A 54555-nucleotide genomic window follows, 5' to 3' on the forward strand; every position below is an offset into this window, starting at 1 on the left:
CAGACGTTTCGCCATTGATCGCGAAGCCACCGTCGCCGGCGGCGATCGCCGAGAGGTCGATCGGCACGTAGACCCGCAGGGACTGCTGCACCGCGTCGGAGGTGTTTCCCGCCGCATCGGTTGCCGTGGCGGTCACGCTGGTGAGTGGCTCAATCACCAAGGTGCCGCTGGTGGGCGTGGCGCTGCCGGTGTCGATGCTCCAGGTGCCGCCGGCTGTTGTGGTGGTGCTGTAGGTGGCGTCGCCGATGGTGAGGGTGATGAGGCTGCCGGGCTCGGCCGTGCCGCTGATCACCGGAGTGGTGTCGGAGGTGCGGTCAGGGGAGGTGATCGCAACGCCCGGTGGTGTGGTGTCTACCGGTGGCTGTGGAGGCTCCGCCGGTGGTGGCGGCTGAGTCGTTGGAGGTGCTGGCGGTGGCGGAGTTGGAGGTTCTGGGGCGGTGAGGTTGGTAACGCTCCTGTTCCTGATGGTTCTCTGGTCGCGGCCATTGCGTGTCTGAATCACCCCCCTCCTCTGATCGCCCCTGGGGTCCCTGTAGCTGAGGGTCACTACCGCATCGGCCTCCACGGCGGAAGCGAGGCTGAGCGTGAGGCGGTTGCCACCGAGCCTGGGCCGACCGGTGACTCTGATGCGCCGCCCGTTGATGCGCACCGTGAACGCACGGCCTCGGAGGCCCCTGGTGTTGGCCCTCCTCCTGAAGCGCAGCACCAGTTGGTTGCCGTTCACCGTGATCGCGGAGACCAAACGGGTGGGCTTCATGGGCTAGCGCTGGAGTGCTTGAGGTTGTTATAGGGCGCCTGAGGATGCCTATCTTGACTTAGGCCTCAATTGAGCAAGCCGAAACCTCTTCTAAAGGTAGCCAGTGATGCAGCGAGTAATAGCGCCAAGGTCTACTCCCTGAGTCGCTGCAGCGATAACAGCCCCGGCGGGGCTGGTGCCTTCAAGGTTCAGGGATGATCAGCGCCCCAACGCCGCAACCAGCGCCTTGAACCTGGCCTGCTGCACTTGATGGTTCACGATCGGCTCGGGGTAGCCGCGCCGCTCCAGGGGGGCGATCGTGCCGCTGATCAGATCGGCCGTGGCCACGTGCCGCAGCTCCGGCAGCCAGGTGCGGATGTAGTGGGCGTCCGGGTCGAACTTGGTGGCCTGGGTGAAGGGGTTGAAGATGCGCAGCGGTTTGGGGTCCATGCCGCTGCTGGCGCTCCACTGCCAGCCGCCGTTGTTGGCGGCCAGGTCGCCATCCACCAGCAGGCCCATGAACTGGCGTTCGCCCCAGCGCCAGTTGCAGATCAGGTCCTTCACCAGGAAGGAGGCCACGATCATGCGGCAGCGGTTGTGCATCCAGCCGCTGGCGTTGAGCTGGCGCATCGCCGCATCCACGATCGGCACGCCGGTGAGGCCGTCGCACCAGGCCTGGAACCGCCCTGCATCGTTCTCCCAGGGGAACCGCTGCCACTGGGCCCGGTAGGGCCCATCGGCCAGCTCGGGGAAATGGAACAGGGCCTGCTGATAGAACTCGCGCCAGGCCAGCTCCTGTTCCCACACTGTGATCGACTGCTCGGCCTCGCTGCTGCGGGCCAGCTGGCGGGCCTGCTGGGCGGCGGCCCAGGCCTGGCGTGGGCTGAGCGTGCCGAACTTCAGCGCCGCGCTCAGCCCGGAGGTGCCGGCCTCGCCGGGCAGGTTGCGGCCCGGCTCGTAGCCCAGCAGCGGCCCGCCATCGCAGAAGGCCTGCAGCTGCTTGAGGGCGGCGGCTTCGCCGGGGCGGCAGGGGCAGAGCTCGGTGCCCTTGAAGCTGTGGGGCAGGTGGAGGCCGGTGTGGGGATCGGGGGGCACGAGCGCCAGCACCCCGTCCGCGCCTTCCAGCAGTGCCGTCAGCTCGGGTGGAGTCAGGTCCTGGAGAGCGGTGGGAGCGTCCACCGGCTCGAGGCCGCCGCTGCTGCTGGGCCGCTGGCCGGAGCGGGTTTCCACCTGGCCGCGCCAGTTGCGCCAGAAGGGGCCATACACCCGGTAGGGATCGCCCTGGCCGGTGCGCAGCGCCTCCGGCGGGATGAGCAGCTGGTCCCAGTCCACCAGCACCCGCTGCCCCTGGCTCTGCAGGACCGCCGCCACCTGCCGGTCGCGCTCGCGTCCGTAGGGCTCCACATCCTTGTTCCAGGCCACCACCGCTGCGCCGAGCTGTCGTGCCAGGGCCGGCAGCACCAGGGCTGGATCGCCGCGCAGCACCAGCAGCCGGCTGCCGGTCTGGCGCCAGCGCTGCTCCAGCTCCCTGAGGCTCTCGGCCAGGAACCACAGCCTGGCGGGGGCCAGGTCCGGCGCCTCCAGCAGGCCGGGATCCAGCACGAACACGCCGGTCACGGCCGGGGTGGCCCGCGCCGCGGCGGCCAGGCCGAGGTTGTCGGCCAGGCGCAGGTCGCGGCGGTGCCAGAACAGCCAGCGCTCAGAAGTCTTCTGCGCTGTAGCCATCAGAGCCCCAGCAGCTGCTTGGCCCGCAGCCAGGCGCTGACGCTCTTGCCATCAAGGTATTCATCGCCGCTGGCCAGGGCCGCCTCCAGCTCATCGGGCTGCAGCAGCAGCACCTCCAGGTCTTCGTCGTCGTCGCCGGCAGGCTGGTCGGTGAGGGCGGTGAGCTGGCGGGCCAGGAAGAGGTGGATCACCTCGTCGGAATAACCGGGGCAGGGCAGCAGGGTGCCGAGCGGATCCCAGCGCTCAGCGCTGTAGCCCGCCTCCTCCTGCAGCTCCCGGCGCATCGTGCTCAAGGGCGTTTCGCCCGGATCCAGGGTGCCGGCGGGGAACTCCAGCAACCGGGTGGCCACCGCGAAGCGGTACTGGCGCAGCAGCACCAGGCGGCCGTCGTCGAGCACCGGCACCGCCAGGGAGGCTCCCGGATGACGAATCACGCCGAAGCTGGCCTCCAGCCCCATGGGCAGGGCCACCCGGTTCACCTCGAAGCGCAGTTTGCGGGCCTGCAGGGTGGCGATGGTGTCGAGATGGCGCGCGGGCTCGGGAGCGGGCAGGGGCGCCATGGCAAGCGAGGTGGGTTGGTCCCCAGCATGGCGCCCGGGGGCCAGCAGCAGCCCTCAGGGTCGTTGCCAGGCCGCCCAGCGCCCGTTGCGGTAGGCCGGCGCCCAGCCTTCGGGCCCGCCCTGCTCGGGGCCGGTGATCAGCACGGTGGCGTTTTGGTCGTCGGCCAGGCGGCCCAGGGCGGCCGGTGGCAAGGCGCCGTAGGCCGCCACCAGCCGATCGCGGGCCGCCCAGCCGCCCAGGCCCTGCCACACTGCGCGCTCGCCGCCGGCGAGGGCCGTGAGGCGCTCAAACCAGGCCTGAATGGCCGCCGCCGATGTGGGGATCTGCTTGAACTGCACAAAGCCGGCCCGCCCCGTCTGCAGGGAGAGGTCTTCAAAGCCGGCGGGGGGCGTCAGCACCAGAGCGCTGCGAAGGGTGTGGCCCCGGATCCAGGCGTACAGCTCCGCCTGCTCCGGGCTGTCCCCGAACTGGCGGGGCCAGCCCGCCGCCGCCGTGGGCAGGTCGCGGGCCAGGCCCCCCAGGCTGATCAGCAGCACCAGCGCCACCACTCCCCCCTGCAGCCGCCGCTGGGTCTGACGGCCCGGCCCCCAGCGGCGCACGGCGCTGGCCAGGGCGGCGGCCAGCAACAGCCACAAGCCCAGCATCTGCAGTGTGTCGGCCAGGCGGAAGGGGTAGAGGCTGAGCAGGGCGTACTGGGGGGCGGCAGGGAGGCGGCTGGCCAGTAGCCCGAGCAGCGCCAGGGGCCAGCTCATCGCCACCCAGAGGGCGAGGTCACGGCTGGCCCTCTGGCACGGGTCGTTCCCCTGCCAACCCCCGCGCCTCCGCCGTGGCCACCCTCCGCCCGCCGCCAGAGCCGCCAGCACGAACAGGCCCAGCACCAGGGCGACGCGGGCCCAGTCGCCGGCCGACCAACTGCCCGGCAGCAGGTGGTGGGGATTGCGCAGCACCACGTAGATCCAGCCGGCGGAGGGAAGGGAAGTGTTGGTGCGCCAGGTGGCTGTGAGGCTGGGCGCCAGCAGCTTCTGGGCCACGGCCAGACCCGCCGGCAGGGCCATCAGAACAGCCCCGGCGCTCCAGCGGCCCAGTCCAGCCCAGCCCAGCCTGCGCCTGGTTCTGGCCTCCAGCACCAGCCTGGCCAGCGCCATCCCCGCCAGCGACACCACGGCGAAGCTCCCCACCAGCAGGTGGAAGGAGCAGGCCAGGCCGCTGTAGAGCCCGCAGCGCCACCAGCGCCGCTGCCGCCAGGCCGCGTAGGCCAGCAGCACGGCGGCGTAGGCGAAGGTTTTCGGCTCGGCGCTGCCCACCATCCACTCGGCGGCCACCACCCCCTGCTGGAGGCTGAACAATCCCGTCGCCAGGGCCGCCAGCGCCGGCGACAGGCCGAGGGGCACGCTGATGCCGGCCAGGGCCCAGGCCCAGATGCCATAGCCCAGCAGCCGCACCAGCAGCGAGCCCGGCCCGAAGCCCAGCAGGGTCACGATCCGCCCGCTCAGCTGCTGGAACAGCCACTGGTAGTTCTGGTTGTTGCTCAGATACCAGTCCGCCGGGATCCAGCCCGGATCCACGGCCTGGCGGGCCAGGGCCAGCTTGCCGGCCTCGTTGTCGTCCAGATTGCCGTCGAACAGGGCCACGGCCGTGATCACCAGGCCGATGGCCAGGGCGCTGCGCCAGCGCGAGGGTGGAAGGAGGCTGGCGATCGGTGGGTGGGGAGCGGCGACTCCATTGAAGAGGGCCGCCGCTGCCCGGGCCGCCTTGCGCGTCAGCTTGGCCAAGGTCCCCCAGGCCAGTGTCTCCAGGGCCAGCGTCACTCCGGCCAGCTCGCCTGGGGGGCCAGCCGCTGTGGCGGTGGGCTGCCATCCTCCGGCAGCTCGGCCAACAGATCGGCCAGCAGCTCGCACACCCGGCGCCCCGCACCGGGCGGCACCAGCTCCGGTGCCAGGGCCGCCAGCGGGGCCAGCACGAAGGCCCGCTCCAGGTAGTGCGGATGGGGCAGCCAGAGGGCGGCGCTCTGGCGCCGATGGCCGCCGCACCAGAGCAGATCGAGATCGAGGCTGCGCGGGCCCCAGGGCTGCAGCCGCTGCCGGCCGAAGGTCGCCTCCAGGCTCTGCAGGGCCAGCAGCAGGGGCAGCGGCTCGCCCTGGTTCGCCCCCGTGGCTGCTCCGTTCCCGGCGGGCCCGCTGGCCAGCAGCACCGCATTGAGATAGGGCGGCTGGCCGGCTGGACCCCCCACGGGAGCGGTGCGGAACAGGGGCGACCAGCGCAGCCGCCAGGGGCCCACCGCCCCGTGCGCTCCCGCCCAGTGCTGCACTACCTGGCCCAGCAGCGGCCGCACCGCCGTGAGCGTGGCCAGCGGGTCGCCGAGGTTGGCCCCCAGGGCGATGGCCGTGCAGGGCCCGGCGGCGCTGGCAGCAGCTGGATTCACCCCGCCTGCTCTCAGGGTTCCCCCAGGAAATCGCGCTTGCCCAGCACCACGCCGTTGTGGCGCAGGATCCCGTAGGCGGTGGTGGTGTGGAAGTAGACGTTGGGCAGCACGAAGCCGGAGAGGAACGGCCAGCCGATCATGGTGATGCTCTGCCCGCGGCCGATCGGCACGCTCACCTCCCGCTCGGCGCTGTCCTCCAGCTGGTTGGGGGCGTAGCCGCCCAGCTCGTTGACGGCGGCCTCGAGGCGCTCGATCAACTGCGCAAAGGTGGTCTCGTCATCGGCCACGGCGACGGCCTCCACGCCGGCGAGGCGGGCCACCCCGCGGCGGGCGATGTCGGCGGCGATCTGCACCTGCCGGGTCAGGGGGAACATGTCCGGGTAGAGGCGGCTGGCCAGCAGCACGGCCGGATCGATGCCGCCGGCCTCGGCGTGCGCTTCGGCCTTGGCCAGCACCGCCGCCAGGTTGGTGAGGGTGCGCTGCAGGGGCGGCACCGCGGCCGCATGCATGGAGAGGGACATGGGACGACCCGGCCGATCAGATGATTTTGAGGCTAAGGGCTGTGCCGCCGTGGTTCTCCCGGCAGGCCCATCGGCGAGACTGGCCTGCCTTCTCCCTATGGCCCGCGCCCCATGGTTGTCAGCGGCTCAGCAGCGTCTCCGGCCCCGGCCGGCCAGGGTGCTGATCGCTCCTTCCCGCTGGCGGCGATCACCGGCCACGGCACCCTCAAGCTCGCCCTGCTGCTGGCCGCCGTGGATCCCGGCCTCGGCGGCGTGGTGATCGCCGGCGGTCGCGGCACGGGCAAGTCGGTGCTGGCCCGGGGCCTGCACGCCCTGCTGCCGCCCATCGACGTGCTCGATCTGGGCGGCGCGGCGGTGCAGGCCCTCAACGTGGATCCCCAGCGTCCCGACGACTGGAACGAGGCCGTGCGCGAGCGGCTGCAGCAGCTGGGCGCCGACCCCAGCGGCCGCGACACCCAGGCCCTGCTGCCCACCCGCGTCATCCCCGCCCCCTTCGTGCAGGTGCCGCTGGGCGTCACCGAAGACCGGCTGCTGGGCTCGGTGGATGTGGCCGCCTCCCTGGCCAGCGGCCAGGCGGTGTTCCAGCCGGGGCTGCTGGCCGAGGCCCACCGTGGCGTGGTGTACGTGGATGAGCTCAACCTGCTCGACGACGGCATCACCAACCTGCTGCTGGCGGCGGTGGGCAGCGGCGAGAACCGCATCGAGCGCGAGGGCCTCAGCCTGGCCCACCCCTGCCGCTGCCTGCTGATCGCCACCTTCAACCCCGAGGAGGGGGCGGTGCGCGACCACCTGCTCGATCGCTTCGCCATCTGCCTCAGTGCCAACCAGGCGCTGGAGCTGGAGCAGCGGGTGGCCATCACCCGCTCCGCCCTCGACCATGCCGAGTCGGGCCAGGACTTCCGGGGCCGCTGGCAGGAGGAGACCGACGCCCTCGCCACCCAGCTGCTGCTGGCCCGCCAGTGGCTGCCCGATGTGCAGATCAGCCGCGAGCAGATCGCCTACCTGGTGACCGAGGCCGTGCGCGGCGGTGTGGAGGGCCACCGCTCCGAGCTCTACGCCGTGCGCGTCGCCCGCGCCCATGCGGCCCTCAGTGGCCGCGATCGCGTTGAGGCCGACGACCTGCAGGTGGCCGTGCGGCTGGTGATCGCTCCGCGGGCCCTGCAGCTGCCGCCCCCCGATCCCGACCAGCCCCTGGAGCCGCCGCCGCCACCGCCGCCCCAGGGCGAGCAGCCGCCGGAGCAGCCGCCCGAACCCGACCAGAGCGAGCCGGAGCCCGAGGACGACAGTGATCCTGAGCAGCCCGACCAGGACGACGACACCCCCGAGGACCAGGCGCCCCCCTCGGTGCCGGAGGAGTTCATGCTCGATCCCGAGGCCGTGGCCATTGATCCCGAGCTGCTGCTCTTCGGTGCCGCCAAGGCCCGCTCCGGCGGCAGCGGCAGCAGGGCCGTGGTGTTCAGCGACTCCCGCGGCCGCTACGTGAAGCCGATGCTGCCCCGCGGTCCGGTGAAGCGCATCGCCGTGGATGCCACCCTGCGGGCCGCGGCCCCCTATCAGAAGAGCCGCCGCGAGCGCCAGCCCCACCGCAAGGTGGTGGTGGAGGACGGCGACCTGCGGGCCAAGCAACTGCAGCGCAAGGCCGGTGCCCTGGTGATCTTCCTGGTGGATGCCAGCGGCTCGATGGCCCTCAACCGCATGCAGAGCGCCAAGGGTGCCGTGATCCGGCTGCTCACCGAGGCCTACGAAAACCGCGACGAAGTCGCCCTGATCCCCTTCCGCGGCGAGCAGGCCGAGGTGCTGCTGCCGCCCACCCGCTCGATCACTGCCGCCCGCCGCCGGCTCGAAGCGATGGCCTGCGGCGGCGGCTCACCCCTGGCCCACGGCCTCTCCCAGGCGGCGCGGGTGGGGGCCAACGCCCTGGCCACGGGCGACCTGGGCCAGGTGGTGGTGGTGGCGATCACCGATGGCCGCGGCAACGTGCCCCTGGGCCGCTCCCTGGGGCAGCCGGAGCTGGAGGGGGAGGAGCCGGTGGACCTCAAGGAGGAGGTGAAGCAGGTGGCCAGCCGCTACCGCGCCCTCGGCCTCAAGCTGCTGGTGATCGACACCGAGCGCAAGTTCATCGGCAGCGGCATGGGCAAGGAGCTGGCTGAGGCGGCCGGCGGCAAGTATGTGCAGCTGCCCAAGGCCAGCGATCAGGCCATCGCCGCCATCGCCATGGAGGCGATCAACGCGGTGTAGGCATCGGGAAGGCCTCGGGAGCCTGCTCCGGAGCGTTCGGACGCCGCTGGGATCCGCGGCCGTGCCGCGCTTTGCCGCCGCCGGTGGCCGGCCCTGCAGCAGGCTCCCTGGCGGCAGCGGTGCCCTCTGCGCCAGCCTCCTCTGCAGCAGTCTTGTTGCGGGCAGCCTTGTCACGGGCGGCGCCCGTCTGGGCGGGGTAGAGCTCCTCAAAGAACTTGCCCAGGCCTACGGTCACGTTGCGCAGCCCATCCATAAAGCGGGGATCGGAGGTGAGCTGGTTCACATCGCCGCCCACCGCATCCCAGCGGGCCGTGAGCTGCTCGGCGTTGCTCACCGTCTGCTGCAGTTCCGCCACGGTCTTGGGATTGTCCAGGGCCGCCATCAGCCGCCGCAGATGGGCCGAGCTGGCATTGAGGTTGGCGATGGTGGGCTGGGTCTCCTGCACCGAGCGGTCGAGGCTGCTCACCAGCGATTCCCCTTTGCCCACAAGCACCTGGCCGTCCTTGAGGAAGGCGGTGGCCTCCCTGGAGGTCTGGTCCACGCTCGTGGCCACAGCGGCCAACTTCTCGATCAACTGCTCCCGGTCGCCCTGCTCCAGCAGCTGCTGCATCAGGTTGGTCACCGTGGAGAGGCTGGCGGCCTCACTGCCTGTGATCGACGAGCCGTCGCAGAGCATCTCCTGGCGTGGACAGTCTGGCGCTCGGGGCGGCGGCGCCGAGTCGTTCGGTGCTGGTCCGGTGCTGATCAGAGACACCTGGGCCTCGCCGCCCAGCAGCGACCCCTGCACCACCTCCGCCCTCACCGGCAGGGAGAGCCTCAGGCTGGAATTGGTGATCTCCAGGTCGGCCTCCACAGCCCCCGGGGTGACGCGCACGGAGCGCACGCTGCCCACCATCACCCCCCGATACACCACCGGAGAGCGGGCGGCCAGGCCCGAAGCCTGCTGAAAGCTGGCCTTGAGTGTCCAGAACTGACGGGTGAGGGAGAGGCCCCGCAGCCAGAAGGAGAAGCCCACTGCTGAGACGATCGCCCCCAATAGGGAGAATCCCACAATCGCCTCGCGCACGGTTCGGCGCATTGGTCAGGCCTCTGCCGGCTGGATAGGTCCGCGCAGGCTACCGCTCCTGAACTGCACCACATAGGGATTGTCCGTGCGGCGGTAGGCCTCAAGGTCGCCGGCCCAGCGAAAAATACCGTCGTAGAGCATCACGATTTGGCCTCCGGTGCGCTCGATCGTGCTGTGCACGTGGCTCACCACCACGGAGCTGGCCCGGGCCACGGCCGTGGTGCGCACGATCAGATCCTCGATGCGGGTGCAGGCCACCGGATCAAGCCCGGCCGTGGGTTCATCGAACAGCAGCAAGGGCATCTGGGACGAATCCAGCAGTTGGGGAGCCGGAATCAGGGCGCGGGCAAAGCTGACGCGCTTCTGCATGCCACCGCTCAGTTCCCCAGGCAGACGCTCCTCGATCCCGCCCAGCCCCACAGCTTCGAGGGCTTCCGCCACACGCTGGCGGATGTCGCTCTCCTTGAGACGGCCGTAGCGGTAGAGCAGAAAGCCCACGTTTTCCCGCACCGTGAGCGAACCCAACAGGGCTGGGTTCTGGAACACCAGCCGCACGTCGGGGGGGTTCTCCTGGTCGATGCGCAGGTAGGTCTGGGGCTCGCCGTGCAGCAGCAGGGTGCCGCTGCTGGGCATCAGCAGGCCCGCCAGCAACCGCAGGATCGTTGACTTGCCCGCTCCGGAAGGCCCCACCACCACCAGCTGCTCGCCGGGCTGCAGGCTGAGGTTCACGCCATTCAGCACCGTGGTGCTGCCCCAGCGCATGCTGAGGTTGCGGAGTTCGGCCAGGGGTGGAGCTGGGCAGTCCAGCGGCGGCAACGCGATCAGTCCCCATTCTCGCGCCTGCGGGTCCAACTACAGTGAACTGGCTCCGTGAGCACAGTCCCACGCCTTCGCCTCCCCCTGCGCCGGCTTCCAGGCCGCGGCGGACCCGCCGGCTCAGACCACGGGCCAGCTGGGTTGGCCGGGGTGAACTGCGCCAGCGCGACCTGGTGAGCCGTTCGCGGCGGGCCGTGCGCTGGCTGCAGCCAGGTCTGGTGGTGAAGCGCTGGGTGCTCACCTCCGGTCTGGGCCTGTTGATCGCCCTGCTGGGTGCTGCGGTGTGGGCCGATCTGCAGCCGATCTACTGGACCATCGCCGGTATCCAGTGGTTGCTCAAGAACCTCACCACGGTGCTGCCGAGGGGGATCACCGGGCCGTTGGTCCTGGCGATCGGCGCCGCCCTGATCTGGCTGGGCCAGAGCCGCAGCTTCGGCACCATCCAGCAGGCCCTCGCCCCAGACCGCGGCACCCATCTGGTGGATGCCCTGGCCGCCCAGGGCCGCCTGAACCGGGGCCCCAGCATCGTGGCCGTGGGCGGCGGTACCGGCCTCTCCACCCTGCTCAGTGGCCTCAAGCGCTACAGCAGCAACCTCACCGCCATCGTGACGGTGGCCGATGACGGCGGCAGCAGCGGTGTGCTGCGCCGCGAACTGGGCGTGCAGCCCCCCGGCGACATCCGCAACTGCCTGGCCGCCCTGGCCAGGGAGGAGCCCCTGCTCACCCGGCTGTTCCAGTACCGCTTCCAGGCGGGTGCTGGGCTGGAGGGCCACAGCTTCGGCAACCTCTTCCTCTCGGCCCTCACGGCGATCACAGGCAGTCTCGAGTCGGCGATCACCGCCAGCAGCCGGGTGCTGGCGGTGCAGGGCCAGGTGGTGCCCGCCACCAATGCCGACGTGCGTCTCTGGGCGGAGCTGGAGAGCGGCGAGCGGATCGAGGGTGAATCGGCGATCGGCCATGCCCAGAGCCCGATCGTGCGCTTGGGCTGCTCGCCCGAGCACCCACCGGCCCTGCCTCGGGCGATCGAGGCCATCGCCCACGCCGACCTGATCGTGCTCGGCCCCGGCAGCCTCTACACCTCGCTGCTCCCAAACCTGCTGGTGCCTGAGCTGGTGGCGGCGATCGCCCGCAGCAAGGCGCCCCGCCTCTACATCTGCAACCTGATGACCCAGCCCGGCGAGACGGACCGCCTCGATGTGGAGGGTCATCTGCGGGCGATCGAGGCCCAGCTGGCCAGCCTCGGCGTCGAGCGGCGCCTGTTCAATGCCGTGCTGGCCCAGGAGGATCTGGAGGACACGCCCTTGCTGGATCGCTACCGCCAGAAAGGTGCCGAGCCCGTCCGCTGCGATGCCCGCAAGCTGCAGCGCCAGGGTTACCAGGTGATGCAGGCGCCCCTGCAGGGCGCGCGCCCCACCGCCACCCTGCGCCACGACCCCCGCAGCCTGGCGGTGGCGGTGATGCGCTTCTATCGCAGCTGCCGCGGCAGCCTGCGGCCGGTGAGTGCACTTCGCCCCGCCCCGCCCCGCGACTCCTGATCGCCCCGTCCTCGGAGGCCCAGGGATCCTGCCCAGAGCCAGGTAGCCTCCGCCCATGGCGGTTTCCGACCAGCACTTCCTGCACCTGCCCGGCCACCACCTGCTCTACGGGCGCGTGCCCAAGGCGGCCAACAGCAGCGTCAAGGCAGCTCTGACCCGACTGATCCGGCCAGAGCTGCAGCGCAGCCGCCGCGGCCTGGGGCAGCGGTTGCTGCGGGCTGTGCGGCCCCAGCGCTCCTGGCAATCCCACTCCTCCCAGGTCGACCAGTTCTGGGATCTGCTGCCGAGCACGATCGCCCGCCCCGTTGACCGGGCCACGGCCAGGCAGCTGCGGGTTCACTGCTTCAGCTTCGCGCTTGTGCGCAACCCCTTTGATCGCCTGCTCTCGGCCTACAACAACAAGGTGATCGAAAACCCCAGCTGCACGTCCCGGCTGCGGGCCATCGGCGTGGAGCGGGGCATGGCGCTGCCCGAGTTCATCGAGCGCATCTGCGCGGCGGAGTCGGCCGATCTGGACGTCCACGTGCTGCCCCAGTCGGAGATCCTCTGCCTAGGCAGGGAGCTCCTGCCCACCTGGGTGGGCTACGCCGAGAGCCTTCAGTTGCACTGGCCCTTCCTGGTGCAGCGGGCCCGTCGCGCCGGAGTGCCCGGCCTGATGCGGCAACTGCCCGACAAGAACAGCAGGCGTCAGGGCCAGAGCACGGATCTGGAGCAGCTGCTGGCCCAACCGCAGCTCGTGCGGCTGCTGCGCCAGCGCTATGCCGACGACTTCAGCATTTTTTACCCCTGGCTGGCCCAAGGGCCGCTGAGCGTGGCGCAGGTGCGGCAGGGAGGCCCGCGCCGACCGCGCCATTTCATGGCGGCTCAGTAGGCGTCCTGCATCTCGTAGAAGTCAGGCTGCACGTAGTCCTTGCGCAGCGGCCAGCCCTTCCAGTCTTCCGGCATCAGCAGCCGCTTGGGATGGGGATGGCCTTCGAACTGGATGCCGTACATGTCAAAGGTCTCGCGCTCCTGCCAGTCGGCGCCGCGGAACAGGCCGTAGAGGGTGGGGATGGTGAGGGCCCCGTCGCGGAGAAGGAACACCTTGAGGCGCACCTCCTGGGGCCGCACCTCGGCGGGCAGCTTGGCCTGACCGGCGCAGCTGTCGGCGAGACAGCCCAGCTTGACCAGGTGATAGAAGCTCACCAGGCGCCCGCCAGGCCCTTCGTCATAGCCGCCCTGACATTGCAGGTAGTCGAAGCCATCGGCCTTGAGGGCGGTGGCCAGCAGGGGCAGGAAGGCCGGCTCCACGCCGATCACCTCGACGCCGAGGTGGTCTGGGGGCAGAGCCTCGTGCTCGAAGCCCTGGCTCCGCAGCCACTGGCTCACCGGCCCGGGTTCCACGGTCGCGAGGGCCTCAGGGGCGGGGGTGGACTCAGGCATCGCTCGACTCGGCGGTGGGGAGGGTGCTGTCAGCAGCGGCCACGGGCACGGTGGCGGCAGGATCGGCCTCGAGGCTGCCCAGGGGCAGGCCGGCAGCGGCGGCCAGGGCGCGGCGCTGGGTTTCGGCAGCCAAATAGGCGCCGGTGACGATCGGCTCCACGGGCGTCATCTGGTGGGCAACAGTGCAGTAGCGATGGGTGGGCCGCAGATTGCCCCGCTCGGCCAGGGCCTCATTGCCCACCTTTTTGCGCAGCTTGATCACCGCGTCGAAGATGGCCTCTGGACGGGGCGGGCAGCCGGGCAGGTAGAGATCCACAGGAATCAGCTTGTCGACACCCCGCACCGCCGTGGTGGAGTCGGCGGAGAACATGCCACCGGTGATCGTGCAGGCGCCCATGGCGATCACGTACTTCGGCTCAGGCATCTGCTCGTAGAGGCGCACCAAGGCCGGACCCATCTTCATGGTGACCGTGCCGGCCACGATCAGCAGGTCGGCCTGGCGCGGCGAGGAGCGGGGCACCAGACCGAAGCGGTCGAAGTCGAAGCGGGAGCCGATCAGGGCGGCGAACTCGATGAAGCAGCAGGCCGTGCCGTAGAGCAGGGGCCAGAGGCTGCTGAGCCGGGCCCAGTTGTGCAGGTCGTCGAGGGTCGTGAGAATCACGTTTTCCGACAGGCCCGAGGTGACGGCCGGGTTGCCGACGGGGCCGCAACTGGCGGCACGCACGTCGCGCAGAGCATCGATGCTCGGGCTGGTCTGGGGGGTGATGGTCATGGGTTCCGTCAGCTCCACTCGAGGGCGCCTTTGCGCCAGGCATAGGCCAGGGCCACCACAAGGATGGCAATGAACACCAGGGCTTCAATGAAGGCCAGGAGCCCCAGCCGATGGAAGGCCACCGCCCAGGGATACAGAAACACGGTCTCCACGTCGAAGATCACGAAGACCAGGGCAAACATGTAATAGCGGATGTTGAACTGAATCCAGGCCCCGCCTATGGGCTCCATGCCTGATTCGTAGGTGATCTCCCGCTCGCCACCTCTGCTGGTGGGCGAGAGCAACTTGTTGGCGACAAGGGCGAGCACGGGAACGGCGGCCGAAATCAGCAGAAAGCCGAGGAAGGCGTCGTAGCCGGAGAGCACGAACATGGAGGCGAGCCCAACGTGCGGCGCAGTCTGGCATCTGCAGCCGTAAAGCCACGGCTTCGGCCGCTGCACAGTTCCTAGAGTCAGCATCCCCTGCCCGACTCCGGTGACCGACGAGATCACTCCTCAGGGGCAGGAGATCCCTGCCCAGCAGCCGCCTGAGCCGGCCGCCGTCGCTCCGCTGGCGGTTCCGGCCCCACAGGGCGCGGTTCCCGGGGAGCGGACAGCTGGTCAGCCAGCGCCGCTGCCGGAGCAAGAGCCGGAACAGCAGGGGCTCCAGGTGGCTGTGGTCGATGACCCCGCCGATGATCCCGACAGCCACCGCTTCGAGTGCCGCAGCTGTGGTTTCGTCTACGACCCGGCCGAGGGCGTCAAGAAACTGGCGATTGCCGCCGGTACGCCCTTTTCAGGCCTCGACCCCGTCTCCTTTCGCTGCCCCGTGTGCCGCAGCAAGGTGGGGGCCTTCAAGGACATCGGCCCGCGCAGCAAGCCCAGCGGCTTTGAGGAAAACCTCAACTTCGGCCTCGGGGTCAATCGGCTCACCCCGGGGCAGAAGAATGTGCTCATCTTCGGGGGATTCGCCCTGGCCTTCGCCTTTTTCCTCTCCCTCTATTCCCTGCGTTGATGCCCGCGCCGATGAACCGCTCCTCCTCCAGCTCCCTTCTCCGCCCCCGCCTTCTCTCCTCGCTGTGCTCTCTGCTGCTGGTGCTGGGGATCAGCCTGGGGCTGGGGGGCTGCGTCACCACCGGCCTGGCCCGCACGGTCGACAGTCCCTGGGAGTCCGTACCCCTCAACACCACGGCCAACCCGCTGGCCGTGGCTTTCTCCGACGCCGACCACGGCTTTCTGGTGGGCAGCAACAGGCTGATCCTGGAAACCAACGACGGTGGTGCCAGCTGGGAGGAGCGGGCCCTCGACCTGCCCGAGGAGGAGAACTTCCGCCTGATCAGCATCGACTTCCGCGGCGACGAGGGCTGGATCGTGGGCCAGCCGGGACTGCTGTTGCACAGCTCCGATGCCGGCAGTAACTGGAGCCGGCTGTTTCTCGACACCAAGCTGCCCGGTGAGCCCTACCTGGTCACCGCCCTGGGTCGGGACACGGCCGAACTGGCCACCAGCGTGGGAGCCATCTATGACACCAGCGACGGCGGTGCCAGCTGGCAGGCCCGGGTGGGGGATGCGGCCGGCGCCGTGCGCGAGCTGCGCCGCAGCCCCGATGGCCGTTACGTGAGCGTCAGCAGCCTGGGCAATTTCTTCTCCACCTGGAATCCAGGCCAGGAGGTGTGGCAGGTGCACCAGCGGGTGAGCAGCCAGCGTCTCCAGACCATCGGCTTCAGCCCTGACGGCAACCTCTGGATGCTGGCCCGCGGCGCCCAGATCCGCTTCGGCAGCGATCCCGCCGACCCCGAGCAGTGGAGCAAGCCGGTGATCCCGATCACCAATGGCTACGGCTACCTCGACATGGCCTGGGACCCCCGCGGGGCGATCTGGACCGGCGGCGGCAGCGGCACTCTGCTGGTGAGCAGCGACGACGGCCGCAGCTGGCAGCAGGACCCGGTAGGCGCCCAGGAGCCCTCCAACTTCACCCGCATCGTGTTCAGCCGGGACGGCAGCAAGGGCTTCGTGCTGGGCGAGCGCGGCTCCCTGCTGCGCTGGGTGGGCTGAAGGACGGCCCGGGATCCAGCGGCGATTCTCAGGCTCGCCAACTTCTGTAACCAAGGGGGACGGCCGCTCCCGCAGGGCCAGAGCCTCCCCCTAGGATCGCCGGGCTGAACGCTTGTCGCTATGGCTGCCGGCTCTACAGGGGAACGCCCGTTCTTCGAAATCATCACCAGCATTCGCTACTGGGTGATCCACGCGGTCACCCTGCCAGCGATCTTCCTTGCTGGTTTCCTGTTCGTGTCCACCGGCCTGGCCTATGACGCCTTCGGCACGCCTCGCCCTGACGCCTATTTCCAGGCCCAGGAGAGCAAGGCTCCCGTCGTGAGCCAGCGCTACGAGGGCAAGAGCCAGCTTGACCTGCGTCTGCCATAAACCTCCATGACCCAGTCTCCCGTCTCGACCACGCCGCGCAACTACCCGATCTTCACGGTGCGCTGGCTCTCCGTTCACGCCCTGGGCATTCCCACGGTGTTCTTTCTGGGGGCTCTGGCGGCCATGCAGTTCATCCGTCGCTGAGGTCCACTGCCATGCAACGCAACCCGAACCCCAACAACCTGCCGGTTGAGCTCAACCGCACCAGCCTTTACCTGGGGCTGCTGCTGGTTTTCGTCACCGGTGTGCTGTTCACCAGCTACTTCTTCAACTGATCCGGAGGGCACCCCATGAGCGGCAAGAAATCCAACATCCCTGACGGCCGGATCCCGGATCGCCTGCCTGATGGTCGTCCGGCTGTGGCCTGGCGCTCCCGCTGGACAGCAGGTGTGCTGCCCCTGTGGCTGGTGGCCACTGCCGGTGGCATGGCCGTGATCTTCGTGGTGGGCCTGTTCTTCTACGGCTCCTACACCGGCGTCGGTTCTGCCTGAACCCTGGCCTGAACTCCGGCCCAAGCCATCCCCAGCGATGCCTCTTCCCCGGTGGACAGCCCGGCTGTCACCGGGGTTTGCTGTGGGAGACGGCTTGGCTGGAGCCTCGACTCCCGGCCCGTTCCCCGCTCTCCGGTGAAGAAGCGCACCCTCCTGAATCACGGGGCCCTGGCCTGGTTTGCGGGTGCTCTGCTCAACGCCTACGGCCAGCTGATCCTGCTCACCTCCCGCGTCGTGGTGCGCCGCGACCAGCTCAGTGCCCGTTTGATCGGCGCGCAGGGGCGGCCGGTGATCTATGCGCTCTGGCATTGCCATGTGTTCTTCATGCCGCTGCTGCGCATCAGCAGTGGAAGGCCCGTGGCGGTGCTGCTCAGTGCCCACCGCGATGCCCAGATCGTGGGGGTGGCGGCCCGCATGCGCGGCGTTGAGCTGGTGGCCGGCTCCTCCACCCGCGGCGGTGTGCGGGCCTATCTGCAACTGATTCAGCTGCTGCGTCGGGGACGCTCCATCTGCATCACCCCGGACGGCCCCAGGGGCCCCGCCCGGCGCGTCAAGCCCGGCGTGGTTCATCTGGCCCAGCAGTCAGGCTGTGCCGTGGTGCCGGTGGGCCTGGCCGTGCGCCGGGGCCGCCGACTGCGCTCATGGGATCGCACCCTTTTCCCGTTCCCCTTCTGCCAGGCCGTGCTCACCCTGGGGGCGCCCCTGTGGTTGCCGCCGGTGGAGGATGCCGAGGCCCTCGCCCTGCAGGCTGAACAGCTTGAGGCGGCCTTGGAAGCCGCTTCGGAGCAGGCCATTCGTGCCCTCTGAGCCGGTGACACCGCTGTTGCTGGGCCTGCGCCTGCTGCAGACCCTGCTCACCCCCGGGATCCTGCTGCTGCTGCTGCTGCGGTTGCTGCAGGGTAAGGAGGAGTTCGGGCGGTTGCCGGAGCGGCTGGGCTGGGCGGGCCATGAGCGCCCTCCCGGCCCCCTGATCTGGATGCACGGCGCCAGCGTCGGCGAGCTCACGGCACTGTTGCCCCTGGTGCGGGAGCTGGGCGCAGCCACGGCCCAGCCAGGTCTGGAGCCCCCGGTCGTGCTGGTCACCTCGGTGAGCCGCAGCTCGGCCCAGCTGGCCCAGCGGCTGCTGCCGGAGGGAGTGATCCATCAGCTGGCGCCGGTGGATCATTGGCTGGCCCTGGCCCTGTTCCGGCGGCACTGGCGGCCCCAGCTGGGTCTGCTGGCGGAGGCTGAGCTCTGGCCGGAGCTGGTGCTGGCCATGCCGCGGCTGCACCTGGTCAATGCCCGCATGAGCGAGCGCTCCTACCGCCGCCATCGCCGCCTGCCGGCCTACGCCGCCTGGCTCTATGGCCGGGCCCGCCTCTGCTGGGCCCAGTCCGAGCCCGATGCCGCCCGCCTGCGTCGGCTCGGCGCTCCCCGGGTGGAGGTGGTGGGCTCCACCAAGCGTGACGCCGATCCCCTCGCCGCGGACGCAGCGATCGTGGCCCGGCTGCAACCATTGCGCCGCCGGGGCCCGCTGCTGCTGCTGGCCAGCAGCCATGCCGGTGAGGAGGAGCTGCTGCTGCAGGCCCGTTCGCGACTGCTGCGGGACCTGGGCCCACTCACCCTGGTGCTGGCGCCCCGCCACCCGCAGCGGGCTGCCGCCGTGCTCGAACTGGGCCGGCGGCAGGGCCTGGTGGCCATTCCCTGGGGTGAGCTGGCCTCCAGGGATCCGGCTGACCATGCTGAGCTCGACGTGCTGGTGGTGGATGTGCTGGGGGCGATGGGCAGCTGGATTGCGGCGGCGGATCTGGTGGTGATGGGCGGCAGCCTGGCCGCGGGGGGCCGCCTGGTGGGAGGCCACAATCCCCTCGAGGCGATCCGCGCCGGCAAACCGGTGGTCTGCGGGCCGGACATGGCCAACTTCGCTGGCCTCAGCGAGGAGCTGCAGGCCGCCGGTTGGCTCCATGCCTGCCCCACCGCCGAGCTGCTCTGGGCTCGGGTGGTGGAGCTGCTGAGCCGGGAGGCGCCGTCGCCCCCCCCCTTGCGACTGGAGGGTCCCTCGCGCCGCATCGCCAAGCGCCTGATCGCTGAGCTGGCCACGGCCGAGCTCGACGCCGCCAGGCTTGCCGACGCCAGCCCGGCCCGGGAGGGCCGCCGATGCTGATCAGGCCGCCTGCGTTCCTCTACCAGCGCGGCCCCTGCCTGCGGGCCCGGCTGCTGCGGCCCTTCGCCGTGCTCTATGCCCTGGCCACCGGGCTGCACCGGGGCTGGGTGCGGCCCCTGCGCCCAGCGGTGCCGGTGGTGTCGATCGGCAATATCACCCTGGGCGGCACCGGCAAGACCCCTCTGGTGATCGGTCTGGCGCGGGAGCTGGGCAGGCGGGGAGTGCGCCTGGCCGTGCTCACCCGCGGTTACGGCAGCGGCCGCCGCACGCCGATCCGCCTGGAGGGCGGCCGCGGCGGTGGCGGTCGGGAGCCGCTGGCGCCGGAGGCGGGGCGCCGCGCCCCCCTGCGGCAGGTGGGGGATGAGGCCCTCGAGCTGATGGGCAGCCTGCCTGGGGTGCCGGTGTGGGTGGGCTCCGACCGCCGCTCCGCGGCCCGCCAGGCGGTGGCCGAGGGGGCCGAGCTGCTGCTGCTGGATGACGGCCTGCAGCACTGGTCCCTGGCCCGCGACTGCGACGTGACCGTGCTCGATGAGCGCCATGGCCTCGGCAATGGGCTGCTGTTCCCTGCCGGCCCCCTGCGCGAGCCGGCCTCCCAGCTGGGGCGTGCCGACCTGCTGGTACTCACCGGCAGCGGCGCTGCTCCCCCGGCCGGCGGCGACTCCAGCCAGGGCCTGCCCGATCTGGGGGGGCGCGTCGAGCCCGAACAGCTGGGCTGGCCTGCCGGCAAGCCCTGGTTGCGGGTGCCCGCCACGCTGCAGCCCGCCCCCAGCCTGCGGGGACGACCGCTGCTGGCCTTCTGCGGCATCGGCTTGCCGGGCAAGTTCTTTGCGGCGCTGCGCCAGTCGGGGCTGCAGCTGGTGGGGAGCCAGGCCTTCCCCGACCACCACCCCTATGCTCAGGCCGATCTGGAGCGGCTGCTGGCCATGGCCCAGGCCCGGGGAGGAGCCACGCTGGTGACCACCGTGAAGGACTGGCATCGCCTGCCCCCCCACTCCCGCAGCGTGGTGGCCGCCGTGCCCCTGGTGCTGGAGCCTGAGGCACTCAAGGCCCTGGCTGATCTGGTGCAGGAGCGGTTGCGTCTGGCATGGAGCTGAGCCAGGCTCCGCTGCGGCTGCTGGTGGTGGCGGGTGAGGCCTCGGGCGACCTGCACGGCGGCGCCCTGCTGCAGCAACTGCGCTCTCGCCTGCCCGAGGCCGAAATCCTGGGCGTGGGGGGGGAGCGGATGCGGGCCGCCGGCCTCTTGCAGCTGGCCGATGTGCGCCATCTCTCCGCTGCCGGGGTGGTGGAGATCCTGGGCAGCCTGGGCCGCCACTACCGGGTGATGCGGCTGCTGAAGCGCCAGATGGACCGCCAGCGCCCGGCGGCCGTGGCCCTGATCGACTACCCGGGCTTCAACCTCCTGGTGGCCCAGGAGGCCCACCGGCGCGGCATTCCGGTGTTCTTCTACATCGCCCCCCAGGTGTGGGCCTGGGGCCAGGGCCGGGCGCGTCGGATGGCGGGCTACATCGATCGTCTGGCGGTGATCTTTCCCTTCGAGGAACCGCTGTTCAACGCCCATGGCCGCGCCTTCGCCCGCTACGTGGGCCATCCCTTGATGGATGGGCTGGCGGTGACCGCCAGCCGGGAGGCCACCCTGCAGCGCCACGGCTTCGATCCCGAGCGGCGCCTGCTGCTGTTGCTGCCCGGCAGTCGCCGCGCCGAGATCCGGTTGCTGCTGCCGGCCCTGCTGGCCGCAGCCGCCGTGTTCGGCCAGGAGGGCTGGCAGGTGGGCCTGCTGCGGGCCCCTACGGTGGACCAGGCCTTCCTCGAGCAGGTGGCCGGAGAGGCGTCCCTGCCCCCCAGCTGCTCCGGCGACGACACCTACAACCTGCTGCACGCCGCCGATGGCGCCCTGGTCAGCTCCGGCACCGCCACCCTGCAGGCTGCGCTGCTGGGCTGTCCCCACGTGATCGTCTACCGCTTCTCGCGGCTCACCTATCTGCTGGCCAGGCTGGCCACCCGCCACCGGGTGATCGGTCTGCCCAACGTCATCCTGGGCCGGGTCGTCTTCCCGGAGCTGGTGCAGCGGGCCGTGACCCCGGCCAACCTGGTGCGGGAGCTGCGCCAGCTGCTGGCTGATCCCGCCGGGGTGCGCCAGGCCGTGGAGGAGCTCCACAGCAAGATGGGGCCGCCGGGCGCTTCGGCCCGGGCAGCGGCCGAACTGGTGGATCTGGTGCGATGAGCAGGCATGTGTACGGGCGCTTCCTGGCCTACGGGAAGCCCTATCTGTGGCCCACCTTTCTGCTGGCCCTGCTGTTCAACCTCGGCTATGGGGCCTCCACGGGTTTCGTGCCGCTGGTGATCCGCCACCTCTTCGATGACGTGCTGCCCAGCAGCGACCGGGGCCGGCTCTACGGCGCTCCGGCCGTGATCCTGGGGGTGATCGTGCTGCGGGCCGTCTGCCAGTACCTCGGGGCCTACCTCACCGAGACGGTGAGCCAGTCGATCACGGCGGACCTGCGCTCCGATCTGGCCGCCAAGGTGATGGTGCTGCCGCAGTCGTACATCGACCGCCATCCCTCCAGCACCCTGATCTCGCGGCTGCTCAGTGATGTGACGCTGGTCAAGACCGGCATCGTGGATGGCTTCTCCTCGATCTTCAAGGATTCACTCACCCTGCTGGCCCTGGTGCTGGTGGCCATCTACCAGGACTGGCTGCTGGCCCTGATCGCCTTCATCCTCTTCCCGGTGGCGATCCTGCCGGTGCTGCGCTCCTCGAAGAAGGTGCGGCGCCACTCCAGCCGGGGCCAGTCGAGCCTGGCGCGGCTGGCCAGCTACCTGCAGGAGTCGCTGGTGGGCTCCCGGGTGGTGAAGGTCTTCGGCATGGAGGCCTATGAGCTGCGGCGCTTCCGGGAGGAGAACGCTGCCGTGCTGAAGGCCGCTCTGCGCACCACCCGGGCCAAGCTTGCCAACCAGCCCCTGATGGAGCTGCTGGGGGCTGTGGGGTTCAGCGCGGTGCTGGTGTACGGCGGCGAGGCGGTGATCAGTGGCAGCCGTACCACAGGCAGCTTCTTTGCCTTCCTCACTTCCCTCTATCTCTGCTACGCGCCGTTCAAGGGGCTGGCGAGGGCCAATGCGGTGCTGCAGCAGGGGCTGTCGGCCGCCGAGGACCTCTTCGCCATCCTGGATACCCCGGCGGATCCGGTGGAGGCGGCGGTGCCGCGGCAGCTGCAGGGGGTGGCCCGGGAGCTGCGGGCCGAGGCCCTGAGCTTCGGCTACGGCAACGACCCCGTGATCCGCGAACTGGAGCTGACGATCCCCGTGGGCAGCACGGTGGCCCTGGTGGGTCCCAGTGGTGGCGGCAAGAGCACGATCATCGATCTCTTCTGCCGCTTCTACGACCCCGACAGTGGCCGGATCTGCATCGACGGCATCGACATCCGTGAGCTCTCCCTGGCCTCGTTGCGGAGCCTGATCTCGGTGGTGGATCAGAACACCGTTCTGTTCAATGACACGGTGGCGAACAACATCGCCTATGGCCATGCCGCCGCCTCGCGCCAGGCTGTCGAGGCGGCGGCCCGGGCCGCCAATGCCCACGGCTTCATCGCCCAGCTGCCCCAGGGCTACGACACCCCGATCGGCGAGAACGGCACGCTGCTGTCCGGCGGCCAGCGGCAGCGCATCGCCATCGCCCGCGCCCTGATCAAGAACGCCCCGATCCTGTTGCTCGACGAGGCCACCTCGGCTCTGGATTCAGCCTCGGAGCAGGTGGTGCAGGAGGCCCTGGATCGGCTGATCAGCAACCGCACCACCCTGGTGGTGGCCCACCGGCTCTCCACGGTGGTGAACGCCGACCGGATCTGCGTGATCGAGGCCGGCGCGATGGTGGAATCCGGCACCCACGCCGAGCTGATGGCTCGCGGCGGCCGGTATGCCGCCTTATTTTCGACACAATTCGCAAACCCACCCTTGGTGTCGCCCCGATGACCATTGCCCCCAGCCGTTCCCCGGCCCCCTCCGGCGCCGCCTGGCAGCGGGCCGACTGGGCCAGCTCCTTCCGCAACGTGGGCACCGAGCTGGCCGATGTGGCCGTCACGGCCAGCCGGGGCGCCATCCCGGCCGAGCTCTGCGGCAGCCTCTACCGCAACGGCCCGGGCCGGCTGGAGCGGGGTGGGCAGTGGGTGCACCACCCCTTCGATGGCGACGGCATGATCACGGCCCTGCGCTTTGAGGGCGGCGAGGCCAGGCTCAGCAACCGCTTCGTGCGCACGGAGGGCTGGCAGGCCGAGGAGAGCGCCGGCCGTTTCGTGTACCGCGGCGTGTTCGGCACCCAGAAACCGGGGGGGGCTCTGGCCAACGCCTTCGACCTGCGGCTCAAGAACATCGCCAACACCCACGTGGTGCGCCTCGGCGGCCAGCTGCTGGCCCTCTGGGAGGCGGCGGAACCCCATGCCCTCGATCCCCACAGCCTGGAAACCCGGGGCCTCAGCCGCCTCGATGGGGTGCTCAAGCCGGGTGAGGCCTTCAGCGCCCACCCCCGCTTCGACCCCGGTCACCGGGGGGCGCCGCGGATGGTGACCTTCGGTGTCAAGAGCGGGCCGCGCAGCACGATCCGGCTGATGGAGTTCGCCACAGCCGACGACCCTGCCGCCGGCGTGCGGGCGGGCCAGCTGCTGGCGGAGCGCCACGACACGATGGCGGGCTTCGCCTTCCTGCACGACTTCGCCATCACCCCCAACTGGGCCGTGTTCCTGCAGAACGCCATGGCCTTCAACCCCCTCCCCTACGTGTTCGGCCAGAAGGGGGCGGCCCAGTGCCTGGCCTCCAAGCCCGGCGAGATCGGCCGCTTCTTTCTGGTGCCCCGTCCGGGCAGCGCGGCGGCGGAGCGCCATGCCAAGCCCCTGGAGGTACCAGCCCCCGAGGGCTTTGTGTTCCACCACCTCAATGCCTTCGAGGATGAAGCCACGGGCGAGCTGGTGCTCGATTCGATCTTCTACGCCGACTTCCCCTCGATCGGCCCCGGCGAGGACTTCCGTTCCGTGGACTTTGAGGCCATTCCCGAGGGGCAGCTGAAGCGCTGCCGCATCGATCTGGAACGGGCCGCCACCGATCCCGCCGGGGCCGTGAGCTCCGACTGGCTGGAGCAGCGCTGCTGCGAATTCGCCACCGTGCATCCGGCCCGCCAGGGACGCGACGCCCGTTTCGCCTGGATGGCCGTGACCGAACAGGAGCGCGGCAATGCGCCGCTGCAAGCGATCGAGAAGCTCGATCTCAGCAATGGGGAGCGCCGTGTCTGGTGCGCCGGGGCGCGGGGCTTCGTGAGCGAGCCAGTGATGGTGCCCCGCGCCGCCACGGGCTCTGAAGCCGCCAGCGGCCCTGAAGACGACGGCTGGGTGCTCTGCGTGGTGTGGAACGGCGCCCGCTGCGCCAGTGATCTGGTGATCCTCAACGCCGACGATCTCTCGGAGCAGGCGGTGCTGGAGCTGCCCCTGGCCATCCCCCATGGCCTGCACGGCAGCTGGGTGGCGGCCTAAGGGCTGGCGAACAGCTGGCGCAGCTGGGGTTCGAGGGCCGCGAAGGCGCGCCCCCGATGGCCCAGGCGGGCCTTGGTGCCGCTGTCCATCTCGGCGAAGGTCTGGCCCGCCTCGGGCACGTGGAACACCGGGTCGTAGCCGAAGCCCCCCGTGCCCCGGGGCGCCTCCAGAATCACGCCTGGGCAGTGAGCCTCCACCGCCAGCCGCACCCTGCCGCTGGGGTCGGCCACGGCCAGGGCGGCGCTGAAGTGGGCCCCTCGCCCCGCGGCATCGGCTGTTCCGGTGCTGCTGCTGACGGTGGCCAGCTCCTCCAGCAGCCGGGCGATGCGGGCGGCATCGGTGGCGGCGTAGCGGGCTGACTGCACCCCCGGGGCACCGCCGAGGGCCGCCACGCAGAGGCCGGAGTCGTCGGCCAGGGCCCAGCAGCCCGTCAGGCGGGCCACGGCGCTCGCCTTGATGGCCGCGTTCTCGGCGAAGCTGCTGCCCGTTTCCTCCACCTCCAGGCCTTTGGGCTGGGGCCTCACCTCCAGGCCCAGCCCCGCCAGCAGCCGGCTGAATTCGCTCACTTTGCCGGCGTTGCCGCTGGCGATCACCAGCACGCCGGGGTTGTCGTTGGTGGGTTCCATGGCCGCGGCCTCACACCTGCTCGGCCAGCTGCTGCGCCCAGGCGAGCACGCAGGCCACCCGCTCCGGGCTGGGGGCCTCGCAGTAGAGCCGCAGCAGTGGCTCGGTGCCCGAGAAGCGCAGCATCAGCCAGTGGCTGGGCCCCAGCCGCAGCTTCACACCGTCGGTGCGGATCACCTCCTGCACCGGCAGCCCGGCCACCTCGGCCGGCGGCTGGGCGGCCAGCAGGGCCTCCAGCCGGGCCCGGGCCGCCATGTCCGGAAGGCGCAGGTCGAGCCGGTCGTAGGCCGCGGCTCCGCCACAGCGCTGCTGCAGGGCATCGAGGCGCTGGCCCAGGGGCACGCCACCCTCCACCAGCGCCTCGATCAGCAGCAGGGCGGCAAAGGGGGCGTCCCGTTCCGGCAGGTGCATGCCGAACCCCACGCCGCCCGATTCCTCGCCCCCCACCAGCACCTCGCCGGCCAGCATCTCGGCGGCGATGTGCTTGAAGCCCACCGGTTTTTCCAGCACGGTGCGGCCCAGCCCCTCCGCCACCTGCCGCATCAGGTCGGAGCCGCTCACGGTCTTGATCACCAGCCCCGGCAGCTGGCGGGCCCTGGCCAGGTGGTCGATGAACAGGGGCATCAGCAGCTGGGTGCTGCAGAAGCGGCCCTGCTCATCCACCGCCGCGATGCGGTCGCCATCGCCGTCGAACACGATCCCCATGGCCGGTTTACCGGCCGCCGTGCTGGCGCGCACCGCGGCGATCAGCTCCTGCAGGTAGGGCGCCAGGGGCTCGGGGGGATGGCCGCCGAACAGGGGGTCCCTCTGGCTGCGGATCTCGTGGATGGCCCCGCTGGCCAGGGCCTGGGGGCCCAGCAGGGCGGGCAGCACGCCGGCGGCGGAGCCGTGCATCGGATCCACGATCACGCTGAGGCCGAGCCGTTCCAGCCCCGCCGCCAGGGCGTCGGTGTCCACCTTGGCCCGCAGGCCGGCCAGGTAGGGGCCGAGGGCATCGAACCGGGGCGTGTCGGCCGACCGCGGCACGGTGATGCCGCCGGCGGCCAGGCGTGTTTCCACCCGCTGGGTGAAGTCCCCTTCCACCGAGCCGCCGAAGGGCCCCTTGATCTTCAGGCCGAGCCATTCGGGCGGGTTGTGGCTGGCGGTGATCACCAGGGCGCCGAGGGCGCCGCGCTCCACCACCGCCCAGCTGCTGGTGGGTGTGGGGGTGGGGGTGGCGGCGAGCACGGGCTCCAGTTCGGCGCCGCGCACGGCGGCGCAGATGGCCTCGGCCAGCTCCGGTGCCAGGAAGCGGCGGTCATAGCCGATCACCACTTCGCGGCTGCGCAGCTCCGCGGGCGCCGAGGAGGCCAGTTCGCGGGCGGCGGCCGCCGCCACAGGCAACAGCCGCTCCAGCGTGATGTCCACCCCGAGAATGCCCCGCCAGCCATCGGTGCCGAAGCTGATCGGGGCCGCGTCCAGGGGCAGCGGGGCTGAAACCATGAACCTTGGGTGTGGTGCCCGCCAGCTTGCCCGATCCACCAACTGACTAGCGTTCCCGAGGCGCCGGGCCCTCAGTGCCGGGCCCCTGGGCCGGGACCGGCTGAGGATCAGCGCCAGGCCGAGTTCGGATGCGGGCTTGTCCCGTTCTGCTCAACGCCGCGGCCCTTCCCCCCTCCACGGCTCTGCCCCTTGCCCCAGCTGACGATCCGCCGATGACCCAGGTGGTGCTCACCGACCGGCTGTTGCGCAGCTGGCTGCGCTGCAAGCGCCGGGCCTGGCTGGATCGCCATGGCGATCCGGAGGCCCGTCGCTGGACAGCCCATCGCAGCCTGGCCCTCAGCGACCAGCTGGCCAGTTTCCAGAGCCTGCTGGCCCAGAAACCTGGCCATGGCGAGGCCGCCTGCGCTGCCGCGGCCCCGGGAGTCGTGGGGCTGCGGCTGCAGGGGGAGGGGCCCGCGGATCTGCAGCTGCAGGCCCATCCCTACCTGCTGCAGCGGCTGCCGGGCCCCAGCCGCTGGGGCGACCATGCCTATCGCCCCGTGCTGGGGCGCCAGGGCCGCAATCTCACCCGCGAGCACCGGTTGCTGCTGGCCCTGTGGGGTCGGCTGCTGGCCGAGTACCAGCGAGCCCCTGTGCCCCAGGCCCTGGTGGTGGCGGGCTCGGGCCGGAACCTGCAGCGCGACACCCTCAGCCTCAGCGCCGGCCTGCAGCACCAGCTCGATGAAGCCCTTGTGCGCCTCGCCGAAACCATGGAGAGCCCAGAGCCACCGCCCCTGGTGGCCGACCGCAAGAAGTGTGTGCTCTGCAGCTGGCGCGGCCAGTGCGATCAGGAGGCGGCGGCCGAGGGCCATCTCAGCGAGGTGAGCGGCATCGGCGGCAAGCGGCGCGAGATGCTGCTGGGGCTGGGCATCACCAATCTCAAGGAGCTGGCGGCGGCCGATCAGGCCTGGCTGGGGGAGGCCCTGGCCGTGCACGGCGAGCAGCATCGCCACAACGCCGCGGTGCTGGTGGCCCAGGCCCGCGTGCAGGCGCTGGGACGGCCTGAGCGGCTGGAGCCGTTGCCCCCTGGGGCCGAGGGGGCAGGGGGCACCGATCCACTGCCCGAACTGCGCCATTGCCCCGGGGTGCTCCTCTATGACATCGAGTCGGATCCCGATGCCCGCGACGATTTCCTGCACGGGTTCGTGATCGTGCCCCGCGGTGCTGAAGGCGCCTGGCCGGCACGCCCTGTGCCCGCCCAGGGCAGCTGGCGCTATCAGCCCCTGCTGGCCCTCTATGACCACGGCGAGGCCCTGCTGTGGCAGCGGCTGCGGCGGCTGCTCGGGCGCTATCCGGCCTGGCCGCTGCTCCACTACGGCGAAACTGAGTCGATCGCCCTGCTGCGCCTGGCCCGGCGCCAGGGGGCCGGGGAGGCCGAACTGGCCGCCCTGCGCGATCGTCTGGTGGACGTGCATGCCAGGGTGCGGCGCCACTGGCGCCTGCCGGTGAACAGCTACGGCTTGAAGGCCGTGGCCAGCTGGCTCGGCTTTCGCTGGAGCCAGAGCGGCGTGGATGGCGCCCGCTGTCTGCTGTGGTGGCGCCAGTGGCGCCGCGACGGCGGCAGCCAGCGCCTGCAGCGGATCTTCACCTACAACCGTGACGACAACCTGGCCACCTGGGCCGTGGTGCGCTGGCTGCTCGACGGCCCAGGCTGACTCAGCTGGCCCCGGTGGCGTTCCCGGAGCCGGCCCCCACCGGCGGGGCCATGAACCCAGCCGGGGTGGACATCTGCACGCAGGGCCCGCCGGGGCCGAGTCGCAGTTCAGTGGCGGCAAGGGCCTGGCGCCGCACCAGGGCCAGGCCGATCCAGGCGCCCGAAGCGAGCCGCAGGGCGGAGGTGACGCTGCCGCAGCGTCCGCCATCGGATTCCTCGGCACTGAGCAGCACCTCGCCGATCGGAGCTGCCGCCAGTGGCGTTGGCTGCTCCGCCCCGGAGCCCTCCGCAGGCTGGGGCAGATGCCAGCGCCGCAGCTGCTGTTTGACGCCGTCGTAGGTGGCCAGCTTGGCCAGGGTTTCCTGGCCCACGTAGCAGCCCTTCGAGAGGCTCACCCGATCCGCCAGGCCCAGCTCAAACGGGTTGGTGCCGTCGTTGAGTTCCGCCGGTTCGGCCGGCAGGCCCTGCTGCAGCCGCCAGCGCTCCTGCTCGTCGGCGCCCAGGGGCGGCAGGGCCTCCAGTTCCGCGGGCAGAGCCGTGAGCTGGTGGAGCAGCCAGCCTGGCCCCAGCCGCCAGCCCTGATCTCCGGGCAGGGCCTGCCACTGCAGCGGTGCTGGCGGGCCGGCCGGGGTGGGTGTGGCGATGGCGGGGCTGAGCTGGGGGAGCGGCGTCAGCAGCCAGGCGGGCTGCAACGCGCCCAGCTCCACCTGATCGGCGGGGAAGAGCACCCGGTCGAGGCCGGCGCGGACGGCGGCGGCATCCCCGTGGGTCACCACCAGCCAGGCGCCCTCGCGCTCCACGAGCACCTCCGCCAGGGCCCGCATGCGGCCGGTGGGGGAAATGCAGCAGGTGCGGATCCAGGCCCCCGCCGGGGCGCGTTCCAGATCAGCGCTGGTCTGTCCATGCAGAAACCGCAGGGTGTCGGGCCCGCGCAGGTGCAGCAGGGTCACGGCTTGCTGCAGCCGTGCCGCGGGGGCGGGTTGCCAGGTCCAGGGATCGTGCATGGCGGAGTTCAGGGCAGAGCGCTGGCCGTGGCCGCCAGCTCGTCGAGCAGAAACAGGCTGCGCAGCTCCAGGCCGGCGGCCGTCATGGCCTCAAGGCCACCCTCCTGCCGGTCCACGATGGTCACCACCCGCTCCACCGCATAGCCCGCCTGCCGGAGCTGGTTCACCGCCAGGAGTGAGGAGCCGCCGGTGGTCACCACGTCCTCCAGCACGGTGATCCGGTTGCCGGCCGCCGGCAGGGGACCCTCCAGCCAGGCGCCCGTGCCATGGCCCTTGGCCTGTTTGCGCACGATCAGGGCTGCCAGGTCCCGGCCCTCCAGGGCCGCCCGCAGGGCCACGGCGCTCACGAGGGGATCCGCCCCCAGGGTGAGTCCGGCCACGGCCGCCGCCTCCGCTTCCACCTGGGCCAGCAGCAGCGATCCGAGCAGGGCCAGCCCCACGCCGCTGAGGCTCACGGGCTTGCAGTTCACGTAGTGGTCGCTGCTGCGACCCGAGGCCAGGGTGAAACTGCCGCGCCTGTAGGCCTGGCGGGCCAGGCGCTGCAGCAGTTCCTGGCGCATGGCCGACGGGGTTGCGGACGGAGCCAGACAGGCGGGGGGAGAGGGCAAGAGCACGGCTTGGCGATGAACAGGCGGTTTGCTGTGGAAGAAACGAATCTCAGTGGGTAGTCTGCGTTGTAACTGGCATGGGCATGGGGATGATCGCGCGCGCAAGACTGCTGATCCGGCTGCGGGACGGTCGGCATGGTCTCGACCATCTGAGCCCGTTAGTCGGCCAGGCTGCGTCCGCCGGACTGGTGGCTTCGGTGGGGCTGCTGGCTGGCGGTCTCGTGGGGTCAGGGCCCGCCCAAGCCGGCCCGATGATCTGCACCACCACCCTGGAGGCTCCCCTTGACCAGCCCTCCAGGCCTGGCCTTCCCTCGGCCCCTGTGGAAGTCACCCGTTGCAATGCCCTGCAGACGGTGCCCGAGCTGGTGCAGCGGCGCTACTACAGCTACACCGCTCCCTTTGCCCAGGCCGTGAGCCTCGGCAACCAGATCACCGAGTTGTTTGGCATCGCCATGGGTGGTGGTGATGGCACCCGGGCGATGGGCCTGGGCTTCTCCGATCAGGCGATCGTCTGGGACAGCACGGCGCTCGAAAACACCTTCCGGGCTCTGAACGAGCGTCAGAGCGACCCCATGCCTCTGCGCACGGCGGATGTTTCCAGTGGCTTCAATGGCCACCTCGGCTCCGAGCAGGCTCTGCCCACGGCATGGGAGGACCCTGGCCCCACCTGGTCGCCGCCGCCGGTTCGTGGCCTCTGGTGAGAACGCCTGGCAGCGAATGATCCACTGACTCAGACCACTCCGCGGGGGCCTAGCAATCTGGTGAATGCAGCGGGCTCATAATCCGCCTTAGGCGAGTTCGATCCTCGCGGCCCCCATCTCGGCTGGCCCTGCCACGCTGCTGTCGGCCTTAGCGTCAGCAGAAGACCGCCTCTTGGATCGCCCTCTCCGCGTGCCCCACCCGCTGTTTCCTCCGCTTCGGCCGGCCCGGCTGCACGCTTGGTGATCCTTCTGCTTGCCCTGCCGGTTCTCGTGCTGCTGCAGGCTTTCTTCTCGGCCGGTGAGCTGGCGGTGATCAAGCTCCGCCCCAGCCGTGTGAGCCAGTTGCTCGAGAGTGGCGAACCCGGGGCCAGGGCCGTGGCCGCGCTGCAACGGCGGCTGCGGCGCGTGCTGGTGGCCACCCAGCTCGGCGCCGTGCTCGCCCTGGTGGCGATCGGCTGGTCTGGACGCACGGTGGCCGACCGGCTCACCGAGGCCTGGGCGGCTCTGGGGCTCCCCTCCGCCTGGCTGGATGGGGGCGTGTTTCTGGCTTTGGTGCTGGGGGCCACCGTGCTCGGCGGCCTCGCCCCCAAGGCCTGGGTGCTGCACAGCCCCGAGGGCTCGGCCCTGCGCCTCTCTCCCCTGCTGGTGGCGGTGAGCAGGAGCCTGGCGCCGGTGATCGGTCTGATCGAGCGGATTTCGGCCATCGTGCTGCGGCTGCTGGGCCTGCCCCGCAACTGGGATGAGCTGGTGCCGATGCTGTCTGCCGGTGAGCTGGAAACCCTGATCGAATCGGGCAGTGTCACCGGGCTGATGCCCGATGAGCGCAACATCCTCGAGGGGGTGTTCTCCCTGCGCGACACCCTGGTGCGGGAGGTGATGGTGCCCCGCTCCGGCATGGTCACCCTCCCCATCGACGTGACCTTCGCTGAGCTCATGCGGGCGGTGCATGACACGGCCCACGCCCGCTTCCCTGTGTTGGGCAGCTCCCTCGATGATGTGAAGGGCCTGCTCGATCTGCGGCGCCTGGCCGATCCGATCGCCCGTGGACTGCTCAGTGCCGACACCCCCCTGGCCCCCTATGTGGTGCCAGTGGCCCAGGTGCAGGAAAGCACCCCTCTGGCCGAGCTGCTGCCCCTGATCCGCAATGGCCAGCCGCTGCTGGTGGTGGTGGATGAGCACGGCGGCACCGAGGGTCTGGTCACCGTGGCTGACCTCACCAGCGAGATCGTCGGGGATGACGACGACCCCCAGGAGCGGCTCGACGAGCTGCAGCAGCTCAGGGAGGGCTGTTGGTTGGCGGTGGGCGATCTCGAGATCGTGGAACTGAACCGGCACCTGCCCGTGCCCCTGCCGGAGGCGGAAGGCCATCACACCCTGGCGGGCTTTCTCCTGGAGCGGCTGCAGCACATCCCCGCCGCCGGCGAGAGCCTGCGCTGGAAGGGCTACCACTTCCGCATCCTGGCCATGGAGGGTCCGCGGATCTCCCAGGTGGAGATCGAGCGGCGCCCTGACAGCAGCCCAGCCATGCCAGCCCAGGAGGCCGATGGCTCAGAACGGCAGCAGGGGAGCGGCGATCATTGATAATTCACGCGGTTTGCACGCCCCTGCCATGAACCCTGTGCGCGTGGGTGTCATCGGCATCGGCAACATGGGCTGGCACCACGCGCGGGTGCTCAGCCTGATCAAGGATGCCCACCTGGTGGGGGTGGCCGACCCTGATGCCCGCCGGGGGGGCCTGGCCACCGACCAGTTCGGCTGTCCCTGGCACGCCGGCTTCGAGCAGCTCCTGCCCCTGGTGGATGCGGTCTGCATCGCCGTGCCCACCCTGCAGCACCACGCCGTGGGGATGCGCTGCCTGGAGGCCGGCAAGCACGTGCTGATCGAGAAGCCGATCGCCGCCAGCCGTGACGAGGCCGCCGCCCTGATCCAGGCGGCCGAGGCGGCTGGTGTGCTGCTTCAGGTGGGCCACATCGAGCGCTTCAATCCCGCCTTCCGCGAGCTGATGAAGGTGGTGGCCAGCGAGGAGGTGGTGGTGCTGGAGGCCCGGCGCCACAGCCCCCACCCCGACCGGGCCAACGACGTGTCCGTGGTGCTGGACCTGATGATCCACGACATCGACCTGGTGCTGGAGCTGGCCGGTGCGCCGGTGGTGCGCCTGGCGGCGGCGGGGGGCCGCTCCGCCGAGGGCCCGATCGACTACGTCAACGCCACCCTGGCCTTCGCCAACGGGGTGGTGGCCAGCCTCACCGCCAGCAAGATGGCCCACCGCAAGATCCGCAGCCTCAGCGCCCACTGCCGCTCCTCCCTGGTGGAGACCGACTTCCTCAACCGCACCCTGCACATCCACCGGCGTGCCCACGAGACGGTGAGCGCCGAGCACGGCGAGCTCGTGTACCGCTCCGATGGCGTGATCGAGGAGGTGAGCACCACCTCGATCGAGCCTCTCTACGCCGAACTCGAGCACTTTCTGCAGTGCGTGAGGGGCCGGGAGGTGCCGGCGGTGGATGGTCTGCAGGCGTCGCGGGCGCTGCTGCTGGCCGATCTGATCGAGGAGTGCGTCGAGCAGCCCAGCCTCTCGATGACCCTGGAGCAGCCGATCTGAGCCGCCTGCTCAGGCCTCCAGGGTGAGCTGGCGCAGGGCTTCGAGCTGCCAGGCGCGGCAGTCGGCCGGTGAGGCCTGGTAGAAGGCCTCCCAGGCTCCGGCCTTGAAGCGGCTGTAGTCCTCCGGCGGCACCTCGGGATGGCGCTGTTGCCAGCCGACCCGCACGGCATGGCCGATCACCACGTCGAGGGCGAGGTCGTCGTCGAAACGCACCTGGGGGTTCGCCCCCACGAAGGCCATCAGGGTCATCAGGGTTTCGGTGCAGAGCTGGCGGTATTCCGGGGCCTCGATCTTGTTGAGCAGGTGCTCGATCAGGGCGGCGAAGTTCTTCTCCCCGGGCGTTTTCTCGCTCAGCAGCGGCCCGCTGGCCAGGCGGTTGCGCCGCTCCAGCTTGTCGCCGATCACGATGCCGCGGCAGTGGTGCAGCAGCTCCCAGATCCCGGCATAGAAGTGGCGCGGCACCTGGCTGAGGGCCCCCAGGCGGATGCGGTGCTGCAGCCAGTTCCCGGCCTTGGGCAGCTCCTCCAGCGGCGGCGGCACACTCCAGTGCACGCGCCCGCTCAGGTGCAGCTGCTCCTTGCGCATCAGCGAGGCCTTGGCGTGCTCCACATCGGCCAGCAGGGCCTGCAGGCGCCGGCGAACGGCGTGGGGTGGCTGGGCGCAGAGGGCCTCGAAGGCCTCGCTGGGGCTGAGGTCGGCCTCGGCGGCCAGCTCACTGGTGAGCAGCAGGATCAGCTGGCCGAGCTGCAGGGTGAGGCTGCCGCTGAGCAGCCGGGGCTCATGGCGGGCCAGGCCGTCGAGGGCCAGCAGCAGCTCCTGCTGCAGCATCCACTCGCGGCTGTCCTCACCGCTGAAACGACGGATCATGGCGGCGATCGCGGCGCTGCCCTGGGGCTCGCTGAGCAGGGAGTCGCCGGTGTAGTTGCGGCCCACCACCACCTGCCGCTGCCGCCCCAGCAGGTCCGTGAGGGCATCCTCCAGCTGGGGGTGCACCAGCTCCAGCCAGCCGGCCGTGCGGCGCACCACGTCCCAGTCGGCCTCCACCAGGGCCCGGTGGTACACCTCCTCCAGCAGCCTGCGCAGGGCCACCGGCCCGCTGCCTTGCGGTCCGTGCAGCCGCGCCCCCAGCCCGAGGCGGCGCACCAGCTGCTCCAGCACCTCCGCCTGCTCCTCCAGGGAGGTGCTCTGCCAGAGGCGCTCGCCCAGCTCGCCGATCGAGAGATCGTCGCGTTCGAGCTCCTGTTCCTCTGCTGCTGAGAGCGGGGCCTGGCGCCGGCTGGCCTGCAGGGGCAGGTCCACTGATGGCCCTGCCCCTGCAGCGCCCGTTGCCGCCTCGGCAGGCAGCGTCACCCAGTGGCCCTGGTCGGCCAGGTCTTCGAGGCGGGCCAGCTGCACCGGCACGCCGCCCACCTCTCCTGCCTGCAGCTGGGCCCCCAGGGCCAGAAACGCCTCAGGCTCCCGCCCGAAGACGGCGTCGGCCACCGGGATCAGCAGCAGAGGTGCGCCCGTGCCGCGCCACTGGCGCTGCAACATGCGCAGCTCGGCCTGCACCGTGTCGATCAGCTGCTCGGCATCGTCGGCGAGATAAAACGTGCCCTCCTCCAGCACCGCCGGCACGAAGGCCAGCTGCTCCTCGCCGCGGGCTCCTGGCCGGGGGCAGCGGTAGAGCCGCGCTGTGGCGAGGGTCTCCATCCGCACGGGCGGGTGGCCAGTGAGCCCCAGGCGCGGGTTGGCTCCCACCTGGGCCAGACGCCGGCCGAGGGCCTCCGACCCCATCACCGTGATCGGGTCGCCGCCCTGGCCTGCCTCGCCGCCGCTGCTGGGCAGACCGTGCTCGGCCAGCACCGCGGCCACGGCGGCGCTGCCGGGCACCAGGGCCACCAGCACCCGCTCCGCCCCTGCCGGCTCAGGCCTGCGGCGGCCGCTGGGGTCGAGGTCGGCGGGGGTGATCAGGCCGCCCAGCAGCAGGTCCCCCAGCCAGGTGAGGCTCTGGGTCCAGAGCAGCGGCACGTTGGCGTTTGGCTGGCGCGGCTGGCTGCCCGGCTGGCGCCGCTCCCGCTCCACCGCCTCCGGTGGCACCAGGTAGAGCTCCGGCAGCAGCGGCACGTCGCCCTGCAGCACGCTCACGCTGGCCAGGCGGCCGCGCCACTGCCGGGCCTCGCTCCAGCGCTCCTCGCAGCAGGCCGTGACCAGCTCGTAGGCCCAGAACAGCGGCCATTCGCACTCGATGTGCTCGAACTGGGCCAGCTCCTCGCGCTCGTAGTGGAGGCGGGTGTGGTCTTCCACCACGGTCTGGTGACCGTCGCGTCGGAAGCGCTTGTAGCCGTAGGCGCCGCCCAGCTCGGCGCGGATCTTGTTGCGGGTGCGCTCGGCCAGCTCGCGGTCTTCCACGGCCCAGGCGGGGTAGCCGATCACGGCCAGGCAGGCGGCATCCACCTCCTTGCTGCCGGATTCCCGCGGCAGCATGCCAACGAGGGCCCGCCGCAGGCGCACGATGGCGTCGTGGGGGATCACCAGGCAGCAGCTGCCATCGCCGTGGGGCCCGTAGAGGTCGAGGTCGTCGAGGGCTTCGAGGGCTGCCTTCACCAGCCCGATCGAGCTGGCATTGCGCTCCGGCAGGCCGTGGTTGCCCTTGTCGCCACGCTCCCAGATGCCGTAGTCGGCCACCCGGTAAGCCCTGGCCACGTAGTACACCAGGTTCTGCACGAAATCTCTCTCGTGGCTGCTGCGCACCACGACCAGGCCGCTGCGGGTGAGTTGGGCGAGCTGCAACAGGAACAGCGCCGTGGCGTCGAGCTGCAGATGGCCCCAGCCGTCGTCAGGCACCACGGGGGAGCCGCTGCTGGTGTCGAACTTGGCGTGCAGGGCGTCGCGGCGGTCGAGGCTGTGTTTGAAACGCTCCACCTTGGCGGCCTGACGCTCCATGGCGTTCAGCAGACCCCGCATCAGCTGCAGCACCCGCTGCTCCAGCTCGAAGGCCCGCCGGCTGTTCCCCCCCAGCCGCCTGTGGGCCAGGGCCAGCCCCCACACGCACTGGATGGAGTAGACGCCATCGCGCACCCAGGCATCGCCGTAGTTCCCGTGCACGGTGTTGGCGGTGCTCGCTGGCAGCAGCCCGCTGATCGGGTCCTGCCGGTTGAGCACCACCGCGGAGATCTGCTGGTCCAGCTCCGCCAGCAGCTCGGCGGCAGTGTGGTCAACCATCGCCACCGGACTGGGCGGCTTGGGGGCCATCTCGGACTGGGGCATGCGGGCAGAGGGGAGGGCCAGGGCAGGGGCTGGCCATAGATTCTCTCGCGCAGCGGCACCCTCCATGGCAGCAATGGCAACGGCAGCCCCAACCCCGGGCCGTCGCACGCGGGTGCTCGGCGTGCCCATCGACGCCTGCCTGGATGTGCGGGCGGCGGCCCTGGCCCTGCACGCCCGAGGCGGCGGCCAGATCGTCACGCTCAATGCCGAGATGACCATGGCTGCCCTGGCGGACCCGGCCCTGTTCGCCGCCATCGCCGCCGCTGACCTGGTGATTCCGGATGGGGCCGGCGTGGTGTGGGCCCTCGGGCTGCAGGGACTGCGGGTGCCTCGCGCTCCCGGCATCGAACTGGCCCATGCTCTGCTGGAGCACGCCGCCAGGGTGGGGTGGCGCGTCGCCCTGGTGGGGGCCTCGCCCCAGGTGATGGGGCTGTTGCGGCAGCAGCTGCAGACCAGCCTGCCCGCCCTCCAACTGGTGCTGGCCGTGGATGGCTACCTATCCGATGAGGCCTGGCCAGGCCTGGAACGCCAGCTCCTGGCCGCCCATACGGATCTGGTGCTGGTGGCCCTGGGGGTGCCTCGCCAGGAACTCTGGATCCAGGGGCTGGCGGGTCAGCGCACGGGCCTGTGGATGGGGGTGGGGGGCAGCTTTGACGTGTGGGCCGGGGTCAAGTCCCGGGCACCGCGCTGGATGGGCAGGCTCCACCTGGAATGGCTGTACCGGTTGATTCAGGAGCCGAGCCGCTGGCGCCGCATGCTGGCCCTGCCCCACTTCGTGTGGAAGGTGCTGCGCCGGGGTTGAGGATCAGCGGAAGCCCACGGAGGCCTGCCACACGAAGGCGAGCAGCAGAAAGAAGAAGGGGATGATCGGCAGGATGTCCACCAGGGGACCGAAGGCCTGGTAGGCCTCAGGCAGCTGGGCCAGGGTGGCGCCTGAAACGGGGTGCATCGAAGCGTTAGCCAGCAGCGCGGAGACGACCATCCCTGCAGATCCATCAGCGAGAGCCGGACGCTACCACGTGTGGGCGGCCTCAGAGTGCGGTTCCCAGGGAGCGAAATCCTCTGCAAAACAACCCTCGCGGATCGCCTGGGCCATGGCGTTGCTGAACCGCTGCAGCTGGGTGATGTTGTGGAGGCTCAGCAGGATCCGGGCCAGCATCTCGCCGGCGCGGAACAGGTGGTGCAGGTAGGCCCGGGTGTGGCTGCGGCAGGCGGGGCAGGGGCAGCCGCTGTCGAGGGGTGTGTGGTCGTGGCGGAAGCGGGCATTGCGCAGATTCCAGCGCTCGCCACCCACCAGGGCCGTGCCGTGCCGGCCCAGCCGGGTGGGCAGCACGCAGTCGAACAGATCGAATCCCTGGGCCACGGCCACGGCCATCTCCCGCAGGCTGCCCACCCCCATCAGGTAGTGGGGCGTGTGCTCGGGCAGCAGCGGGCCCACCTGGCGCACGATCCGATGCATCTCCTCCACCGGTTCACCCACGCTCACCCCACCCACGGCGATGCCGGGCAGGTTCATCGAGGCCACCACCCGGGCTGACTCGGCCCGCAGCCGCGGGTAGCAGCCGCCCTGCACGATGCCGAACAGGGCCTGGCCGGGCTGCTGATGGCTGGCCAGGCAGCGCTCCAGCCAGGTGTGGGTGCGGCGGCAGGCGGCCTCCACCTCGGCCTCGCTGGCCGGGTAGGGGGGGCACTGGTCGAAGGCCATCGCCACGTCGGCGCCGAGGGCCATCTGGATCGCCATCGCCCGCTCCGGCGTGAGCACGATGCGGCTGCCGTCCCGGGGCGAGCGGAAGGTCACGCCGTCGTCGTCGATGCGGTTGATGCCGGCGAGGCTGAACACCTGGTAGCCGCCGGAGTCGGTGAGCAGCGGGCCGGACCAGCCCATGAACCGGTGCAGCCCGCCCGCTTCGGCCACGATCGCCTCACCGGGCTGCAGGTGCAGGTGGTAGGTGTTGGCCAGTACCATCTCCGCCCCGGTGGCGGCCAGCTGGGGGGCCATGACCCCCTTCACCGTGGCCAGGGTGCCCACCGGCATGAAGCGGGGCGTGGTCACCGGACCGTGGGGGGTCTGGAAGCAGCCACAGCGGGCCCGGGTGCGGGGACAGCGGGCTGTGGCCGTGAAGCTGAAGGGTGGCGGTGTGAAGCTGATGGGGCCGCGCCGGCGCTGCTCCGACGCTAGAGGTCGTCTGCCTGTGTCCAGGGAACCCCGCCACGCTGCCCGCTCCGCGCCCGACTGGTTGCGGGACCTGGCTGGGGCCTGGATCTTCTACACCGTGCTGCCGGGCTGGCCCTGGATCCGCCCGCGCTTCGAGCGCATCGCCCGCTTCGCGCCGCTGATCGGCCTGGTGCTGGGCGGCCTGCAGGCCCTGGTCTGGCTGGGCACCGCCGGCTGGCTGCCGCTGGGGGCTCAGGTGCTCCTGGTGATTGCCCTCGCCCTGGGGCTCAGCGGTGGGCTCCACCACGACGGCGCCCTCGACACCGCCGACGGCCTGGCGGCCGGCCCCCGGGCCCTGGAGGCCATGGCTGACAGCCGCGTGGGCGCCGCCGCCGTGCAGGCGGCCCTGCTGCTGGCTCTGCTGCGGGGGGCCGGCCTGGTGTGCCTGGCGGGCGCGGCCCCCATGGCCCTGCTGTGGACGGGCTTCTGGGGGCGGCTGTCGCCGCTGCTGGCGATGGCCCGCTTCCCCTACCTGCGCCAGGATCCCGCCGCTGGGGGCAGTGCCGGGTTCCACTGCCGCCACTGGCGAGGCCTGCGCCGGGAGCTGCTGCCGGCCCTGCTGGCCGGGGCCCTGGTGGCTGGCCTGGCGCTGGTGCTGGATCCGCCCCGGGCCCAGGCAGCGGGGAGCTTCGGCTGGCTGCCGCTGCTGGGGCTGGTGCCCGCCGTGCTGGTGCCGTTCTGGCTGGGGCGCCGCCTCGGCGGCCACAGCGGCGACAGTTACGGCGCCTGCGTGGAGTGGAGCGAGGCCCTGGCCCTGCTGCTCATGGGGCTGGTGCTGCGGGCGCTGGCAGGCTGAGGCAGAAGGCATTGCCGTGCGCCGGCAGGGCAGGGTCAAGGTCTGCCGGGGCATTGCACAGCACCAGCTCGCCGCCGAGGTTGCGGGCCAGATCGGCGGCCAGCGCCAGGCCGAGGCCGCTGCCGGGCTGGGCGGCACCCGCCGTGCCCCGCTCCCCCCTGCGAAAAATCCGCTGGCGCTCCTGCGGCGGGATCGGTGGCCCGCCGTCCCACACGATCAGCTGCCAGCCCGCCGCTGCCGTGGGCTGGCACTGCAGCCCCACCGCCGCGCCGGAGGGGCTGTAGCGGAAGGCGTTCTCCAGCAGGTTGGCCACGATTTCGGCCACCGCGCCGCTGTCGCCCTGCCACTGGGGCAGGGCATCGGGCCCCTGCCAGGGGCGCCCCTGCAGCGCTGCCGTGGCGCAGGCCCGCTGCACCAGGCGCTCCAACAGCGCCGCCAGGGGCTGGACGGTGGCTCCGCCGAGGCTGGGGGGCAGCAGCAGCGGCCCCGGCCCCGGCTCCCGGGCGGGCTCAAGACTGCCCCCCCCCAGCTGATCGATGGCGTCCACATACCGCTGCAGCTGCCGCTCCTCCTGCAGCAATCCCTCCACCAGGGGACGGTTGCGCTCATCCCCGTCCAGCCGCCGCAGCAGCAGCTGCCCGAAGGTGCGCAGGGCGGCCAGGGGATTGCGCAGCTGGTGCAGCAGCACGGTGAGTTGCTCGTGCTGGGCGAGCAGCTGCTGTTGCAGGCGCTGTTGCTCCAGGTCGAGGCAGAGCCCCTCGGTGAGGCAGAGGGCCACGGCCTGCAGGCGCTGGCGCAGCGGCTCGGGCCAGGGCAGCGCCGCGGTGTCGACCTGCAGGGCACCCAGCAGCACACCGCCGTGACGCAGAGGCAGCCAGCGGCGCAGATCGGCCACGGCGGTCAGCGGATTGTCGAGGGCCACCGCCGCAAGTGTGCGATTCGCCATCGGCCACTGGCCTACTGGCAGCAGCTGCGGGCTCTTGCCCTCACCCACGTCTGCCACGTACACCACCAGCGAGGTCACGTCAGGCCGGTCCGCGAACTGGGCGAGCTGAAACTGGAGCAGGCTGAGAAAGCGCTTGGAGACAGCCATGACCTCGGCCCCGGGCAGCAGTCCAGAAAAGAATTTGGCGGAACGTGAAGCAAACCGAGAAAAGAAGCTTAATATCTCGGTATCGACCACTACTCCCTGAGCCGTCCTGGGCCTGGAGCAGCGTCTGGTCGGCTTCAGTTGCGCATTTGCTCAAACGAAGCTACAGCAGTGGAAGGGCAGCTCGTCCATCGGGCCGCTCCTCCTGCTGGGTTCCGCGCCTTAAGGGCTTTGCGGAATCTGCCGACGCTGCTCTGCCAGTTCTGCGGCCACGGTCGGTTGCGCCACCCTTTGGATGCTGCCCAGCGTCCATCCAGTCCGCCAGCCCCAGGGCTTCCGGGTTCACCCCTTCCGGCCTCCATGCGCCGGTTCCCTTCCCTCGGTTCCACGCCGCCGGTCCATGGCCATCGGGTCCTCCCCGCCCGGCCTCTCCAGTCCCCTCTCTCTCCCCGCCGCGGGAGCTGCCTCCATGTCGAAGAAGCGCAAGCGGATCAGCCGCCGTCGTCTCGCCGGTCAGCGGGTCCTGGCCCATGTCTCCACGTTCAACCTGGAGACCGGCTCCCACAAGCCCGTGACGGCTGCCCGCCGTTACATCGCCGAACAGGCCCTGGTGCCGCCGGCCCTGCTCAACGTGCGCCGCAACGAGCACACCACCGACCGCTTCTTCTGGGGTGAGAAGGGCCTGTTCAGCGCCCAGTACGCCGAGGAGAACCACTTCCTGTTCCCGTCGCTGCGCTCCATTGTCGACAGCATCGGCGAAGAGGTGCTGTTCGAGGGCATCGAGGCCCTCGCCTCCGACGACTGGGAGGAGATGGAAGAGTACGAGTACGCCTTCGTCTGATTTCCGCCCCTGCTGATCAGCTCAGCCCTCCATCCAGGCGTCCGTGATAGCGCTGCGGATGGAGGGGATCAAGGTGGTGTCGATGGTGTGGCCGCCCGGGAAACCCAGCAGTTCCACGCCATGGCCGCCCGCGCCCAGCAACCTGGCCAGCTCCAGGCTGGCGGCGTAGGGCACCACCGGATCCTGCTGGCCGTGGGTGAGCAGCACCGGGAAGCCATGTCCGCCTGCACCTCCCGGCCGGTCTCCGCCGCCGGGTTGCCAGTCGGGGTGGGGGTAACCGCTGCACGCCACCACCCCCGCCACGGCCAGGCCAGCACCGCCGCAACTCACATCCAGGGCCATGGCGGCACCCTGGGAAAAGCCCAGCAGCACCGTGCGCCCCAGCGGCACCTCCTGACCCAGGTCCTCCAGCCGCTGGCGCAGGTTCTCCAGGGCCCCAGGCAGTTCCGGCCAGCCGCTCTGCTGCAGGTCGTACCACTGGCGGCCCATGCCGCTTGGGTGCAGGCCAGGGGCCCGCAGGGCCACCACGCTGGTGTCTGAGTCCACCAGCAGGTCGGCCAGATCGAGCAGGTCGTCGGCGTCGGCGCCCCAGCCGTGCAGCAGCACCAGCCGCCGATCGGCGCTGCTGGGTCCCCGACGCAGCAGCGCCTCGGCCGGTGGTGGTTGGGGTGCGGGCACGGCGGCGGGACGGGGCTGGCGCCAGGAGTCTGGGCCACGGCCCGCTGCGTAGGTTGGCCTCCTGCCCCTCCCCAGCTGCCGCCATGGCCCCCACGGCTCTCCTGAGCGTGTCCAACAAGGACGGTCTGGTTCCCCTGGCCCAGGGCCTGATCGCGGCGGGCTACCGGTTGATCTCCAGCGGTGGCACCGCGGCGGCGCTGCAGGCCGCGGGCCTGGCGGTGACCCGCGTGGCCGAGCACACCGGCGCCCCGGAAATCCTGGGTGGGCGTGTCAAGACCCTCCATCCCCGCATCCACGGCGGCATCCTGGCGCGGCGCCAGGACCCCTCCCACCAGGCGGATCTGGACGCCCAGGCCATCGACCCGATCGACGTGGTGGTGGTGAACCTCTACCCCTTCCGCGAAACCGTGGCCGACCCGGCCGTGCCGTTCGACACCGCCATCGAGACCATCGACATCGGAGGGCCGGCCATGGTGCGGGCTGCTGCCAAGAACCATGCCGATGTAGCGGTGCTGACCAGCCCCCAGCAGTACGGCGCCTTTCTCGAGGCCCTGGCCGCCGGGCCCCTCCGCCACGATCTGCGCCGGCGCCTCGCCCTGGAGGCCTTTGCCCACACGGCCGCCTATGACGCGGCGATCAGTCGCTGGCTGGCCGAGCGCCTGGCCGCGGAGCCAGGGGCTCCACCAGCGGCTCAGCCAGGGCCTGAAGCCACAGCGGAGCCCCTGCAGCTGGAGCTGCCGGCCCGCCAGGCGCTGCGCTACGGCGAAAATCCCCACCAGCCGGCCACCTGGTACAGCGCCGCCACCGCCGGCTGGGGCGCGGCGCGGCAACTGCAGGGCAAGGAGCTCAGCTACAACAACCTGATTGACCTCGATGCCGCCCTGGCCACGGTGCGGGAGTTCGGCTACGGCTTGGCCGCCCAGCCCGCGGCGGTGGTGGTGAAGCACACCAACCCCTGCGGTGTGGCCACGGGCAGTGGCTGCGCCGATGCCCTGCACCGCGCCCTGGAGGCCGATCGCGTGTCGGCCTTCGGCGGCATCGTGGCCCTCAACACGCCGGTGGATGGTGCCGCAGCGGCCCATCTCACCAGCCTCTTCCTGGAGTGCGTGGTGGCCCCGGCCTTCGAGCCTGAGGCCAGGGAGCTGCTGGCCGCGAAGGCCAACCTGCGCCTGCTGGAGCTGGCCCCCGAGGCGATCGAGCGGGCGCCGCGCCAGCAGCTGCGCACGGTGCTGGGCGGGGTGCTGGCCCAGGAGCTCGACGATCAGCCTGCCGAGCAGAGCAGCTGGCAGGTGGTGAGCCAGCGCCAGCCCACGCCCCAGGAGCTCGCCGACCTGCGCTTCGCCTGGAAGCTGGTGCGCCACGTGCGCTCCAACGCCATCGTCGTGGCCCGGGATGGCCAGAGCCTGGGGGTGGGGGCAGGGCAGATGAACCGGGTGGGTTCGGCCCGGCTCGCCCTGGAGGCGGCCGGGGAGCGGGTGCGTGGGGCCGTGCTGGCCAGCGACGGCTTCTTCCCCTTCGACGACACGGTGCGGCTGGCGGCCGGCCTGGGCATCCGGGCCGTGATCCAGCCGGGCGGCAGTGTGCGCGACAAGGACTCGGTCCTCGCCTGCGATGAGCTGGGGCTGGCGATGCTGCTCACCGGCCGCCGCCACTTCCTGCACTGAGCCCCGGCCCGGGCTGGACAGCGCCGGGGCGGGGCTCAGTTGTAGCTTCGCTGCATCGTCTCCGCCCCGGCCACGCCATGCCTGAGTCGCTCGCCTACGGCCTCAACTTTCTGCATCCGCTGATGATGTGGAGCCTGCTCGGGCTGTCCGGCTACGGGCTGTTCCTGGGCATCAAGGCCAAAAAGCTGCGCACGGCACCCGATGCCGAGACCCGCAAGCAGCTGATCAAGGGCCAGTACGCCAAGCGCCATTTCCAGGTGGGCAGTGTGCTGCTGGCCCTGGTGGTGATGGGCTGCTTCGGCGGCATGGCCGTCACCTACCTCAACAACGGCAAACTGTTCGTGGGCCCGCACCTGCTGGTGGGCATCGGCATGACCTCCATGGTGGCCCTGGCCGCCTCGCTCACTCCCTTGATGCAGCAGGGCAACCTGATCGCCCGCAAGGCCCATGTGGGCCTGAACATGCTGATGGTCACCCTGTTTCTGTGGCAGGCGGTGAGCGGCATGCAGATCCTCAACAAGATCTGGGAGAACCGCCCAGCCTGAGCTGGCCGTTCAGAACCGCACACCATCAGCCGCCCGCTCAGAACTGCGCCCGCCGCCTGGGGGGGCGCTCCAGGCCGTGGCTGGCGTGGAAATCGTCCTGCACCTTCCACGTGAGCTTGCGGGACACCTGGCGCACGATCTGACGCAGCAGGCGCTCACCACTGCTCTGCACCAGGCCATCCGGCAGCAGGGTGATCACGCCGGGGAGGCGGATCCAGACGCTGAGGGCCAGCTCCCAGCGCACCAGCGTGAGCGGCGAGACCAGCTCGGCACCACTGTCGAGCCGCAGTGAGGCCTGGAAGTCCACGTCATAGAGACCCTCCAGGCCGGTGTCCCCCGCAGGGATGGGCACCGTGAGAATCCGGTAGACCCCCTCGCTCTGGGGCAGCAGCTCCAGGGCGATGGTGGGCTCCACCTCGAAGCCGAAGTTGCCGAAGCGTCCCAGGGTGAGGCTGTAGCCATTGGTGCCCAGGGGTGTCACGGCCATCGGCGCGGCGCAGCGGCGGAACCAGCCCTCGTGGCTGTCGAGATAGAGCGCCACCGCCTCGCTGGGCGCCCCCATCTCCATCAGATCGGCGAAGCTGCTCTGGTACAGGCGCACCCTGGTGTCGTCGGACTGGCGCAGGGGTGGAACATCGTCCCGGTGGGCCGACTCGAGAGGCGCTGTCGACAGGGGGGTGGACGACAACAGCGACGGACGCAACGACAGGTTCAACCGGAACCGGCTCTGCGGACCCAGGACACGAGCGCATGGCTCCAGCCCAGGGATCGCTGTGCTCACAGTTCCATTGGAACCAATCTAGAGGCCCAGCCTCAGGCCTCGCTCAGCTCGATCAACCGCTCGATCACCGCCTCCACGATCCGGTCCGGGGTGGAGGCCCCGGAGGTGATCCCCACCCGGATCGGTCCCTCCGGCAGGAAGGGCGACTCCTCGGTGAGCTCACCGCCAAGGGGCATGTGCTCAATGCGGTTGCCCGGACCGATGCGCTCGGGCGTGTCGATGTGGAAGGAGCGGATGCCGCGGCTTACGGCGATTTCCTGCAGGTGGGTGGTGTTGGAGGAGTTGTAGCCGCCGATCACCACCATCAGGTCGAGAGGTTCATCCACCAGGGCGAACATGGCGTCCTGGCGCTCCTGGGTGGCATCGCAGATCGTGTTGAAGGCCAGGAAGTGCTCGGTCAGCTCGGCCGGGCCATGGCGCTGCAGCATCGTGCGCTCCACGAGCCGGCCGATCTCCTCGGTCTCGCTCTTGAGCATGGTGGTCTGATTGGCCACGCCGACCCGGATCAGGTCGCGGTCGGGATCGAAGCCCGGCGAGCAGGCCTTGGCGAAGCGGGCCATGAAGGCCTGCCGGGCGGCGGTCCGCTGCTCGGCGCTGAGGTTCTGGTTGCCGAGCAGCACGTAGTCGCACACCAGCTGGGCCTCGGCCAGGTCGAGCACCACCAGGTAGGTGCCGGCAAAGGAGCTGGTGGCCAGCGTTTCCTCGTGCTTCACCTTGCCGTGGATGATCGAGGTGAAGGCATGCTTCTTGTGCTTCTCCACGGTGTTCCACACCTTCGACACCCACGGGCAGGTGGTGTCCACGATGTGACAGCCGCGCTCATTCAGCAGCTGCATCTCCTGCACCGTGGCGCCGAAGGCGGGCAGGATCACCACGTCGCCGCTGGCCACGTCGGAGAAGTCCTTCACACCACCCTCCACGGCGATGAACTGCACGTTCATCTCGCGCAGATGGTCATTCACCGACGGGTTGTGGATGATCTCGTTGGTGATCCAGATGCGCTCGCTGGGGTAGTGCCGGCGGGTCTCGTAGGCCATCGCCACGGCGCGCTCCACACCCCAGCAGAAGCCGAAGGCCTCGGCCAGGCGCACATTCAGCCGACCGCGCTGCAGCGTGTAGCCGTTGCCCCGCAACTTGGCGACCAGATCGCTCTGGTAGGCCTGCTCGAGGCTGCCGGCCACCTCCTCGCCGAGGCCGAAGCCGCGGCGGTTGTAGCGCTCCGAATGGTGCAGGGATCGCTTAAACGCACGGGTATCCACGGCGGCCCACAGCAGTGGCTGAACTCTATGGGCCTTCGCGCACGGTTGCCGGATTGCCGCAGCAGGGCCGCAGACACGGCTGTCAGCCCGGCTGGCGCGGCTCCACCTGCGCCACTCCCTGCCAGTGCACGCCGCTGGCCGTGAAGCTGAACACGCAGGGCAGCACCTCCACGCCCGCCGCCAGGGCGGCCCGAAACAGCTCTCCGTAGCGGGGATCGGCGGAATCCCCGGGGGCAAAGCGTTCCACGTCGCCCCGGCTCAGGCAGGGCAGCAGCACCGCCCTGGCTCCGGGCAGCAGGGCCGTGAGCTCCACCAGGTGCTTCTGGCCCCGCTCGGTCACGGTGTCGGGGAAGAGAGCCAGCCGGCCCTGGGTCCAGGTGGTGTTCTTCACCTCCACGTAGATGGGGCGCGGATCGGCGGCCCCTGCCGCTGGCGTCAGCAGCAGGTCGATGCGGCTGCGGCGGTTCTGCCCGTAGGGCACCTCGGCCCTGATGGCGCCGATCGGGCCCAGCTGGGTCTCCAGGCAGCCCGCCTCGATCGCCGCCCGCACCAGCCGGTTGGGCAGGGCGGTGTTGATGCCCACCCAGATCGGCTCGCCGTCGGCGCCGTCCACCTCGGCCTGCTCCCAGGTCCAGGCGAGCTTGCGGCTGGGCGAAGGGGCATGGCGCAGCCGCACCCGCCCGCCGGGATGCAGCACCCCGGTCATGGGCCCGGTGTTGGGGCAGTGGGCCGTCACCACGCTGCCGTCCTGCAGCTGCACGTCGGCCAGGAAGCGCTTGTAACGCTTGAGCAGCACCCCCTCCGCCAGGGGGCCCAGTTCCAGGATCTGCTGGGCCATGGGGCCGTTGCCGGTGGGGCGAGGGGACGCCCGCCATACTGCCGCTCGAGCCAACGGGCCCAGGGGCCCGGATCCATGTCCCAGTCCCTGCGTCGCATTGCCCTGATCGTGGCCGCTGCCACGGCGATCAGCAAGGTGGCCGGCCTGGTGCGCCAGCAGGTGATCGCCGCCTCCTTCGGGGTGGGCATGGCCTACGACGCCTACAACTACGCCTATGTGCTGCCGGGCTTCCTGCTGATCCTGCTGGGCGGCATCAACGGTCCGTTCCACAGCGCCATGGTGAGTGTGCTGGCGCGGCGGCCGCGGCAGGAGGGGGCCCACGTGCTCGCGGCGATGAACACCCTGGTGGGGGCGGGCCTGCTGGTGGTGACCGTGCTGCTGCTGGTGGCGGCTGGCCCGCTGATCAGCCTGGTGGGGCCGGGCCTCGATCCCGAGCGCCACGCCATCGCTGTGGTGGAGCTGCGCTGGATGGCGCCGATGGCCCTGTTCGCCGGCCTGATCGGCCTCGGCTTCGGGGCGCTCAACGCGGCCGATGAGTTCTGGCTGCCGTCAGTGAGCCCGTTGCTCTCGAGCGTGGCGGTGATCGCCGGCCTGGGGCTGCTCTGGTGGCAGCTGGGGCCGGCCATCACCCTGCCGGAAAACGCCCTGATCGGCGGCGTGGTGCTGGCGGGCAGCACCACCCTGGGAGCCGTGCTGCAGTGGCTGATCCAGCTGCCGGCGCTGGCGCGCCAGGGGCTGCACCGCTTCCGGCTGGTGTGGGACTGGAAGGATCCCGGCGTGCGCGAGGTGATGCAGGTGATGGGCCCGGCCACCCTCTCCTCCGGCATGTTGCAGATCAATGTGTTCGTGTCGCTGTTCTTCGCCTCGGGAATTCCGGCGGCGGCGGCGGGGCTGGGCTACGCCAACCTGCTGGTGCAGACACCCCTGGGGCTGATCTCCAACGCCCTGCTGGTGCCGCTGCTGCCGGTCTATGCCCGGCTCACCGCTCCCGAGGACCGCCCCGAGCTGGTGGCGCGGATCCGCCAGGGCCTGATGCTCTCCAATGCCTCGATGCTGCCGCTCGGGGCCCTGATGACCGCCCTGGCGGTGCCGATCGTGGCGCTCGTCTACGAGCGGGGAGCCTTCGATGCCGGTGCGGCCACGCTGGTGGGCCAGCTGCTGATGGCCTACGGCATCGGCATGCCGGCCTACCTGGCCCGCGATGTGCTCGTGAGGGTGTTCTATGCCCTCGGCGACGGCGTCACCCCTTTCCGCTGGTCGCTGGCGGGGATCGGGCTCAATGCCATCTTCTGCTGGACCTTTGTGGGAGGCCCTGTCCCCGGGGGCGGCCAGTTGCTGCCGGGGCTCTATGCCGGTGCCGCCGGGCTGGTGCTGGCCACCGTGGCGGTGAACCTGATCACCTGCGCTGCCCTGCTGCTGGCCTTGCAGCTGCGGCTCAACGGCCTGCCGCTAGCGCGCTGGGGGCGCGACACCGCCCTGCTGCTGGCCGCCGCCGTGGCCGGAGCCGCGGCGGCGCGGGCCCTGGCGCTGCTGGTGGGCTGGCCCGACAGCCTGATCGGCAGGGCCCTGCAGGTGGGTCTCAGCAGCGGACTGGGAATGCTGGTGTACGCCACCCTCTCCCACTGGGCCAGGGTGCCTGAGGCCCAGCAGGTGGTGAGCCAGCTGAGCCGCCGCCTGGCCTGGCCCGGCCGTCGCTGACAGGCCTGGCCGGCCAGGGCCTGAATCAGGGCCTGGGCCCCACCTGGCGCTCCTCGCGCACCTGCAGCGGCAGCTCCAGGTGGGAGCGGCCCAGCAGCTGGGGACCCTGCACCGACACGATCCGCGCCTCGATGCCGAAGTCGCGGAAGGCGGTTTCCAGCTCCTGGATCAGGGCCTTCTCGACCTGGGCCTCCGCATCCACCACCTTGCCGATCAGGCGGCTGCCGAGCTTGCCGATCCGTTTGCCGACGACATCGCGGGCATTGGTGACCTCAATCAGCAGCACGGCCCAAGGGCATGGGGCGCAACCTTATCGGCCTTCACCACAAAATCGGTCTGCTCGGCCACAACAAGCGCTCAGCGGCAGAAGGGTTCGATCACGTCTTCCAGATCCCGCAGCTGCCCGGGAGGCACCAGCCGGGCCAGGGGCAGGCGGGTGCTGCCCCCGCCGATCGGCACCTGAACGGCCTCCAGGGCCTGGCGGGCACACACCCCACTGCCGGCGTCGAGCCGGGCCGCGCACTCGATGGCCAGGGTCTGGGCCAGGCCGGCGTCACCCAGGTAGAGGTGCCAGCCGGCCACCTGCAGGTAGAGCCGGTCGGCCAGGGCGAGTTCCAGGTCCTTCAGTTCACTGGCGGAGAGACTCATGCTTCGGGGCCCGGCCGCATGGCGATGACCACCCCAGCGTGCATCAGCAGGCCCGTCAGCCACAGCAGGCTCACCAGGTTGAGGTGGGTCCAGGGGTGACGCAGCTCCTGCACCACCCAGAGGCCGCTGTTGATGGCAGCAAACAGGGCGGCGTGCAGGGTGAGGTTCACGATCCGCTCGAAGTGCCGGAAGGTGGGGTCTTCCGGGTTGGAGGGGCCGTACCAGCGGATGGGCATGGGAGAGCTCTGGGGGATCAGGGGCGGACCGATTGACGGATGGGCCCTCCGTGCGCTGAGAATGGTGCCATGCGCTTGTAGCTCAGCGGATTAGAGCATCTGACTACGGATCAGAGGGTCGGGAGTTCGAATCTCTCCAGGCGCGCTTTCAAACCACCCTGCTCCGGCTCTGCCTGGAGCTGTTTTTTTGGCGCTGTGCTGGGCGGCGGGCGGCCTCGGCTGACGTGTCTTTACGATCGATGCAAGACCAGGAACTGCTCCGATGGCCGATCCCGCGATGGCTGCCTCTGCCACGGCTGCTTGCGCCAGCCATGACCAACCCCTGGCGGCCGCCGATCCCGCCATCGCCGCCCTGATCGGCAAGGAGCTGGAGCGCCAGCAGACCCACCTGGAGCTGATCGCCTCGGAGAACTTCACCTCCCGCGCCGTGATGGAGGCCCAGGGCTCGGTGCTCACCAACAAGTACGCCGAGGGCCTGCCCTCCAAGCGCTACTACGGCGGCTGCGAGCACGTGGACGCCATCGAGGATCTGGCGATCGGGCGGGCCAGGCAGCTGTTCGGAGCAGCCTGGGCCAACGTGCAGCCCCACAGCGGCGCCCAGGCCAACTTCGCGGTGTTCCTGGCCCTGCTGCAGCCCGGCGACACGATCCTGGGCATGGACCTCAGCCACGGCGGCCACCTCACCCATGGCTCGCCGGTGAACGTGAGCGGCAAGTGGTTCAAGGCCGTGCACTACGGCGTGGACCCCGAAACCCAGCAGCTCAACTTCGACAGCGTGCGCCAGCTGGCGCTGCAGCACCGGCCCAGGCTGATCGTGTGCGGCTACTCGGCCTACCCCCGCAGCATCGACTTCCAGGCCTTCCGTGCCATCGCTGATGAGGTGGGCGCCTTCCTGCTCGCGGACATGGCCCACATCGCCGGCCTGGTGGCCGCCGGCGTGCACGCCAATCCCGTGCCCGTGTGCGATGTGGTCACCACCACCACCCACAAGACCCTGCGCGGTCCCCGCGGCGGCCTGATCCTCTGCCGCGATGCCGAGTTCGGCAAGCGCTTTGACAAGGCGGTGTTCCCCGGCAGCCAGGGCGGCCCGCTGGAGCACGTGATCGCCGCCAAGGCGGTGGCCTTCGGCGAAGCCCTGCTGCCTTCCTTCCGGGCCTACAGCGAGCAGGTGGTGCGCAATGCCCAGGCCCTGGCGCAGCGCATCCAGGAGCGGGGCATCGCCGTGGTCAGCGGTGGCACCGACAACCACCTGGTGCTGCTGGACCTGCGCAGCATCGGCATGACCGGCAAGGTCGCCGACCTGCTGGTGAGCGACGTGCACATCACCGCCAACAAGAACACGGTGCCCTTCGATCCCGAGTCCCCCTTTGTCACCAGTGGTCTGCGCCTCGGCACCGCCGCCTGCACCACCCGCGGCTTTGATGCCGAGGCCTTTGCCGAGGTGGCCGACGTGATCGCCGACCGCCTGCTCAACCCCGAGGATGGGGCGATCGAGGAGCGCTGCCGGCAGCGCGTGGCCGGGCTCTGCGAGCGCTTCCCCCTCTACGCCCCCGCCCGCGAACTGCAGCCGGTCTGAGCCACCCACCTGCCCGTAATGTGGCGGCCTACGCCCTGCCCCCAGGCGCCTGCGTCGGCCCGCTGTCGTGACTCTTGCCTACAGCCCCAACGCTGCAGCGCTGCTCACCTTTGCCGTGGCTGCCGTGCTCACCGCCCTGGTGGTGCCGGTGGTGCGGCGGCTCGGCCTGCGCTGGGGGCTGATCGACGCCCCCGATGCCCGCAAGCAGCACACCACGCCGATGGTGCGGCTGGGGGGGATCGGCATCGTGATCGCCTTCAGCCTCGCTCTTGCCCTCACCTGGCAGCTCGGTGGCTTCGCCCAGCTGGAGGCCAGCAAGGATGCCCTGATCTGGACCACCCTCGGCGGCTCGCTCTGTTTCTTCGTGATCGGCCTGGCGGACGATCTGTTCGCCCTGCCGCCGTTGCCGAGGCTGCTGGGCCAGCTGCTGGTGTCGACGGCGGTGTGGCTGGAGGGGGTGAGGATCGGCAGCATCGATCTGCCCTTCGGCTGGATGGGGTCGCCCTCCGCCGTGCTGCAGCTGCCTGACTGGCTGAGCCTGCTGGCCACCCTGGTGTGGCTGGTGGGCATCACCAATGCGATCAACTGGCTCGATGGCCTCGATGGCCTGGCCGCCGGGGTGAGCGGCATCGCTGCAGTGGGTCTGCTCTCGGTGAGCTTCAGCCTCGATCAACCTGCCGCTGGCCTGCTGGCCGCGGCCCTGGCCGGCAGCTGCCTCGGCTTTCTGCGCCACAACTTCAACCCCGCCCGCATCTTCATGGGGGATGGCGGCTCCTACTTCCTGGGCTTTGCCCTGGCCGCGATCAGCATCGTGGGGCCGGCCAAGGGGCTCACCAGCGTCAGCCTGCTGCTGCCGCTGCTGATCCTGTCGCTGCCGGTGGCCGACATGTCAGCGGTGATCATGGGCCGCCTCCGGGAAGGCCATTCGCCCTTCTATCCCGATCGCCGCCACCTGCACCACCGCCTGCTGCGCACGGGCCTGAGCCACCGCCGCACGGTGCTGCTGATCTACGCCTTCACCCAGTGGCTGGCCTCCCTGGCCCTGGTGCTGGTGAATGCCGAGATGCGCTTCCTCTGGCTCGCCCTGGCCACGGCGGTGCTGATCTGGGTGCTGGTGAGCACCCGCCGCGCCCTGCAGCGCCAGGACAGGCCCGTGGCGCGGCTGCGATGACCTCCGACCTTTCCGGCAGCCCACAGCCTGGCAGCGCCGAGATCCTCTGCGTCGGCACCGAACTGCTGCTCGGCACGATCACCAATGGCAATGCCCGCTGGATCGCAGAACAGCTGGCCGTGCTCGGGGTGCCCCACCTGCGTCAGGAGGTGGTGGGAGACAACCGCGCGCGGCTGATCGCCGCCGTGCAGCAGGCCTCGCGCCGCTGCCGCCTGCTGATCACCACCGGCGGCCTTGGGCCCACCCCCGACGACCTCACCACTGAGGCCATCGCCGCGGCCTTCGCCACTCCCCTGCAGGAGCGGCCGGAGGTCTGGGCCGACATCACCGCGAAGGCCCGCAGCCGCGGCCGGGAGCTCTCGCCCAGCCTGCGCCGCCAGGCCCTGCTGCCGCAGGGTGCGGTGGTGCTCCCCAACCCCACCGGCACAGCGGCTGGAATGATCTGGAGCCCCCTGCCCGGCTTCACGTTGCTCACCTTTCCCGGGGTGCCGAGTGAAATGAAGGCGATGTGGCGGGCCACGGCGGCCCCCTGGCTACGGCAGGCGGGCCTCTCCCAGGGGGTGTTCGCCAGCCGCTTGCTGCGCTTCTGGGGCGTGGCCGAATCAGCCCTCGCCGAGCAGGTGGGCGACCTGCTGGCGGGCAGCAACCCCACCGTGGCCCCCTACGCCGGCGCCGGCGAGGTGAAGCTGCGGATCACGGCCCGGGCAGCTTCGCCAGAGCAGGCCTCCACCCTGCTGGCGCCCGTGGAGGCGGAGATCCGCCGGCGCGCCGCCGAGGCCTGCTTCGGCGCCGACGACGACAGCCTGGCCTCGGTGGTGCTGGCGGCCCTGCAGCAACGCGGCGAGAGCCTTGCCGTGGCGGAGAGCTGCACGGGGGGCGGCATCGGCGCCGCCCTGGCGGCGATCCCCGGTGCCTCCGCGGTGTTCCTCGGCGGGGTGATCGCCTACGCCAACGCGGTGAAGCAGGGGGTGCTGGGGGTGCCGGAGGAGTTGCTTGAGCGCCACGGGGCGGTGAGTGATCCGGTGGCGGCGGCGATGGCGGAGGGGGCCTGCAGGCTCACCGGAGCCCACTGGGGCGTGGCCGTGAGTGGGATTGCCGGTCCGGGGGGCGGTAGCGCTGACAAGCCCGTGGGGCTGGTGCACATCGCCGTGGCGGGCCCCGATGGCACCCACAGCGCTGCGGTGCGCTTTGGCAGCAGCCGTGGCCGCGCCTGGATCCAGACCCTCACCACCGGAGAGGCGCTCGATCGGTTAAGGCGGCGTTTGTCTGCCGGCTGAGCGGTCTGCCTGCCTGCAGGGGGCGATCCGGCTGCCAGCGCCTGGATGAAGGCTTCGTCGAGCGGGATTACAAGTTCAGGTGATCACCGATACCATCAGCAAGCTAAGAACCGGTTAAGGCCTGTTCTCCCTGCGACTGCCGCATGCTCCATCTCGACGCCTCCACCTATGTGGGCAGGGGTCTGCACCGCGAATGCCACCGCCATCCAGAGGATCCGAGCCTCTGCGTCAAGGTGGACATCGGCGGCGACCCCCACGACAGCCGTCGGGAGCAGCGCTTCTACCGCCACCTGCAGCGGCGCGGCATCAGCTGGGATGCGGTGCCGCGCTGGAACGGCACGGTGCCCACCAACCTGGGAGAGGGGTCCTGTTTCGAACTCATCCAGGACACGCCGGGCGTGGTGGCGCACACGCTGCAGCATTACCTCGAGTCCAATGAGGCCTCAGGTCTTCACTGCCGTGGCCTGCGCGATGGGCTTCTGGCCCTGAGGCGCACCATGCTGAGCGACGGCATCGTGACCCTGGCCCTGCGCCCCAAGAATGTGGTGTGCCAGCGCCTGGGCCCCCAGGCGTTCCGGCTCTACATCGTGGACAGCATCGGCAATACCGACTTCATCCCGATCGCCAACCACAGCCGCTGGTTCGCCCGCCAGAAAGTGGCCCGCAAATGGGAGCGCTTCGAGCAGAGCCTGTTGCTGCGCTACCCCCAGAATCGGTTCCTGGCACAACTTCTGGGCCGGCTGCCGCTCAGCAGGGTGGCTCCAGATGCGCTCCGGGATGCGGCGCTCGCTGCCCAGAGGGTCGCCCCCTGAAAGCCGTCATGGCGAACTGTTTGGCGGCCGTGGCCCCTAGATGGCATCGTGGAGCGTTTGGTGGACCGATGCGGGTTTCGCTGCTGGTGGCTGCCGCGCTGCTG

At 70.7% G+C, this 54555-nt stretch carries 56 protein-coding genes and 2 tRNA genes (1 of these 58 only partly in view); 32 read left to right on the forward strand and 26 right to left on the reverse strand.

The genetic code is table 11. From position 1 onward, the window contains the following. The 6 genes from ACWJIO_RS09810 to ACWJIO_RS09835 all read right to left on the reverse strand — a co-directional run. The coding region (locus tag ACWJIO_RS09810; protein WP_480313190.1) for a SwmB domain-containing protein at positions 1 to 757 on the reverse strand (757 nt) is incomplete at its 3' end. 198 nt (positions 758 to 955) lie between these two features. After that, entirely contained in the window at positions 956 to 2461 is a 1506-nt protein-coding gene (locus ACWJIO_RS09815; protein ID WP_480313191.1) for an FAD-binding domain-containing protein, read from the reverse strand. Continuing rightward, the gene (locus ACWJIO_RS09820) at positions 2461 to 3021 is read right to left on the reverse strand and encodes an NUDIX hydrolase (RefSeq protein WP_480313192.1); all 561 of its coding nucleotides are present in this window, start codon (positions 3019 to 3021) and stop codon (positions 2461 to 2463) included. Before ACWJIO_RS09820 ends, ACWJIO_RS09815 begins: the two co-directional genes overlap by 1 nt. A gap of 54 nt (positions 3022 to 3075) precedes the next feature. After that, positions 3076 to 4794: a DUF6798 domain-containing protein gene (locus ACWJIO_RS09825; protein WP_480313193.1), complete on the reverse strand. Its 1719-nt coding sequence runs from the start codon at positions 4792 to 4794 to the stop codon at positions 3076 to 3078. A gap of 32 nt (positions 4795 to 4826) precedes the next feature. Further along, positions 4827 to 5444 (reverse strand): 2-amino-4-hydroxy-6-hydroxymethyldihydropteridine diphosphokinase, encoded by a 618-nt coding sequence (gene folK / locus ACWJIO_RS09830; RefSeq protein ID WP_480313194.1) that lies wholly within the window; start codon positions 5442 to 5444, stop codon positions 4827 to 4829. Between the two features lie 11 nt (positions 5445 to 5455). After that, positions 5456 to 5965, reverse strand: a complete 510-nt coding sequence (locus tag ACWJIO_RS09835; RefSeq protein ID WP_186697443.1) for a DUF1993 domain-containing protein — start codon at positions 5963 to 5965, stop codon at positions 5456 to 5458. 111 nt (positions 5966 to 6076) lie between these two features. On the opposite strand from ACWJIO_RS09835, the gene bchD reads away from it, so the two are divergent. Then, complete coding sequence (gene bchD / locus ACWJIO_RS09840) at positions 6077 to 8203, forward strand: magnesium chelatase ATPase subunit D (RefSeq protein ID WP_480313195.1); 2127 nt, start codon at positions 6077 to 6079, stop codon at positions 8201 to 8203. Here bchD and ACWJIO_RS09845 read toward each other — a convergent pair. After that, positions 8190 to 9281 carry an MlaD family protein gene (locus ACWJIO_RS09845; protein WP_480313196.1) on the reverse strand — a complete coding sequence of 364 codons (1092 nt, stop codon included), beginning with the start codon at positions 9279 to 9281 and terminating at the stop codon, positions 8190 to 8192. The two genes, bchD and ACWJIO_RS09845, sit on opposite strands and share 14 nt — an antisense overlap. A 3-nt stretch (positions 9282 to 9284) precedes the next feature. Next, positions 9285 to 10031, reverse strand: coding sequence for an ABC transporter ATP-binding protein (locus ACWJIO_RS09850; protein WP_480313373.1), 747 nt, complete (start codon positions 10029 to 10031; stop codon positions 9285 to 9287). A 227-nt stretch (positions 10032 to 10258) separates the two neighbouring features. On the opposite strand from ACWJIO_RS09850, the gene ACWJIO_RS09855 reads away from it, so the two are divergent. Continuing rightward, the gene (locus ACWJIO_RS09855; protein ID WP_480313197.1) at positions 10259 to 11620 is read left to right on the forward strand and encodes a gluconeogenesis factor YvcK family protein; all 1362 of its coding nucleotides are present in this window, start codon (positions 10259 to 10261) and stop codon (positions 11618 to 11620) included. 55 nt (positions 11621 to 11675) lie between these two features. Continuing rightward, complete coding sequence (locus ACWJIO_RS09860; protein ID WP_480313198.1) at positions 11676 to 12491, forward strand: sulfotransferase family protein; 816 nt, start codon at positions 11676 to 11678, stop codon at positions 12489 to 12491. Here ACWJIO_RS09860 and ACWJIO_RS09865 read toward each other — a convergent pair. From ACWJIO_RS09865 to ndhC, 3 genes are read right to left on the reverse strand one after another with little or no spacing between them, the layout of a single operon-like run. Then, positions 12485 to 13042 (reverse strand): NAD(P)H-quinone oxidoreductase subunit J, encoded by a 558-nt coding sequence (locus ACWJIO_RS09865; protein WP_480313199.1) that lies wholly within the window; start codon positions 13040 to 13042, stop codon positions 12485 to 12487. The two genes, ACWJIO_RS09860 and ACWJIO_RS09865, sit on opposite strands and share 7 nt — an antisense overlap. Next, on the reverse strand, positions 13035 to 13814 hold the full coding sequence (nuoB, locus tag ACWJIO_RS09870; RefSeq protein WP_480313200.1) for an NADH-quinone oxidoreductase subunit NuoB: 780 nt from the start codon (positions 13812 to 13814) through the stop codon (positions 13035 to 13037). The genes ACWJIO_RS09865 and nuoB overlap by 8 nt, the downstream gene beginning before the upstream one ends. 8 nt (positions 13815 to 13822) lie before the next feature. Then, on the reverse strand, positions 13823 to 14185 hold the full coding sequence (gene ndhC, locus ACWJIO_RS09875; protein ID WP_186697425.1) for a photosynthetic/respiratory NAD(P)H-quinone oxidoreductase subunit C: 363 nt from the start codon (positions 14183 to 14185) through the stop codon (positions 13823 to 13825). A gap of 103 nt (positions 14186 to 14288) precedes the next feature. On the opposite strand from ndhC, the gene ACWJIO_RS09880 reads away from it, so the two are divergent. From ACWJIO_RS09880 to ACWJIO_RS09935, 12 genes are all read left to right on the forward strand, one after another. Continuing rightward, a complete protein-coding gene (locus ACWJIO_RS09880) occupies positions 14289 to 14807 on the forward strand; it encodes a rubredoxin (protein WP_480313201.1) in 519 nt (172 codons plus the stop codon). A gap of 11 nt (positions 14808 to 14818) precedes the next feature. After that, entirely contained in the window at positions 14819 to 15847 is a 1029-nt protein-coding gene (locus ACWJIO_RS09885) for a photosynthesis system II assembly factor Ycf48 (protein WP_480313202.1), read from the forward strand. Positions 15848 to 15967: 120 nt separating this feature from the next. After that, complete coding sequence (gene psbE, locus ACWJIO_RS09890; RefSeq protein WP_186697419.1) at positions 15968 to 16216, forward strand: cytochrome b559 subunit alpha; 249 nt, start codon at positions 15968 to 15970, stop codon at positions 16214 to 16216. Positions 16217 to 16222: 6 nt separating this feature from the next. Next, entirely contained in the window at positions 16223 to 16360 is a 138-nt protein-coding gene (psbF, locus tag ACWJIO_RS09895) for a cytochrome b559 subunit beta (protein ID WP_006909199.1), read from the forward strand. 11 nt (positions 16361 to 16371) lie between these two features. Then, the gene (gene psbL / locus ACWJIO_RS09900; RefSeq protein ID WP_186697418.1) at positions 16372 to 16491 is read left to right on the forward strand and encodes a photosystem II reaction center protein PsbL; all 120 of its coding nucleotides are present in this window, start codon (positions 16372 to 16374) and stop codon (positions 16489 to 16491) included. Between the two features lie 15 nt (positions 16492 to 16506). Further along, entirely contained in the window at positions 16507 to 16707 is a 201-nt protein-coding gene (locus tag ACWJIO_RS09905) for a photosystem II reaction center protein J (protein WP_186697417.1), read from the forward strand. A gap of 135 nt (positions 16708 to 16842) precedes the next feature. Beyond that, on the forward strand, positions 16843 to 17514 hold the full coding sequence (locus tag ACWJIO_RS09910) for a lysophospholipid acyltransferase family protein (RefSeq protein ID WP_480313203.1): 672 nt from the start codon (positions 16843 to 16845) through the stop codon (positions 17512 to 17514). Further along, the gene (locus ACWJIO_RS09915; RefSeq protein WP_480313205.1) at positions 17504 to 18850 is read left to right on the forward strand and encodes a 3-deoxy-D-manno-octulosonic acid transferase; all 1347 of its coding nucleotides are present in this window, start codon (positions 17504 to 17506) and stop codon (positions 18848 to 18850) included. The genes ACWJIO_RS09910 and ACWJIO_RS09915 overlap by 11 nt, the downstream gene beginning before the upstream one ends. After that, positions 18844 to 19944, forward strand: coding sequence for a tetraacyldisaccharide 4'-kinase (gene lpxK / locus ACWJIO_RS09920; protein ID WP_480313207.1), 1101 nt, complete (start codon positions 18844 to 18846; stop codon positions 19942 to 19944). The genes ACWJIO_RS09915 and lpxK overlap by 7 nt, the downstream gene beginning before the upstream one ends. Then, positions 19935 to 21071, forward strand: a complete 1137-nt coding sequence (gene lpxB / locus ACWJIO_RS09925) for a lipid-A-disaccharide synthase (protein WP_480313208.1) — start codon at positions 19935 to 19937, stop codon at positions 21069 to 21071. The genes lpxK and lpxB overlap by 10 nt, the downstream gene beginning before the upstream one ends. After that, positions 21068 to 22816 (forward strand): ABC transporter ATP-binding protein, encoded by a 1749-nt coding sequence (locus ACWJIO_RS09930; protein ID WP_480313209.1) that lies wholly within the window; start codon positions 21068 to 21070, stop codon positions 22814 to 22816. Before lpxB ends, ACWJIO_RS09930 begins: the two co-directional genes overlap by 4 nt. Next, complete coding sequence (locus ACWJIO_RS09935; RefSeq protein WP_480313210.1) at positions 22813 to 24363, forward strand: carotenoid oxygenase family protein; 1551 nt, start codon at positions 22813 to 22815, stop codon at positions 24361 to 24363. Before ACWJIO_RS09930 ends, ACWJIO_RS09935 begins: the two co-directional genes overlap by 4 nt. On the opposite strand, the gene rdgB is transcribed toward ACWJIO_RS09935, so the two are convergent. Continuing rightward, complete coding sequence (gene rdgB, locus ACWJIO_RS09940; RefSeq protein WP_480313211.1) at positions 24360 to 24989, reverse strand: RdgB/HAM1 family non-canonical purine NTP pyrophosphatase; 630 nt, start codon at positions 24987 to 24989, stop codon at positions 24360 to 24362. The genes ACWJIO_RS09935 and rdgB overlap by 4 nt on opposite strands. Positions 24990 to 24999: 10 nt before the next feature. Beyond that, positions 25000 to 26469, reverse strand: a complete 1470-nt coding sequence (locus ACWJIO_RS09945) for a phosphohexomutase domain-containing protein (protein WP_480313212.1) — start codon at positions 26467 to 26469, stop codon at positions 25000 to 25002. 212 nt (positions 26470 to 26681) lie between these two features. Between ACWJIO_RS09945 and ACWJIO_RS09950 the strand changes: the two genes are divergently transcribed. Continuing rightward, on the forward strand, positions 26682 to 28163 hold the full coding sequence (locus ACWJIO_RS09950; protein ID WP_480313374.1) for a TM0106 family RecB-like putative nuclease: 1482 nt from the start codon (positions 26682 to 26684) through the stop codon (positions 28161 to 28163). Between the two features lies 1 nt (position 28164). Here ACWJIO_RS09950 and ygfZ read toward each other — a convergent pair whose 3' ends face one another. Beyond that, complete coding sequence (gene ygfZ / locus ACWJIO_RS09955; protein WP_480313213.1) at positions 28165 to 29166, reverse strand: CAF17-like 4Fe-4S cluster assembly/insertion protein YgfZ; 1002 nt, start codon at positions 29164 to 29166, stop codon at positions 28165 to 28167. A gap of 8 nt (positions 29167 to 29174) precedes the next feature. Beyond that, positions 29175 to 29726 carry an orotate phosphoribosyltransferase gene (gene pyrE, locus ACWJIO_RS09960; protein WP_480313214.1) on the reverse strand — a complete coding sequence of 184 codons (552 nt, stop codon included), beginning with the start codon at positions 29724 to 29726 and terminating at the stop codon, positions 29175 to 29177. A gap of 299 nt (positions 29727 to 30025) precedes the next feature. Between pyrE and ACWJIO_RS09965 the strand changes: the two genes are divergently transcribed. From ACWJIO_RS09965 to ACWJIO_RS09980, 4 genes are all read left to right on the forward strand, one after another. After that, entirely contained in the window at positions 30026 to 30475 is a 450-nt protein-coding gene (locus ACWJIO_RS09965) for an Occludin/ELL family protein (protein WP_480313215.1), read from the forward strand. Positions 30476 to 30518: 43 nt separating this feature from the next. Further along, positions 30519 to 30591 (forward strand) — tRNA-Ile (locus ACWJIO_RS09970). Positions 30592 to 30718: 127 nt separating this feature from the next. Then, positions 30719 to 32056: a hemolysin family protein gene (locus tag ACWJIO_RS09975; RefSeq protein ID WP_480313375.1), complete on the forward strand. Its 1338-nt coding sequence runs from the start codon at positions 30719 to 30721 to the stop codon at positions 32054 to 32056. Between the two features lie 28 nt (positions 32057 to 32084). Further along, positions 32085 to 33077, forward strand: coding sequence for a Gfo/Idh/MocA family oxidoreductase (locus tag ACWJIO_RS09980; protein WP_480313216.1), 993 nt, complete (start codon positions 32085 to 32087; stop codon positions 33075 to 33077). 9 nt (positions 33078 to 33086) lie between these two features. Here ACWJIO_RS09980 and ACWJIO_RS09985 read toward each other — a convergent pair whose 3' ends face one another. Then, positions 33087 to 36281 (reverse strand): glycoside hydrolase family 15 protein, encoded by a 3195-nt coding sequence (locus ACWJIO_RS09985; RefSeq protein ID WP_480313217.1) that lies wholly within the window; start codon positions 36279 to 36281, stop codon positions 33087 to 33089. Positions 36282 to 36390: 109 nt separating this feature from the next. Here ACWJIO_RS09985 and ACWJIO_RS09990 point away from each other — a divergent pair, with 109 nt between their 5' ends. Continuing rightward, complete coding sequence (locus ACWJIO_RS09990) at positions 36391 to 37128, forward strand: WecB/TagA/CpsF family glycosyltransferase (protein WP_480313218.1); 738 nt, start codon at positions 36391 to 36393, stop codon at positions 37126 to 37128. Between the two features lie 3 nt (positions 37129 to 37131). On the opposite strand, the gene ACWJIO_RS09995 is transcribed toward ACWJIO_RS09990, so the two are convergent. Further along, positions 37132 to 37275, reverse strand: coding sequence for a photosystem II reaction center protein K (locus ACWJIO_RS09995; protein ID WP_480313376.1), 144 nt, complete (start codon positions 37273 to 37275; stop codon positions 37132 to 37134). 63 nt (positions 37276 to 37338) lie between these two features. Beyond that, positions 37339 to 38475 (reverse strand): tRNA guanosine(34) transglycosylase Tgt, encoded by a 1137-nt coding sequence (tgt, locus tag ACWJIO_RS10000; RefSeq protein WP_480313377.1) that lies wholly within the window; start codon positions 38473 to 38475, stop codon positions 37339 to 37341. Here tgt and ACWJIO_RS10005 point away from each other — a divergent pair. Next, entirely contained in the window at positions 38360 to 39337 is a 978-nt protein-coding gene (locus ACWJIO_RS10005; protein ID WP_480313378.1) for an adenosylcobinamide-GDP ribazoletransferase, read from the forward strand. The two genes, tgt and ACWJIO_RS10005, sit on opposite strands and share 116 nt — an antisense overlap. On the opposite strand, the gene ACWJIO_RS10010 is transcribed toward ACWJIO_RS10005, so the two are convergent. Further along, the gene (locus ACWJIO_RS10010; RefSeq protein WP_480313219.1) at positions 39303 to 40430 is read right to left on the reverse strand and encodes a sensor histidine kinase; all 1128 of its coding nucleotides are present in this window, start codon (positions 40428 to 40430) and stop codon (positions 39303 to 39305) included. The two genes, ACWJIO_RS10005 and ACWJIO_RS10010, sit on opposite strands and share 35 nt — an antisense overlap. A 466-nt stretch (positions 40431 to 40896) precedes the next feature. Between ACWJIO_RS10010 and ACWJIO_RS10015 the strand changes: the two genes are divergently transcribed. Then, positions 40897 to 41268, forward strand: a complete 372-nt coding sequence (locus tag ACWJIO_RS10015; RefSeq protein WP_186697401.1) for a DUF3155 domain-containing protein — start codon at positions 40897 to 40899, stop codon at positions 41266 to 41268. Between the two features lie 21 nt (positions 41269 to 41289). Here the strand turns inward: ACWJIO_RS10015 and ACWJIO_RS10020 are convergent, their stop codons facing one another. Continuing rightward, entirely contained in the window at positions 41290 to 41946 is a 657-nt protein-coding gene (locus ACWJIO_RS10020) for an alpha/beta hydrolase (RefSeq protein ID WP_480313220.1), read from the reverse strand. An 83-nt stretch (positions 41947 to 42029) separates the two neighbouring features. Between ACWJIO_RS10020 and purH the strand changes: the two genes are divergently transcribed. Both purH and ACWJIO_RS10030 read left to right on the forward strand, forming a co-directional pair. Continuing rightward, on the forward strand, positions 42030 to 43610 hold the full coding sequence (purH, locus tag ACWJIO_RS10025; RefSeq protein ID WP_480313221.1) for a bifunctional phosphoribosylaminoimidazolecarboxamide formyltransferase/IMP cyclohydrolase: 1581 nt from the start codon (positions 42030 to 42032) through the stop codon (positions 43608 to 43610). Between the two features lie 77 nt (positions 43611 to 43687). Next, on the forward strand, positions 43688 to 44155 hold the full coding sequence (locus ACWJIO_RS10030) for a DUF4079 domain-containing protein (RefSeq protein ID WP_480313222.1): 468 nt from the start codon (positions 43688 to 43690) through the stop codon (positions 44153 to 44155). Positions 44156 to 44192: 37 nt separating this feature from the next. Here the strand turns inward: ACWJIO_RS10030 and ACWJIO_RS10035 are convergent, their stop codons facing one another. The 3 genes from ACWJIO_RS10035 to sfsA all read right to left on the reverse strand — a co-directional run bounded on the left by ACWJIO_RS10035 (position 44193) and on the right by sfsA (position 47033). After that, on the reverse strand, positions 44193 to 44843 hold the full coding sequence (locus ACWJIO_RS10035; RefSeq protein ID WP_480313223.1) for a DUF1997 domain-containing protein: 651 nt from the start codon (positions 44841 to 44843) through the stop codon (positions 44193 to 44195). Positions 44844 to 44968: 125 nt separating this feature from the next. Next, complete coding sequence (locus ACWJIO_RS10040) at positions 44969 to 46195, reverse strand: 4-hydroxy-3-methylbut-2-enyl diphosphate reductase (RefSeq protein WP_480313224.1); 1227 nt, start codon at positions 46193 to 46195, stop codon at positions 44969 to 44971. A gap of 82 nt (positions 46196 to 46277) precedes the next feature. Continuing rightward, complete coding sequence (sfsA, locus tag ACWJIO_RS10045; protein ID WP_480313225.1) at positions 46278 to 47033, reverse strand: DNA/RNA nuclease SfsA; 756 nt, start codon at positions 47031 to 47033, stop codon at positions 46278 to 46280. A 75-nt stretch (positions 47034 to 47108) separates the two neighbouring features. Between sfsA and murJ the strand changes: the two genes are divergently transcribed. Further along, complete coding sequence (gene murJ / locus ACWJIO_RS10050; RefSeq protein WP_480313226.1) at positions 47109 to 48731, forward strand: murein biosynthesis integral membrane protein MurJ; 1623 nt, start codon at positions 47109 to 47111, stop codon at positions 48729 to 48731. Positions 48732 to 48756: 25 nt separating this feature from the next. Here the strand turns inward: murJ and ACWJIO_RS10055 are convergent, their stop codons facing one another. From ACWJIO_RS10055 to ACWJIO_RS10065, 3 genes are all read right to left on the reverse strand, one after another. Continuing rightward, complete coding sequence (locus ACWJIO_RS10055) at positions 48757 to 49017, reverse strand: cytochrome-c oxidase (protein WP_186697394.1); 261 nt, start codon at positions 49015 to 49017, stop codon at positions 48757 to 48759. 71 nt (positions 49018 to 49088) lie between these two features. Beyond that, positions 49089 to 49379 carry a DUF3181 family protein gene (locus ACWJIO_RS10060; RefSeq protein ID WP_186697393.1) on the reverse strand — a complete coding sequence of 97 codons (291 nt, stop codon included), beginning with the start codon at positions 49377 to 49379 and terminating at the stop codon, positions 49089 to 49091. Further along, positions 49376 to 49615 carry a hypothetical protein gene (locus ACWJIO_RS10065; RefSeq protein WP_480313227.1) on the reverse strand — a complete coding sequence of 80 codons (240 nt, stop codon included), beginning with the start codon at positions 49613 to 49615 and terminating at the stop codon, positions 49376 to 49378. The genes ACWJIO_RS10060 and ACWJIO_RS10065 overlap by 4 nt, the downstream gene beginning before the upstream one ends. A 71-nt stretch (positions 49616 to 49686) precedes the next feature. On the opposite strand from ACWJIO_RS10065, the gene ACWJIO_RS10070 reads away from it, so the two are divergent. The 6 genes from ACWJIO_RS10070 to ACWJIO_RS10095 all read left to right on the forward strand — a co-directional run. After that, positions 49687 to 49760 (forward strand) — tRNA-Arg (locus tag ACWJIO_RS10070). Between the two features lie 117 nt (positions 49761 to 49877). Then, on the forward strand, positions 49878 to 51191 hold the full coding sequence (gene glyA, locus ACWJIO_RS10075) for a serine hydroxymethyltransferase (protein ID WP_480313228.1): 1314 nt from the start codon (positions 49878 to 49880) through the stop codon (positions 51189 to 51191). 67 nt (positions 51192 to 51258) lie between these two features. Next, positions 51259 to 52362, forward strand: a complete 1104-nt coding sequence (locus tag ACWJIO_RS10080; protein WP_480313229.1) for a glycosyltransferase family 4 protein — start codon at positions 51259 to 51261, stop codon at positions 52360 to 52362. Beyond that, on the forward strand, positions 52359 to 53639 hold the full coding sequence (locus ACWJIO_RS10085) for a competence/damage-inducible protein A (protein WP_480313230.1): 1281 nt from the start codon (positions 52359 to 52361) through the stop codon (positions 53637 to 53639). The genes ACWJIO_RS10080 and ACWJIO_RS10085 overlap by 4 nt, the downstream gene beginning before the upstream one ends. Before the next feature lie 143 nt (positions 53640 to 53782). Then, entirely contained in the window at positions 53783 to 54451 is a 669-nt protein-coding gene (locus tag ACWJIO_RS10090; RefSeq protein ID WP_480313231.1) for a YrbL family protein, read from the forward strand. A 68-nt stretch (positions 54452 to 54519) separates the two neighbouring features. Further along, a protein-coding gene (locus tag ACWJIO_RS10095; protein ID WP_480313232.1) for a hypothetical protein crosses the window boundary here: on the forward strand, positions 54520 to 54555 show its start. The gene runs 267 nt beyond the window's last position; only the first 36 of its 303 coding nucleotides appear in the window; its start codon is at positions 54520 to 54522; its stop codon lies off the right edge, out of view.

This window comes from Paraciimarium castrense LEGE 11436, assembly GCF_056633055.1.

Coding starts and splice junctions, on each gene's coding strand:
- pyrE (WP_480313214.1), bottom strand. CDS start 29,726: ATGCGCCAGGAACTGCTGCAGCGCCTGGCCCGCCAGGCCTACAGGCGC.
- lpxB (WP_480313208.1), top strand. CDS start 19,935: ATGGAGCTGAGCCAGGCTCCGCTGCGGCTGCTGGTGGTGGCGGGTGAG.
- ACWJIO_RS09815 (WP_480313191.1), bottom strand. CDS start 2,461: ATGGCTACAGCGCAGAAGACTTCTGAGCGCTGGCTGTTCTGGCACCGC.
- ACWJIO_RS09945 (WP_480313212.1), bottom strand. CDS start 26,469: ATGGTTTCAGCCCCGCTGCCCCTGGACGCGGCCCCGATCAGCTTCGGC.
- ACWJIO_RS09865 (WP_480313199.1), bottom strand. CDS start 13,042: ATGCCTGAGTCCACCCCCGCCCCTGAGGCCCTCGCGACCGTGGAACCC.
- ACWJIO_RS09995 (WP_480313376.1), bottom strand. CDS start 37,275: ATGCACCCCGTTTCAGGCGCCACCCTGGCCCAGCTGCCTGAGGCCTAC.
- ACWJIO_RS09990 (WP_480313218.1), top strand. CDS start 36,391: ATGGCAGCAATGGCAACGGCAGCCCCAACCCCGGGCCGTCGCACGCGG.
- ACWJIO_RS10015 (WP_186697401.1), top strand. CDS start 40,897: ATGTCGAAGAAGCGCAAGCGGATCAGCCGCCGTCGTCTCGCCGGTCAG.
- ACWJIO_RS09835 (WP_186697443.1), bottom strand. CDS start 5,965: ATGTCCCTCTCCATGCATGCGGCCGCGGTGCCGCCCCTGCAGCGCACC.
- ACWJIO_RS09930 (WP_480313209.1), top strand. CDS start 21,068: ATGAGCAGGCATGTGTACGGGCGCTTCCTGGCCTACGGGAAGCCCTAT.
- ACWJIO_RS09850 (WP_480313373.1), bottom strand. CDS start 10,031: ATGCGCTGGGGCAGCACCACGGTGCTGAATGGCGTGAACCTCAGCCTG.
- ACWJIO_RS10085 (WP_480313230.1), top strand. CDS start 52,359: ATGACCTCCGACCTTTCCGGCAGCCCACAGCCTGGCAGCGCCGAGATC.
- sfsA (WP_480313225.1), bottom strand. CDS start 47,033: ATGGCCCAGCAGATCCTGGAACTGGGCCCCCTGGCGGAGGGGGTGCTG.
- ACWJIO_RS09845 (WP_480313196.1), bottom strand. CDS start 9,281: ATGCGCCGAACCGTGCGCGAGGCGATTGTGGGATTCTCCCTATTGGGG.
- murJ (WP_480313226.1), top strand. CDS start 47,109: ATGTCCCAGTCCCTGCGTCGCATTGCCCTGATCGTGGCCGCTGCCACG.
- ACWJIO_RS09935 (WP_480313210.1), top strand. CDS start 22,813: ATGACCATTGCCCCCAGCCGTTCCCCGGCCCCCTCCGGCGCCGCCTGG.
- ACWJIO_RS09885 (WP_480313202.1), top strand. CDS start 14,819: ATGAACCGCTCCTCCTCCAGCTCCCTTCTCCGCCCCCGCCTTCTCTCC.
- purH (WP_480313221.1), top strand. CDS start 42,030: ATGGCCCCCACGGCTCTCCTGAGCGTGTCCAACAAGGACGGTCTGGTT.
- ACWJIO_RS09860 (WP_480313198.1), top strand. CDS start 11,676: ATGGCGGTTTCCGACCAGCACTTCCTGCACCTGCCCGGCCACCACCTG.
- psbE (WP_186697419.1), top strand. CDS start 15,968: ATGGCTGCCGGCTCTACAGGGGAACGCCCGTTCTTCGAAATCATCACC.
- ACWJIO_RS10065 (WP_480313227.1), bottom strand. CDS start 49,615: ATGCCCATCCGCTGGTACGGCCCCTCCAACCCGGAAGACCCCACCTTC.
- ACWJIO_RS09820 (WP_480313192.1), bottom strand. CDS start 3,021: ATGGCGCCCCTGCCCGCTCCCGAGCCCGCGCGCCATCTCGACACCATC.
- ACWJIO_RS10060 (WP_186697393.1), bottom strand. CDS start 49,379: ATGAGTCTCTCCGCCAGTGAACTGAAGGACCTGGAACTCGCCCTGGCC.
- ACWJIO_RS09965 (WP_480313215.1), top strand. CDS start 30,026: ATGATCTGCACCACCACCCTGGAGGCTCCCCTTGACCAGCCCTCCAGG.
- ACWJIO_RS09980 (WP_480313216.1), top strand. CDS start 32,085: ATGAACCCTGTGCGCGTGGGTGTCATCGGCATCGGCAACATGGGCTGG.
- ACWJIO_RS10030 (WP_480313222.1), top strand. CDS start 43,688: ATGCCTGAGTCGCTCGCCTACGGCCTCAACTTTCTGCATCCGCTGATG.
- ACWJIO_RS09905 (WP_186697417.1), top strand. CDS start 16,507: ATGAGCGGCAAGAAATCCAACATCCCTGACGGCCGGATCCCGGATCGC.
- lpxK (WP_480313207.1), top strand. CDS start 18,844: ATGCTGATCAGGCCGCCTGCGTTCCTCTACCAGCGCGGCCCCTGCCTG.
- ACWJIO_RS10090 (WP_480313231.1), top strand. CDS start 53,783: ATGCTCCATCTCGACGCCTCCACCTATGTGGGCAGGGGTCTGCACCGC.
- psbF (WP_006909199.1), top strand. CDS start 16,223: ATGACCCAGTCTCCCGTCTCGACCACGCCGCGCAACTACCCGATCTTC.
- glyA (WP_480313228.1), top strand. CDS start 49,878: ATGGCCGATCCCGCGATGGCTGCCTCTGCCACGGCTGCTTGCGCCAGC.
- ACWJIO_RS09950 (WP_480313374.1), top strand. CDS start 26,682: ATGACCCAGGTGGTGCTCACCGACCGGCTGTTGCGCAGCTGGCTGCGC.
- rdgB (WP_480313211.1), bottom strand. CDS start 24,989: ATGGAACCCACCAACGACAACCCCGGCGTGCTGGTGATCGCCAGCGGC.
- ygfZ (WP_480313213.1), bottom strand. CDS start 29,166: ATGCACGATCCCTGGACCTGGCAACCCGCCCCCGCGGCACGGCTGCAG.
- ndhC (WP_186697425.1), bottom strand. CDS start 14,185: ATGTTCGTGCTCTCCGGCTACGACGCCTTCCTCGGCTTTCTGCTGATT.
- ACWJIO_RS10005 (WP_480313378.1), top strand. CDS start 38,360: ATGAAGCGGGGCGTGGTCACCGGACCGTGGGGGGTCTGGAAGCAGCCA.
- bchD (WP_480313195.1), top strand. CDS start 6,077: ATGGTTGTCAGCGGCTCAGCAGCGTCTCCGGCCCCGGCCGGCCAGGGT.
- ACWJIO_RS09985 (WP_480313217.1), bottom strand. CDS start 36,281: ATGGTTGACCACACTGCCGCCGAGCTGCTGGCGGAGCTGGACCAGCAG.
- psbL (WP_186697418.1), top strand. CDS start 16,372: ATGCAACGCAACCCGAACCCCAACAACCTGCCGGTTGAGCTCAACCGC.
- nuoB (WP_480313200.1), bottom strand. CDS start 13,814: ATGACCATCACCCCCCAGACCAGCCCGAGCATCGATGCTCTGCGCGAC.
- ACWJIO_RS10010 (WP_480313219.1), bottom strand. CDS start 40,430: ATGGCTGTCTCCAAGCGCTTTCTCAGCCTGCTCCAGTTTCAGCTCGCC.